The sequence below is a fragment of the Aliiroseovarius sp. S1123 genome (assembly GCF_023015885.1).
In the GTDB taxonomy this organism is placed as follows: Bacteria; Pseudomonadota; Alphaproteobacteria; order Rhodobacterales; family Rhodobacteraceae; genus Aliiroseovarius.
The window spans coordinates 625655-676990 of sequence record NZ_JALKBE010000002.1; the positions used below are offsets into that span (position 1 = coordinate 625655).

Genomic DNA, 51336 nt, shown 5'->3' on the forward strand with positions numbered 1-51336 from the left:
CTGTCGACCGTAGAGCGCCTGTTTAAAAACTGTGAGATCGCCAAAAACGAGTTCGTCGTGGATGGTCACAAGATTGATATTGGAGCCATCACAGATGTTGCTGTGAAAACCGTCGAAGGCACCAAGGACGACATCACAGCCCCCGGCCAATGCATCGCAGCATTGGACCTGCTGACGGGTCTGTCGGATGACAAGAAGGCCAGCCACGTGGAAGAAGGTGCCGGGCACTATGGTATTTTCGCAGGCAAGAGCTGGCGCAACAACATCCGCCCGCTGGTTCTGGACTTCATTGACCAGAACGCCGGTCGTCACGCTGCACAAGCTGCCAAGAAAAAGGCCGCAAAGAAGGGCAAGCCGGTTGCTGTGAAAGCCGTGAAAAAAGCAGCCAGCTAAGCCAGCTGCGACAGACACTAAAAAACGCGCCTGCCCACCGGCATGGCGCGTTTTTTCATGTCTTGTAAGATGCGTCTCACGCGATGGCGCGCACCCTCAGTTGAAGTGGCAACTCCATCCACGCGCGCAGGCCGATTGTTACATGCTCGGGCGTTTCCAGCGTCGGCAGATGGCCTGCGTCTGGCAGAATGACCAGCTCGGCATCCTGGATCAGTTCGGCCATGGTTTCATGGCGCTTGGGCGGCGTCATCTTGTCATGCGCGCCGCACATCACCATCGTCGGCACTTTCAATCGCTGCAACGTGCGCTGCGCATCTGATCGACGTTGTAGGGCGCGGGCCTGACGCACGAAGGTCTCGGGCCCGATGTCACGCGCCATTTGGAATACAAGCTCCATGATCTTGTCGCGCGCGGGCCCGGGGGCCAGTACGTCGGGCGAAAACGCCTCGGACATGGCTTGGTCCAGCCTGCCGATATTGGCATGCACGATCTGCGGCTCGCGCCATGCGGCTTGACTGGGAGAGTCCGCCAAGGGCGAGGTCGAGATTAGCGCCAGCCGATTCACCCGGTCCGGGGCACGCCGCGCCATCTCCATTGCGACGATTCCGCCAAGGCTTAGGCCTGCAAGCGCAAAGCGCTGCGGCAGCTGATCAAGGATCAAGGCTGCCATCTCGCGCACGGTTTCGCCTTGCGTGGGTGCGGCCACAATTACCGTGTAGTCACGTGATAAGTCGTTGATTTGCGGCCCGAAAACGCGTGCGTCACACATCATTCCGGGGATCAAAACCAATGGTTCCCTCATGCCTGCCTCGTATATTTTTTATATTTCTTTAGCAGAACTGTGGGCGCCCATCCGGATGGACGCAAGTTATAACCCGCGCGCCCAGTCCAGAATTTTTGCAACCGTGGGATCTGTGCCATTCGGGCTGACAATGTCGCCCGCCAGTACATGCGCCATCGGATCAATGCCCGCCGCAGGGGACACAACGTGCCGATGCACGATCCCGCCCCAGCCTGATGCGACAACTTCGGTCGCCTCGGCCGAGACCACCTGATCCTCTTTCGAATAGATGAACAGTGCCGGTACATCGACGATCCCATAACCCGAGTTCGCGGCGACCTTCACCATCGCCGCCATCGGCATTAGCGCGGTGGTCGGATAGCTTTCGGTCCAGTATTTGGCTTGTGCGTCGTTCATCGGAGTAAAGCCGCGGTTGGTGCCCACGATCAGGGGCACCCAGTGGCGCGCGGCCGGGAAAGTCAAAAGCGCTGCTTTGGAATCCTTGATCCCGAAATTCGGCGCGATGAAGGTGATCCCTTTGACGCCTTTCGACGCTGCCTCGTCAAACATGCCAAGCGCCGTGACGGTGCCGCCAGTCGAGGTCGAGATTATCAGAACCTCTTCCCCGATGGCGCGCCCGATCGCCATCGCCTCGCTGAAATCGACCATCCAGTCGTTGACGGTGGGACCCGCCATGGCCTCGGCGCTACGACCGTGCCCTGCGAGACGGGCGTTAAAAAGGTTTGCGCCTAGCCCTTCGGCCACACGTTGCTGGACCGGGCTGATTTCCTGACGGGTCGCGGAAAAACCGTGGATATAGACGACGGATAGGGGCGTCTTCTGCCCTGCCTCGCCAGCCCAAACGATCTGCTTTTCAGCACCGTCGACCAGATCGTCGAACACTGCTTCGCGTTGCGCCAGATAGGCGTCGGGATCCGGGCCAATCGCGCCTTCATCAAACTGAACACTCAGATCCACCGGCTCGTACGGGCCGATTACGAACAGGGCCGCAACAACAGCGGAAACGCCCATGGCGGTACGCAATACTCCGTTCATGCTGCACCTCGGGTCAGAACGACCTTGACCATTTTCTGGATCGTGCGCAGGCATTCGTCGTCCGAGAACCGGTGATCCGCGCCTTTCACAAGGATCAGGCGGATGTCGTCGCCTTGGGCATGCTCCAGCAATTTCACAGCTTGCGAGGTCGGCACCGCGTCATCTTCCGTCCCTTGCAGGAAACGCACCGGCATATCCAACTTCAGCGGCGAACGCAGGACGAAATTGTCGCGACCATCTTCGATCAGGCGTTTGGTGATGATGTAATCCTCGTCATAGTCCGAGGGGATCGACAGGAAGCCTTCGCGCTCCATCTCGGCTTTCTGCGTATCGGTGAACCCGGCCCAGTATCCGTCTTCTGTGAAATCAGGGGCCGCAGCAATCGTCACCAACCCCATAATCCGCTCGGGCCGTGCGCGCGACAAGAGAAGTGACTGCCAGCCCCCCATCGAGCTGCCCACCGCCAGAATGGGGCCGTCAATCAGATTGTCGACAACTTCCAGCGTGTCTTCGTGCCAATCGCCAATGGTGCCCTCGGCAAATTCGCCCGAGCTGACGCCGTGGCCCGAGTAGTCAAAGCGCAGGAAGGCCCGGCCTTGCTCTTTCGCCCATGCCTCAAGCGCAACAGCCTTGGTGCCTTCCATGTCCGATTTCAGACCGGACAGGAACAGGATCGTTGGCCCCTGCCCTTCCGTTTTCGCATAGGCGATGCGACGCCCTTGCTTGGTGTCTAGGTGCTGGATTTCGGACATATTGGCTCCCTCGTCTTTCGTTGGCGACGACAATATCCACCCCTTGCCCCAGTGCAATCCCGCTTGTGACGGGTCCGGCGTTGACAGAGCTGTCTCAAGCCGTCAAAAGACCCGCACACATTACCCGCAACCGGGCGTTCCGTGGGCGCCAAAACGACGAGGAGCTAGGCTGATGAGCCAGATTTCCCTTACATTTCCCGATGGCAATGCGCGTGAGTTCGACGCAGGTGTGACCCCTGCCGAAGTCGCCGCCGGCATTTCGAACTCGCTGGCTAAAAAGGCCATTTCCGCCACTGTGAACGGGGCCCATTGGGACCTGCAATGGCCGATCAATGAAAACTCTGACATCGCCATCCACACGATGAAGGACGCCGATCAGGCGCTCGAGCTGATCCGCCACGACTTTGCCCACGTGATGGCGCGCGCCGTGCAAGAGATCTGGCCGGACGTCAAAGTCACCATCGGTCCGGTAATCGCAAACGGCTGGTATTATGACTTCGACCGCGAAGAGCCGTTCACACCGGAAGATCTGGGCGCGATCGAAGCCAAGATGAAAGAGATCATCAATAAACGCGATCCCGTCACAACCGAGATCTGGGAACGCGACCGCGCGGTGAAGTTCTATCAGGCCAACAATGAACCTTATAAGGTCGAGCTGATCGAAGCCATTCCGGGCGACGAACCGCTGCGCATGTATTGGCACGGGCATTGGCAGGATCTCTGCCGCGGTCCGCACCTGCAGCACACCGGCCAACTACCCGCAGACTCGTTCAAGCTGATGAGCGTCGCTGGCGCCTATTGGCGTGGTGATAGCGACCGCGCCATGCTTCAGCGTATTTATGGCGTGGCCTTCCAGAACAAAGACGGGCTGAAAAAGCACCTTCATATGCTGGAAGAAGCTGCCAAGCGCGACCACCGCAAGCTGGGCCGCGAGATGAACCTGTTCCACATGCAGGAAGAAGCCCCGGGCCAGATCTTCTGGCACCCGAACGGCTGGACCATCTACACGGAACTGCAGGACTATATGCGTCGTCAGCAGAAAAAAGGCGGCTATGTCGAGGTGAACACGCCCCAGGTTGTCGACCGCAAACTGTGGGAGGCCTCGGGCCACTGGGACAAGTACCAAGAAAACATGTTCATCGTGGAAGTGGACGAGGAGCACGCCCGCGAAAAGGCTGTGAACGCCCTGAAGCCGATGAACTGCCCCTGCCACGTGCAGGTCTATAACCAAGGTCTGAAATCCTATCGCGACCTGCCCTTGCGCATGGCCGAGTTCGGATCGTGTAACCGCTATGAGCCGTCGGGTGCACTGCACGGGATCATGCGCGTGCGCGGCTTCACGCAGGATGACGCGCATATCTTCTGCACCGAAGCCCAGATCGAAGACGAAACGAAGCTGTTCATCGAATTCCTGTCCGAGATCTACAAAGATCTCGGATTCGAGAAGTTCTCGATCAAGTTCTCGGACCGTCCCGAGAAGCGTGCTGGATCGGACGAGGTTTGGGACAAGTCCGAAGCCGCGCTGATGGCCGCCACCAAGGCTGCCGGGTGCGCGTTCGATTTGAACCCCGGCGAAGGTGCCTTCTATGGCCCGAAGCTTGAGTTCGTTCTGACCGACGCCATTGGCCGTGATTGGCAGTGTGGAACGCTTCAGGTGGACTTCGTTCTGCCGGAACGTCTGGACGCGAATTATATCGGTGAAGACGGCGCCAAGCACCGCCCGGTCATGCTGCACCGCGCGACGCTGGGCTCGTTCGAGCGCTTCATCGGCATCCTGATCGAAGAACACGCAGGCAAGCTGCCCTTCTGGCTGGCGCCGCGTCAGGTGGTTGTGGCCTCGATCGTGTCGGATGCGGATGACTATGTGCACCAGGTCGTCGAGACCCTGAAAGCCCAAGGCATCCGTGCCGAGGCCGACATCCGCAACGAGAAGATCAACTATAAGGTCCGCGAGCACTCGGTCGGTAAAGTGCCGGTCATTCTGGCTGTCGGCATGAAAGAAGTCGAAGACGGCACTGTGTCGATGCGTCGTCTAGGCGAGAAGAACTCGAAAGTACTGCCGCTGGACGAGGTCGCCGCCGATCTGGCCCGCGAAGCCACTGCGCCTGATCTGGCCTGATCGCCTTAAACCCCAATTCAAGCGCCCTTTGACCCGGTCAGAGGGCGCTTTTTTGTGCTTTGCGCTGTTACATGGGTTCACAAAGGGCGTGAACCAGCCGCCGCCGCAGGGCAGAAAACTGTAACATTACAGAAATTGGCGTGGCCAATTCTGAAAGATGTGAACAGCAAACAGCTGAATTTCGTTACAATCCATTACGACACGCCGAAAGCTAACCAGACGGAAACTCAAGTTTTCTTGGGATTTCGGAATTTTCCCTTGGGCTGCCCCCCTCACGCCCGCGTTATATGCTGCTCGCGCTGACCTGACAGGCGCGTGATCCACGTTTTCGTGAGTGGAGACGTCCCACTCCCACGACTAGCTTTTCCTTACCGCTTCGAGGCGGAACGAATTACAAACCCGAAAGGAAATACGATGTCGAAGAAAACTGTAGCCATCCTGGGCGCCGTCACTGCTGCTGTAGCTGCCAACGCTGCTCCTGCTTTCGCTGATGGCGATCAAGAAAAATGCTTCGGTGTTTCGCTGGCAGGTCAGAATGACTGCGCCGCTGGACCCGGCACCACCTGCGCCGGATCGTCGACCGTGGATTATCAGGGCAACGCTTGGAAACTGGTTCCGGCCGGCACCTGCGAAACCATGGAAATCACCGATGCAGACGGCAAAAAGCACATGGGTTCTCTGGCCGCGACTGAGATGAACCTGCCCGGCTAATCCGCTCGGATATCTGACTAGTCCCTAAAAGACCGCTCTGGCCAAGGCCGAATTGGCCAGAGCGACCCAATCACACAAGAACACGAAGGGCTTTGATATGCTGGACCAACGCACAAACACGACGCTCCCCGATGGCGCGGGCGTTGGATATAAGCCGCAGCATTTCCAAGACCTTCTGAACGCGCCCGGAGCAGTGACATGGCTGGAAATCCACGCCGAGAACTATATGGGTGATGGCGGCCGCCAGATCGCGCAGCTACGTCATCTGGCCGAGAACTTTCCGATCTCCGTCCACGGAGTGGGTGCCTCGATCGGTGGTGAAAGCCGTCTGGATCCCGAACATCTGGCCCGTCTGAAAAAGCTGCTGGATTGGCTGAACCCTGCAAGCTTTTCCGAGCATTTGGCGTGGTCGACCCATGACAGCGCATTCCTGAACGACCTACTTCCTCTGCCCTATACGAAGGACACGCTGACGCGAGTCACCGCGCATATCAACGAGGTGCAAGAGCTTCTGGGTCGCAAGATGCTCTTGGAAAACCCGTCATCGTATTTGGCCTTTGCGGAAAGCACCTGGTCCGAGCCTGACTTCATCCGTGAAGTCGCCCGCCGCACTGGCTGTGGCCTGCTGTTGGACGTGAATAACGTTTTCATCTCGGCCACCAATCTGGAGTTTGAGGCGCTGGATTATCTGGACGCCTATCCCTTGGATCTGGTCGAAGAAATCCACCTTGCAGGTCACGACGAAGATGCGGACGAGCTGGGCCGCAAGCTGCTGATCGACAGTCACGGCAAGCCGGTGGACGAACCCGTCTGGGCGCTGTTTGACCACGTGATCGCCCGCACCGGCGCGCGCCCTGCGTTGATCGAATGGGACAATGACGTGCCCAATTGGGATGTGCTGGAAAACGAAGCCGCCCGGGCCACCGCGCAAATGGCAGCACAGACACAGAAGGTGCCCGCATGACCCAAGACACTCTGACCCAAACACCTGCCCGCGCCACCGTTTCACAGGCCGAGTTCCGCGCCGCGATCCTGAACGCGCAGGCTGATGTGCCCGAGGGGCTGGTCAATCCCGATGGCCAACAGGCCTCGAAACGTTTCTCGGTCTATCGCAACAACGTGGTGCACAGCCTGTCCGAGGCGATGCTGACCGGATTCCCGGTTCTGACCAAGCTGTTGGGCGACGAGTTCTTCCGCGAGATGGCCAAGGTCTATCTGCGCATTCACCCGCCTGCCTCGCAGTTGATGATGCATTACGGCGCGGCCCTGCCCGGCTTTCTGGAAAGCTTCCCCGGCACGCTGCACCTGAAATACCTGCCCGACGTGGCGCGTCTGGAACTAGCCCTGCGCCGCGCCTATCACGCGGGCGACGCAGACCCGATTGATCCGGCCGAGCTCACCTCCCTCGGCCAACACGACTTGATGGAGGCCCGCCTGACGCTGGCCCCGGCGTGTGAGGTGCTGCAAGCCAAGTGGCCCGCCAAGTCCATCTGGGACTTCAACATGGCAGATGGCCCGCAGCCCAGTGCTGGTGGCGAAGACATTCTGATCTCGCGTATCGGGTTCGAGCCAAAGACCTTTTTGCTGCCCGAAGGCGCGGCCGAGTTCATTTCGTCGCTGTTGAAGGGCCGTAGTTTTGGCACTGCTCTGGGATTGGCCACGTCCAACACCCCGGATTTCGATCTGACCGCCACGCTGACCGTTCTGATCGCGGCGCAAGCAATAACCGGCATAGACCGGGACTAAGAAGAAGGAAGGACACGCCATGCAAGCCTTGGTGAACATTCACAATCGGCTGGCCGGACTGGCCGACCGCGCCGCCCCCGAGGCCCTGCCGCTACTGGCGCGCTTCACCTTTGCCGCGACACTGCTTGGTTATTTCTGGGCGTCGGCCCTGACCAAGGTTGGACCGGGGCTGTTCGGGATCTTCAAGCCTTCACTTGGCGCCTACGCGCAGATATTCCCCAAAGCGATGGAGGCCGCCAGCTATAACGTGGGCGAGTTGTCCTTCTTCCACTGGGCCGTCGTCTTCGCTGGCACCGTGGCCGAGTTCATCCTGCCGCTTCTGATCGTGATCGGGCTGTTCACCCGGCTGGCCTCGCTGGGGATGATCGGCTTCGTCATCGTACAAAGCCTGACCGACCTTTACGGTCATGGTGGCATCCAACATGCGGAAACGCTGGGCGCGTGGTTCGACCGCATTCCCGACAGCCTTATTCTGGATCAACGCCTGTTCTGGGTCGTCGTCTTGCTGATCCCTGTCTTGAAAGGCGCCGGTTCCCTATCAGTGGATCGACTGCTTAAGCTTAAGTAACCAGTGTTGTGTTTGCTTTTGGGAAAGAGCGCCCCTTGGGGTGCTCTTTTTCATTAGAACCACTTGCGCATAAAAAAACACCCGCAATGCCATATCGCGGGTGTCCAAAATTCAAGCGTCCTAAAAGACTTAATGCGGGTCTGGCTTCACCGCCGCCAGCGCCAGAATGCCCCCAAGCGCGGCCAGCGCAATCGGGAACATGGTGAAGACGCCATAGCCAAACGCGAAATACATCCCCGCGGCCGAGGCCAACATCAACCCCCCTCCAATCTGCGCCACCGAGCGCGCCATCGCGCCACCCGCCAGCGCCAGAAGCGGTGCGATCAGGGCGAAGGCCCGCACGCGACCGGGATGCTCGACCTGTTCGGCCAAGTCCGGAAGCTCGCCAAAGCGGTCGATCACTTCCGTGTACCCATATCCAAAAAATCCGACGATCATGCCCAACACACCAGCAATCACACCCAAAACCAACGCGGCATTACGCATCACAATTCTCCTGCTCTTTCGTCCCAGATAAGGGATCAGACGCCGTTCTCCAACCATGTCGCCTGAGTTTTTGCGTCCCAACCTAGCGTCAACCGACCGCCTGCTTCGATCACCGGGCGCTTCATCAACGTTGGGTGCTGAGCCAACAGGGCTACCGGATCCCCGGCCCGTTCATCTTCCGACAGCCTACGCCACGTGGTCGAGCGTTTGTTGACCAGCGCCTCGCCGAAGGCTGCAAAGAACCGCTCAAGATCGGCCGCCGCAACCCCATCGGCGCGCACATCCACATAATCAGGCGCCCGCCCCGCAGCGTCCAACGCCTTCACCGCTTTGCGGCACGTGTCACAGTTTTTCAGTCCCCAGATGCGCATATTGCCCCCTGTCATATTCCTGTCACGCGGCCCGCCCATGGTGCCGCCAGCACTTGTTATGGCGATAAAAAGTGCAAAACGAAAGGATGCAAAGACCCGCTGCATTACAGGCAATCACAAGGTTTTCCTTGCAATTTGCCGCCCCTTACCCACATTGGGAAGAGTAAGACAGAACTATCTACCGCCTCCTTTCATGCAGTCGGACGATACCTGATTGCGAACGAAGACCCAGCAATCCGCAGGGTTACATATAGGAGAAGCGGATATGTCCGAGAAACAAACCGGCACCGTAAAATGGTTCAACACCACCAAAGGCTACGGCTTCATCGCACCTGATAACGGCGGCAAAGATGTGTTTGTACATATCTCGGCTGTTGAGCGTTCGGGCCTGACCGGTCTGGCCGACAACACCAAAGTTGCCTACGACCTGCAAGAGGGCCGCGACGGTCGCCAGTCGGCGATTGATCTTGAGGTTCAGGGCTAATCAGAAGCAAATCCTGATACGATCATAGGTGTATTCACCGACCATTCGAGGCAGCGATTGCCCGCAATCGCGTTCGAATGAGAGGGGAATGCCGCTGATCGGATTTGCTTTGCCCTACCGTTAGAATTTTGAAACCCCGCGGAGTGAAAACTCGGCGGGGTTTTTCTTTGGGGAGTGCACCATCCGTTGTGGGCCGCGCCTGACCCTCGGTGGATGCGTTGCCAGTCTATCACCAAGCTTGCTAAGGGCATCGCCCGGCCCTGGGTGGGCGCAAAGCGCCCTCCCGTGGGGAGGGTCGGGCGCTGCCCGTGCACGGCACGGGGCTACTAGAAGGGAACCTCATCACTGAAGCTGCCGCTTGTGGCCTCGAAGTCACCTGCCCTAACTCGGAAACCCATTCCAACTTCCTTCTGTTCAGCTAACAGAAAACGGTCGGAATACGCACGTCCTCGCTCGGTGAACACTTCGCCCGGAACATCAGACAGAATTCCGATCTGACGGCAATAGGCGAGCGCTTTTTTCTCGCTCTCATCCGACAACTTATAGCTTCCCTTACTAGTGGGGCTCAGTCGATTTTTTATTGCACAACCGACACTTAATGACCAATCTCCGCGATCAAACCACCTAAAGTCACCATCATCGTCATGAGAAACTCGCACCTCGATACCAGAAAACACCAGAGGTAAAAACTCCCTCCAAGTTGCTTCAACTGAAATAGCAGTACTATCGTAACCACCGCCTCTGCTTTCGAGGAAGATCAGAACACTACTGTCAAGCGGAGGTACGTTAGGCAAATCTAACTCAACAGTGTCAAATGTAAGTGATTTCTTTAGATGTGAATTCTCTTTTCTAAGCTCTTGCATTTCACGAAGCAATTCAGCAGACGCAATTCTACCTCCGCGCACCCACCCTTCCCTAGGCTTTGTCGCTTTTGCGTGATTGAGAGCCTCGAATACCACGAGCTTTAGCCCATCGGTGGTCTCCCAGTTCTTGCGAACTCGCTTTGCAGAAACCTTTCTACGAAATGCGTCGAGTTTCTCTCTAAGAACTGTATCTTGCTCACACTTCTTAGCAGGTAACTCCTCCGGCGAAGAGTGTACCATCACGAGCACCGGCAGACCTTGATCCACTGCATAATTATACTCTTTCTCAGTGTAGCTCACACCGTAGGGATCAACTGTGCCGTATCGCCCAGCGATGATCAGCACATAATAGTCAGAATCATCGATGACTGACTTAATGTATTCAAACTGCTCGTCATCAGTAGCTGGAAATAACTCCATACCAATTGGAATATCTCCACCTTGCAGGATTACTCGTTCGACTGCGGCGCGTTCTTCCTTCAAATCTTCGTACGTAGAGCTAATAAATATTTGATATCGCTTCTTTTGAGACAATCGCTATTCCTCGCTTTCAGGCCGCGCCTCGCGGCGCGCCCGTTCGCCACTTCAATCGCTCCCCCGGAGCGATTGATCAGGGCTTAGCCCTGACCGTTAAGCTCACCCTCAAACTCGCGCCACTCCCCCTTGGACATGCCCGAGTTCTCCTGCGTGACCTCCTCGCCCTTCAGCATCCGACGCACACAATCCATCGCGCGGCCGGACAGGTTGGCTCCACCAAGACGATAATCCTCGAACGCGCCGTAAGCCGCCGGAACCCAGTCGGCGACGACTTTGCAGATCGCGTCCGCATAGACGCGGATTTCGTATTGGGCGTGGTGGTCGGCGCGCAGGCGCAGGAAGTGAAACAGGTTGTGCAGGTCCACTTTCCAATACCATTGGGTATAGATGTTGGCGGGCAGGTTCATGCGGGCCAGTTCGCGGGCCAGACCGTCCTGCCCCTCGTCGGAAATCATCTGTTCATAGTGATCATAGGCGCGGTTGCTGTCGGCCTTCAGGATTTCCAGCACGCGGGCGGCTTCCTCGCCCTGTAGCGTCGCGCCGCGGCCTTGGTTGTTCACCACCGATTGCGCGGCGACATGTTCGGGCGCGGGGATATAGAACTCGCGGTCGAGGATCGAATAGCGCGCCGAGTATTCGTTCACATTCGCGGTCCGGTGGCGGATCCACTGGCGCGCCACGAAGACAGGCAGTTTCACATGCAGCTTGATCTCACACATCTCGAACGGGGTCGAGTGCCAGTGGCGCATCAGATAGCGGATCAGCCCTTCGTCGTTCTGCACCGATTTGGTGCCCTTACCGTACGACACGCGCGCGGCCTGACAGATCGCGGCGTCATCGCCCATATAGTCGATCACACGGACAAAGCCGTGGTCCAGCACTTCATGCGCGGTATAGAGGTGTTTTTCCATCCCCTCGCTGATCGCGCGGCGGGTGGTGCCGGTCTGGGCGCGTTGCTCTTCGATTTCCTGGATCTGCTCGGGGCTCAATGACATTGCGAATCTCTCGTGTGTTGGATGCCCCGCCACTATATCTAGTTGGGGCTTTCGGAAAAACAGCCATATGCCGTGGAATGCGTGTTTTGGCTGTTCTCGCCGCGTTCACCTGATAGGCTGGCCGGGAAACTTGTCATTCATCTGGGATACATCAATGAAACTTCGCTATTTGCACACGATGGTCCGTGTGAAGGATCTTGAGGCCAGCATTCGATTCTTTGAGCTGCTCGGGCTTGAGAAAACCCGCCATTCGGATTTTGAAGAAGGGCGGTTCTCGCTGATATTCATGGCGCCTCCCGGCCAGCCGGAATGCCCGGTCGAGCTGACGTATAACTGGGATGGCGATGACGGATTGCCGTCTGACAGCCGCCATTTCGGTCATGTGGCCTATGAGGTCGAGGATATTTACGCCATGTGCCAGCATCTGCAGGACAATGGTGTGGTGATCAATCGCCCGCCCCGCGATGGCCGGATGGCCTTTGTACGCTCGCCGGACAACGTGTCGGTCGAGCTTCTGCAGGCCGGAACGCCCCTGCCCCCGCAAGAACCTTGGGCCAGCATGGAAAACACCGGGCACTGGTGATGCAGGTTCGGGCCAAATTCGATGCAGGTGTCATGCGCCTTGTCAGGCGTGTGGCAGTGATCGGTCTGGCCTGTACGCTCCCACAATTGGCTTTTTCGCAAACCCAATGCCGGCAGGCGCTTGCGTTGGGTTTGGACGTGTCCGGGTCTGTGGATGGTCATGAATACCGTCTGCAACTGGATGGGTTGGCGGCCGCACTGGAAAGCCCTGAAGTGGTCGAAAAGCTTCTTGCGTCGCCCACAACCGTGATCAATCTGAGTGTATACGAATGGAGCGGCCCAGGGCATCAGCGGATGCTGCGCAGCTGGACCCCGCTAACGTCGAGATCTGTCATCGCAGATATCGCGGACGGCTTGCGTCAATCCACGCGTATTCCGGCGGACCCCTCGACCGGATTGGGACGCGCAATGCTGTTCGGGGCGGAGCTATTGGCACAGCGCCCCGACTGCTGGTCGCACAGTCTGGACTTGTCTGGCGATGGCCAATCGAATTCCGGTCCTCGTCCGCAAGATGTCAGGCAAAACCCGCTTCTGAAAAACGTCGTCGTCAACGCACTGGTCATCGGTGCATCAGTTCCCGACCGCGATCTGACCTCGTATTTCGAGGCCTATGTCCTGCACGGCATCGGAAGCTTCACCATTCAAGCCGTCAGCTTCAAAGAGTTCGAGGCCGCCATGATCAAGAAGCTTTTACGCGAAACGCAGGGGGTTATGGTCTCGGACGCGTCCCCTTCTGTGCCTGTGGCGACTTCACCTCAGTAGATATAGCGGATCTGATCGGTCCAATAGCGTTCCACACGTTTCAACGCAGTATTGATGTCGTTGATCCCATTCGAGGACAACACATCGCGCGACTGTAGCCCATCGGCGTGACGCTCGAACAGGCCTGCGACGGTGTCACGGATCGAGCGGCCCTTTTCCGTCAACCGCACCCGAACCGAGCGGCGGTCAATCTCGCAGCGTTGATGGTGCATATAGCCCATCTCGACCAGCTTCTTCAGGTTGTAGGAAACGTTCGAGCCCTGATAATATCCGCGGCTTTTCAGCGCGCACGCTGTCACCTCGTTATCGCCGATGTTAAACAGCAAAAGCGCCTGAACCGCGTTTACTTCCAACACGCCAACGCGCTCAAACTCATCCTTGATCACATCCAAGAGCAATCTGTGCAAACGCTCGACCAATGCCAGCGCCTCAAGATACTGCACAACAAAGCCATGATTGACCGATTGCCCGATTTGCAAATGCATGCTCATGCGTCTCTCCGAACCGTTACTGAGACGACTCTTGAGCCGGAAAAGAGAACATTCGGTTAAATATCTCGGAAAACTGCCCCGGAGTTCAGGACAATTTTCGGAAAATCACTCGCCACTCAGCGTGACTGCATGTGCTGCGCGATCCGCGAGATCAGCTCGGACAGCGCCTCGGGGGCGTCCTGTTGGCCCGACACCCACTGATAGAGATCCTGATCGTTTTCACCCAACAGCGCCTCGTACAAATCCAGCTCTTCCGGGGTCATATCCTCCAGATGATCATCCGCATAGCGCGTCAGGATGATGTCCATTTCCTTGATCCCGCGCCGCATCGACCGCATGGCCAATCGCTTGACGCGATGTTCAGGCGTTTCGTCCACACGCGCGCCAGGGGTTTCCTTCAGCTGATCATAGGGAATGCCGGTCATGTCTTATCCTTCCAGCCGCTTTCGCAGGCGTTTTTCAAGCCGCCCAAGCTGGTCGGCCGAGCGGTTCATCTGCATCTTGATATCGCGAATTTCAAGCAAAAGATCACGCACTTCCGGGGCTTCGCCATTCTCAAGCCCCGGCTCTTCAACCCCTTCCCCTTCACCGGTCAAAAGCCAGCGCATGGAAACGTTCAAGACGCCCGAAACCATCTGTAGTTTGTTGGCGCGCGGTTCGGAAAGATCCTCTTCCCATCCGCGCAAAGTTTTTAGCTTGATACCCAGTCGTCTAGCCAAGTCGGATTGCGACATATTTACAGCTTCGCGGGCAGCAGCAAGGCGATCCCCAAAGGTCGCAGCATCCTCGGAAAACCAGTCACCGTTTGTTTCAGTTTGTTCCATGGCTGTCTCTCCTCATACAATGTCGATACGCGGCACCTGATGATGCTTGATCAGCTTCGCGGCGCACCCTAGAAGAATTGCGACCAACATACAAACCGAGGCCGCCATGTCTTTCCTCTCCGCGACACTTGACCGCGTAAAACCTTCCCCGACCATCGCCGTTTCGACCCTTGCAGCCGAGCTGAAAGCAGCGGGGCGCGATGTGATCGGCCTTGGCGCGGGCGAGCCTGATTTCGATACACCCGAGAACATCAAAGCCGCGGGGAAAGCTGCGATTGATGCGGGCAAAACGAAATACACCGCCCCTGACGGCATGCCCGAGCTGAAGCAGGCGATCTGCGACAAGTTCAAGCGCGAGAACGGGCTGGAGTATACCCCCGCGCAGGTCTCGGTCGGGACAGGCGGCAAGCAAATCCTGTACAACGCGCTGATGGCGACGCTGAACCCGGGGGACGAGGTGATCATCCCGGCCCCCTATTGGGTGAGCTACCCGGACATGGTGCTGCTAGCTGGCGGCGAGCCCGTGGTGGTTGAATGCCCGATCGAGACCGGCTTTCGCATGACGGCTGAGCAACTTGAGGCCGCGATCACGCCAAAAACCAAGTGGCTGATCTTCAACTCGCCCTCAAACCCGACCGGTGCAGGCTATTCGCGCGACGAGCTGAAGGCGCTGACGGACGTTCTGATGCGTCACCCGCATGTCTGGGTGATGACGGATGATATGTATGAACACCTTGCCTATGATGATTTCGAGTTCTGCACCCCCGCCGAGGTCGAGCCGGGTCTTTATGACCGCACGCTGACCTGTAACGGTGTGTCGAAAGCCTATGCCATGACCGGATGGCGGATTGGCTATGCCGCGGGTCCGGTGGAATTGATCGCTGCCATGCGCAAGATCCAGTCGCAATCGACCTCGAACCCCTGTTCGGTCAGCCAATGGGCCGCCGTTGAGGCGCTGAACGGACCGCAAGACTTCATCGCCGAGAACAACAAGATGTTCGTGCGTCGTCGCGATCTGGTGGTCGAGATGCTGAACGCCGCCCAAGGCATCGAATGCCCGGTGCCGGATGGGGCGTTCTACGTCTACCCATCGATCAAAGGCTGCATCGGCAAAACCTCGGCCGGTGGCGTGAAGATCGACGACGACGAAACCTTCGCCAAGGCGCTTTTGGAAGAGAAAGGCGTGGCCGTGGTCTTTGGCTCGGCCTTTGGCCTGTCGCCGAACTTCCGTGTCAGCTATGCCACGTCGGACGAAGCACTGAAGGAAGCGTGCACCCGCATTCAGGATTTCTGTGCGTCTTTGGTATAGAACCAAAGGCGCTCCGAATCGAAAGGTCCCAGATGTCCGCTGTCCTGCCTGACTATTATTTCCGTGTCCGTGAAAACGGCGCTTTCGTGTTCAAGGTGGATACGGAAAACCGGCAGCGCCGGATCGAACTGGACCAGATTGCGGTTTTGAACATCAAAAACGGCGACGTGAAACCCCAAGGGGGTCGCGAATTGTCCGACGAGGACAATGCCGCGATTGCCGAGTGGATGGAGCAGCGCCGTGCGCATCTGAAGCAGCGCGATATCGATGATATTCTGCGCACTGTCGATCACCTGAACCTAACAACGCATTGGGCGCAGGCCCGTGCATCGGACGAAGATCTGGAACAGGTGACCGACGCGCTTTTGCTGGCCATGCATGACCTGCGCACGATGTTGGTGCGTAAAAAGGCGGATCGGCTGATCAAGGGCTAGGGCGGGTCTATGTCGCACGCAGCGTGGGCGTGAGGGGCTCTGCCCCTCGCCTCGTTGAGGCTCACCCCGGGATATTTTAAGCAAGAAAATGCAAGATGTTGGCCGCCGACTGCATTAGCCTCGGACGCCGATGCGCGAAGACTGGAGCCAGAAACGCCACGACATGAAGGCGCCTGCGCAGAGTAGGCCCAGAAGCAGCCCCCACCAGACGCCCACCGCGCCAAAGCCCAGCGTGATCCCCAGCACATAGGACGATCCCATCCCGACCAGCCAATAGCTGAGGCTGGCGATGATCATTGGCACCCGCGTGTCCTGCACCCCGCGCAGAAGCCCCATGGCGATGGCCTGTGCGCCGTCGGCGAATTGGAACAGAGCGGCAACCACAAGGAGCGAGGTGCCAAGGACGACGATCTCGGTGCGCAAGACCTCGGCCGGGTCCAGGAACAATTGGATCAGCGGCGCGGGGAAGACCAGGAACAGAATGACGGTCAGCCCACCAAACAGGACGGATGCCAAGGTCACGGCCAGCGCACCGCGGCGCAGACCCAGTTCATCCTTGCGGCCTAAGGCACGCCCGGCCCGTACTGTGGCCGTCATCGACAGGCCCAGATGCACCATGAAGAACAGTGCAGTGATCTGAAGCGCAATCCCATGGGCCGCCAGTTCCAACGTGCCAATCAGCCCCACAACGATGGTCGAGGCCGAGAACATCCCAACCTCGGCCAGGGTTGTCATTCCGATGGGAATGCCCAGTTTCAGCAGGTCGATCAGGGCCTCCCAATCTGGTTTCCACAGACGTTGGAACAAGGCTTGTTCCGGGTTCAGGCGCGCGGCATAGACCCACAATACAATCCCTGCTGCGATCTGAATTGTGACCGAGGCAATCGCCGCGCCGCGCACACCCAACTCGGGCGCGCCCCAATTGCCGAAGATCAGTGCGTAGTTGATGACCCCGTTCATCACCGCAGCAATCACCGTCGCCCAAAGGACGATGCGTGCGTGTTCCAGCGCGGACAGGTAGCTGCGCAAAGACATCACGATCAAAGACGGGATCATGCCAAAGCCAGCAATCCGCAGATAGTCCTGCGCAATCAGGCTAAGCGCTTCATCCTGCCCCATCGCCTGGAGGATCGGGCCAGACATCCACATCAGGGGCAGTACCACCAGCGCAAATCCCACCGAGATCCACAGTGCCATCCGCGTCAGGCGTCGAACGCGCACCTCGTCCCCGGCCTCTTCCGCCTCGGCCACCATCGGCATCAAGGCAAACCCTGGTCCCGCCCCCATGATCAGGAAAATGAAAAAGAACGTGCCCGCCAGTGTGACGGCGGCCAGTTCCTCGACCCCGTACCAGCCCAGCATGATCGTGTCGGTGATCTGCACCGAAAACTGCGCCAGTTGCGAGGCCACCAAAGGTGTGCCCAGAACCAGAACTGCGCGCATGTGTTGAGGGAGAGTCATTACCTGTGTCATTCTCCACCTCTATTGTGGGGGATGCGGCGGAGCAAGCACAGAGTGTTGGCGCTATCGCAGCATCGCGAGCAGCGCTTTCGATGGTGTGCCTGTCACCCGAAGCCCACGCGCGCGCTGAAACGCCTCGATCGCGGCGAAGGTCTTTTTGCCCAAGACGCCATCGGCCTCGCCCGTGTCAAAGCCTGCGCGGGTCAGCCCGCGTTGCAGGGCCTTTCGATCCTCTAGCGTCAGCCCGTGTTCATCTGGTCCGAACGATGCGCGCAGCGCGGGGCGCCCGACCAGTCGGTCGGACAGATGCCCGACGCCAATGATGTATTTCTGCGCGTTGTTGTAGCGGGCCAGAACCGCGTAGTTGTGATACACCTCAAACACCGGGCCACTGTCACCTGCAGACTTGACCACGCGGCCCCTGCCCGACGGCGCACGCCCGGTGATCTCTTCGCCCCATCTTTGCCCGCGTTGCCAGCCGGATCGGCTGAGATAAGCAGCGGTCGAGGCCAGCGCGTCCGTGGGGTCATCCGACCAGATATCTGCCTTGCCGTCGCCGCGGAAATCCACCGCATAGGCAAGATAGGACGAGGGGATGAACTGCGTGTGTCCCATTGCCCCTGCCCAGCTTCCCACCATACGCGCGGGTGTGATGTCGCCGCGCGCAAGGATCTTGATCGCGGCGGCCATCTGTCCTTCGAAGAAACGGCCACGTCGCCCGTCAAAGGCCAGCGTCGCCAACGCGGACATTACCGGCACATCGCCGCGTCGTTCTCCATAACGGCTTTCCACGCCCCAGACGGCGACGATCACCTCTTTCTCGACGCCATATCTGGCTTCAAGCCGGTTCAGCAGGCTTGCGTGTTTAGACAGCATGGCGCGCCCCTTCGCAATCCGCGCGTCCGAGGCGGCGATGGCCAAGTAATCCTCGAACGAGCGCACGAATTCGGTCTGAGTGCGGTCGCGTTCCACCACGCCGGGCAGATAGCCCACATCGCGGAAGGCTCGGTTGACGGCGTTGGCGGGCAGCCCTCGCGCGATCATCCGTTTCCTGGCCCCAAGCACCCAAGCGTCAAACCGTGCATTGCGCACAGCGCGCATTCCACCAGACGCACTGCGCGGAACGCTGCTTACTGCGCCTCCAGATTGGCAAGCCCCAAGAGTAACAGCCGACAAACCGGCCAGAATGAAACGTCTGGAATGGGGCATAAAATCACCTGCACTGCTAGTATACGAAGCGCTCCGGGGTTCGTGCGCTATTCTATTTTCTCCAGACTACTGCGTTTAAACATAGGATTGAATGAAAAAGGGGCGCAGATCGCGCCCCTATCATTCAATGCTGTTCGACGGATCAACCGCGACGTTGATCCGGATGCAGGCTTGCGCCCAAGATATGGTCCGAGTTGTGGATCACTTGGCTGGCATGTCCAACGATCAGCGGATCAGGAGAGCGCACCAGATTATAATCCTTGTCCGGATAGTCGACGGTCGAGAGGAAGTGGCGCATGCACTCCAGACGCGCGCGCTTCTTGTCGTTCGACTTGATGATCGTCCACGGCGCATCGGCGGTGTGCGTATAGAAGAACATCGCCTCTTTTGCTTCCGTGTAGTCATCCCATTTCGACAGGGACGCCACGTCGACCGGACTAAGCTTCCAGCGCTTAAGCGGGTCATCCTTGCGGCTGTCAAAGCGGCGTTTCTGCTCTTCGCGGGTGACCGAGAACCAGTACTTGTACAGACGAATGCCCGAGCGGGTCAGCATGCGTTCATATTCAGGCGTCTGGCGCATGAATTCCAAGTATTCGCTTGGATTGCAGAAGCCCATCACGCGCTCAACACCCGCACGGTTGTACCAAGAGCGGTCATAAAAGACCATTTCGCCTTCGGTCGGCAGCTGGCTGATGTACCGCTGATAGAACCACTGGCCACGCTCTTCGTCAGTCGGCTTGTTCAGCGCAACAACGCGCGCTTCGCGAGGGTTCAGGTGCTCCATGAAGCGTTTGATCGTGCCACCCTTACCGGCCGCGTCACGGCCTTCGAACAGAAGCACGAACTTCTGACCCGTTTCGCCAACCCAGCGCTGCACTTTCAGAAGCTCGGCCTGCAGCAGCGCCTTCTCGGTTTCGTATTCCTTGCGACCCAGCTTGGTGTCATAAGGATACTTGCCGTTCTCAAATGTCTCGCGGATCTGATCTGCGCTTACTTTCGGAAACGGTTTTGCCACGGGCTTGGCTTCGGCTGCAGGCTGGGCTGCCGCTTTTGCTGCGGTTTTCGGCGCACTATTACGGGTCTGGCTCACACTCATTCGCGTCTCTCCTTCATTGTCCGGTTTGCCTCTAACAAACCGGGCCGCAGCGCGCCTTGATCCGCATCAAGAAATTCAAAGATGTTCAGGCCTATCCCGCAAAACCGACGAAAAAAGGCCCTCCGACGGGAGGGCCTTTTCTTTTGCGTGTCAGACGGGTTTGTCCGTGCGCAGCGTCACATGCACCGTCCCGCGCACTGGCTTTGACCATTGAAGTTGTGCCAGTTTCGCGCCGGCCCCCTGATTCACCAGAACATGCGGATTGTCCCATACCAGATTGTTGGAACTGTCCCGCAGATCGCCTTCGATCACCACAGAGCTGACCGTCCGGGCATTTCCACCAAACGGGAAAAAGGCCGAGCCATCCAAGCTCCAAGTACTGGCTTCCGTGTTTTGATTGAACTCGAGCGTCACCGGCGAGATCGTCCTCTGATCGACCCCCACGAAGGCATTGTCCTTGAAGGTCACGTCACGCATGCTCCAACCGTCCAAGGTGCCATGAGTGGTCGACACGCTTTCGACCCGATCAATACGTCCATTCAGCGACCGGAAAGTGTTGTTGCTGACATGCAGGCCCGACAGGTAATGCCCGGTTCCGAACGGTTTGATCATGATCCAAGTGAACCAGGGCGCAACATCATTTGCGGTAAAGATGTTGTCTGTGATCGTCATCCCACCAAAGGCATACTCGTTGCTGAAATCTGGCTCGGCGTCATGTTCGTTGTTCCACTCGACCATGCAATTATCGATGTAATTTCCGGTCAGTACGGTTTTGTTGTTTTCAAGGGTAAACACGATGCCCGCCACGCGCGGACCATCCGTGACCTCGTCCCCCTGATACAGGTGATTGCCCTGAATAATATGGCCCGAGCCATACATCACCATCGACGTCCCCATGCGTTGGAACTGCGTGTCTCGGATCTTGGAATCGTTGGCATTCACATTCACCGCCACAGACACGCGGTCCGTTGCGGCGGTACTTTGCTCGGCCGAGATGAACTGGCAGCGATCCACCTGAAGCCCCTGACAGGCCCGCCCGGTCGAGCTGATCCCGTGGTTCTTGGGTTTGATGAAGTGACAGTCCTGGAACACCATGTTCTCGCCGTTGCGCGCCAGCATCACTGCCGAAGCATGCGAGTTACATTGGAACTCGATCTCGATCATGTTCAGGCGGCGCAGCTCGGCGAACCCGCCGAAATCCAGCACATATTTGTGTCGGGTGAACGTATAGGTCTGGTTAGGATCTGCGCCCCAAAGCGGGCGGCTCAGCTCAAGCTCGGACGCGCTGACATCAACCGATTTCACATAGACCTCACGCCCGACCCCGTTGCCGGTGACGATCGAGCCCGGCTGAATGGCTGAAATCCCCGGCACATTGGTCAGCTTCAGCGGGTTGGCCGGGCTGTACTGCGCCGTTGACGTCGTCACCTCGTCATCCCAGGCAGCGCCCCCGATGACGTAGAACTGACCGTTACGGATCGCGCGCCGGATCAGGAACGTGTCCGACGTCGCATACGCCGCCTGCATATCAATGGGTTCAGTCACGTCAATGCGGCGTCCGCCCATGTCCAGAACCTTGTGGTCGGCATAGTGCAACAATGCCTGAAACGCCTTGCGGAAGCCCAGAAGCTCACTGCCGAACGCATCGATATAGTTGGGCAAATCGAAGCTTCGTGTCATGGACAGATACACATCGTCTGCCATCGTCACGGTGCCTTCAAAGCGGATATCCGTGTGCAAGGTCAGGTTCGCACCGATGTAGAAAACACCTTCGGGCACAAGCAGGGTCCGCCCGCCGGCAGCCGCATCGGCGGCCTCGAACGCGGCGCGGTCATCGGTGACGCCGTCCCCGACCGCTCCGAAATCGCGCACATCGACCCAGTCCATCATATCACGGAGATAGGCACCGGTGACGTCCTCGATAATGATGTCGTCAATACGCACCGCCGCACCATTCGACCCGGTCAGATCCAGCCCAACATGGGCATAGGCGACATCTGCGCCCCACACCATATCAACGCTCGACCGGCTGCCCGACCCGATGATGGCCGAGATCTCGACCACCTCACCATAAGAGGTCAGCGCGACCTCAGGCCCAGTTTCGACATAACCAGTGGCGTGACCACCGCCCGACAGGCTGGGACGCGTCGCAATACGGACCGACGGCAACGGGCCCGAGATCGCCTTGACCCGCGCGCGCACACGCAAATAACAGCCCTGCTCGAATGGCGTTTGCCCCATATAGCGTAGCGTCTGAGTATTCTGGTCCTTGAACAGCTCAAGACAACTGTCGAAATCCTGATCCGCCGGTACGATGGCCGCATTTCCTGCCCCGTCATAGGTCAGGCTGCCGGGGGTGCCATCCTCGCTTGACCAAACATCCAGCCCGTCCGTAAATTCAGGCGGCATGAACACCACCCCTTCGGTAATCGCCTTGTTCATCAGGTTCCCTTTCAGGTCGAAATCCACGCAATGCCCCGCGCAGACGCGTTGGGCGCGCAGGACGGGGCGAGAAACGTCAAAAGGGGTACGCGGTGGGGGTTAACGGGCGTTAAGACGGGCGTGCGTTGCACAGGGACCAGAATAGAAAACGGCGCCCGATCTCTCGGACGCCGCCAACCATTTCAATGCCTTGCAGGTCTTACTTCACCAGCTCCCCAGCCAGCGCTTTGTCGATCAGGGCGGCCGTTTCCTCGGCCCCATAAAGAGCCGCGAAGCCCCCGAAACGCGGGCCTTGGCTGGCGCCCAGCAGCACTTCATAGAGTGCCTTGAACCAGTCGCGCAGGTTTTCGAACCCGTGCAGCTTGCCCAGCGCGAAGACGACGGACTGCAGGAACTCGTCCGATCCGAAATCGACTTCAGGCAGCGGATCTTCGTTGCCCATCATCTCGTTTTTGCGCGCAACCGCGTCCAGCGCAATGTCACCATCTCGCAGCGCTTTCGCCAGCTCTTCCAGCGCGCCACGTTCTTGATCGGTGGGCAGGCGGAAGACCTTCGCGGGCTCTACAAAGTCCTCGTAATACTTCACAGCATAGCCGGCCGCCGCATCCAGATCCGGATGGGTTTCCGGCGTCGCGTCCGGCGCATAGCGCTGGATGAAGCCCCACAGCTGTGCCTTGTCGTGGGCCGAGGCTACCGACGCCAGATTCAGCAGCATCGAGAACGGCACAACCATGTTCGACACCGGCACATCGCCGCCGTGGATGTGCCATACCGGGTTGTTCAACTGCTGCTTCAGATCCTGCTTGTGATAGGCATTCAGCTGCTGGTGATATTCGTCCATCGCCTTGGGGATCACATCAAAATGCATCCGTTTCGCGGTTTTGGGCTTTAGGAACATAAAGTATGCCAAGCTCTCGGTCGAGGCATAGGTCAGCCATTCGTCGATCGAAATCCCGTTACCCGAGGTTTTCGAGATTTTCTGCCCGTTTGCATCCAGAAACAGCTCATAGGTAAAATGCTCTGGCGCCCGCCAGCCAAGAATACGACAAATGCTGTCATAGATCGGCGTGTTGGTGCTGTGGTCCTTGCCGTACATTTCGAAGTCTACTTCCAGCGCAGCCCAGCGCGCGCCAAAGTCCGGCTTCCACTGAAGCTTTACGTTTCCGCCGGTGACAGGCAGCGTCCATTCCTTGCCGTCTTCATCGTCAAAGGTGATCGTGTGGTTCTTGGCGTTCACCTCTTTCATCGGCACGTACAGAACGCGACCGGTTTCCGGGTGGATCGGCAGGAAGATCGAATAAGTCTGGCGACGCTCTTCGCGCAGAGACTTCAGCATCACTTCCATGACCTCGTCGTATTTCTCGACGGCACGCTTCAGCACTTCGTCAAACTGGCCCGACTGATAAAACTCCTGTGCAGAATAGAAGTCGTATTCAAACCCGAACGTATCCAGGAACCGGCGCAGCATGGCGTTGTTGTGATGGCCAAAGCTTTCGTGGGTGCCGAACGGATCGGGCACGCTGGTCAGCGGCTTTTGCAGGTGTTCATGCAGGCTTTCTGCATTTGGTACGTTGCCCGGCACCTTGCGCATCCCGTCAAGATCGTCCGAGAAACAAATCAACTTGGTTGGAATATCCGAGATCACTTCGAACGCGCGCTGGATCATCGTGGTGCGCGCGACCTCGCCAAAAGTGCCGATATGGGGCAGACCCGACGGGCCATAGCCCGTTTCAAACAGCACATACCCCTTCTCTGGTGCGCCCTTCTGGTAACGTTTGAGCACCCGGCGTGCCTCTTCAAAGGGCCAGGCTTTCGAACTCATCGCGGCGTCACGCATTTCGGACATGTGCTTTCCTTTCATCTCGCGCTTATTGCGCGTGAACATCTCCCTATTGCGAAGGGAGTTCGGGGTCAATATTCTGCACCGCAACAGAGGAGCAATTCCAAGTGCAAGATATTCCCCATTCCCTGACCCCGCAGGACTGCTTGATCGCCGTGATGATGGCGGTCTCCGCCTCGGATGAAGAGATCACATCAGCGGAGCTTTTAACGATCGAGCGCATCGTCAATCACCTGCCGGTCTTCGCGACCTATGATCCCGACCGGTTCAAAACTGTATCGCAAACCGTGTTCGATCTGTTCGCAGTCGAAGATGGTCTGGACGCGCTCTTTGGCCTCGTGCGTGACAACCTGCCGGAAACCCTATGGGAAACTGCCTATGCGCTAGCTTGCGATGTGGCCGCCGCTGATGGCGTTCTGCAGGGCCCGGAACTGCGCATCTTGGAAGAGATCCGGTACGAGCTGAACATCGACCGGCTGCACGCTGCTGCCATTGAACGGGGCGCACGGGCACGCCATATGACGCTGTGACCATCGCGGCGCCAGCGCCGCATACCATGACCACAGTAACATATGGGAAGGGCCGTCATGCTCGACAGCTTGAAGATTGACCAGTTTGAAATCACCCAGCGTTGGCCGGCTAAAGACCCCAACGTTATCCAGCTTTATTCGCTGCCCACTCCAAACGGTATCAAGGCCTCGGCCATGCTGGAAGAGACCGGCCTGCCCTACGAGGCGCATCGCGTCTCGATCATGGATGGCGACCAGTTCACCCCCGAGTATCTGTCGTTGAATCCCAACAACAAGATCCCCGCAATCATTGATCCCAACGGCCCGGACGGGAAACCCCTGCCCCTGTGGGAAACCGGCGCCATCCTGATCTATCTCGCTGAAAAGTCGGGGAAGTTCCTGCCCACCGACCCGGCGAAACGTGCCGAGGTGCTCCAGTGGCTGATGTGGCAGATGGGCGGCTTCGGCCCCATGTTGGGGCAGTTTGGATTCTTCTATGCATCCGGTGGGAAGGACATCGAAGACAAGCGTCCGCTGGAACGTTACCGCGCAGAAGCCAAGCGCCTGCTGGGCGTTCTGGACAAGCGTCTGGACGGGCGCGAGGTCGTGGCAGGAGACGATTACTCGATCGCAGACATCGCCATCTGGCCTTGGGTTCGTGTGCTATTCACAGGCTATAACGCGGGCGATGCGCTGGAGCTTGAAAGCTTCTCGAACGTCCTGCGCTGGCACACCATGTGCGCCGATCGCCCGGCTTCGAAAATCGCGGTGAATATGCCGCCGAAACCCTGAGAAGGGTAAGCTGTTAGAAGCGATAAAGGGGCCGTGCGGCCCCTTTGTCATGTTCCGAACAACACCGTCCAGCGGGCAATCAGATCATGCTGCAATCGCCGCGACCGGCGGCTCCACCCTTTTGCGCCCTCAGGCCGTTCCCGGAACGCTTTCTGAATGGCACCCCGCCGCTCCATGTCCGCGGTGAAAATGGCAAATGCCAGTTCGCGCCCGTTCGGCACCGTGACATAGCCCGCGAGCGCCGACACGAAGTTCAGCGTCCCAGTCTTGGCGCGGATCACGTGGGTTCCGCCATCAGGCAATAGCTCGGACCTGGGCGGGATGTTCTTCAGAAGCGGTGCAAGCTCGCCTTCCGGGGACAGCGTGACCAACGCACGCACCATGTCGCGCGCCGTCACAATGGACTGATCACTCAGCCCACTATGGTCCGCAAATCTCAGCCGCCGCGTGCCCAGCGCGTCCTTTGCCCAGTCGGACATCTGATCCGCCGAGCCTGCCAAATCCGCGGGCGCGCCGCCCGCCTCGACACTGGCGGCCATCCCGACCACTTCTGCCGTCAGGTTGGTCGAGTATTTCAGCATGCCTTGCACGATCTCAGCGACCGGGGCGGACGCGTGCGACACCAAAACGTCGCCCTCCGCCACGCCATCTTGCGACAGCGGGCGCGGCAGTTTCACCCCCTGCCCGCGCGCCAAAACCTGAAAGACCTCGCCCGTGTAGATGTCAGGCCGCCGTACCGGCAACCAGCGCGATCCCCCTTTGCCCAAGGCCGCCTGCGCAACTGTCCAACTGTCAACGCCCGCCGCATCCCTATAAGTGAAGATCGGAGACTTCCTATCCACGACCTCCATCCGGGCCACCTTCACCGCAGGGCGCAACGTTTCGGACCGCGCATCCATCGCCACGGCCCAGCTCTGCCCCTCGCGTTTCCATTCGAAATGTACGCGGTTGAAATTCAAGTTCAGCCCCGAAATCGACGGGTTATACCCCAGATGATCCGGCTGTCCCGGGTCGATCACCCGCTGATAGGGCAGATACGCGCCGTTCACATGAAACTTGCCTGAGATCCCGGTCACGCCTTGCGCACGCAGTTCTTTCGCCATCTGTGACAACGCGTCCGTGTCCAGCGTCGGATCGGCACCGCCCACAAGGATCAGGTCGCCCTGAATAACACCGTTCAGGACGGGGCCGGTCGTAACCAATCGCGTTTGGAAGCGGTGCGTGCCACCAAGCGTCGACAGCGCATACGCCCCGGTGATCGCTTTCGCGACACTGGCGGGCGGCAAGGGCAGCACGGGATTGTGAACTTCCAGAACCTCTCCGGTGCGCGCATCCGCCACCATGAAACCAATCTTCCCGCCCAGACCAGCATCGGCCACCAAGGCCGCGACAGAGGGCAGACCTCGCTTGGCGTAGTCGCCCGGTTTGGGCGCGGGAAAAAGCGACGTAGCGGGTGCGTTGGCGAAGGCAGGCATCCCTACCCCGGCCCCCAATCCCGCCAGAAATGCGCGTCTTGAAAAAGGGTTCGTCATGGGGCGAGTTAACCCGCTGGCTTTCGCGCAATCAAGACGGAAACCTGTTGATCAGCACAATCTTTCTGACAGGTTCACCAGTCACCGCGCGCGCGGATCTGGGACGACGAGACTTCCAGCATTGGCACATTCACCAAAGACCAGGCCGGGGCTTCAGACACACGCAATTTTGCGGCCTGCCGCCCCGAGATCTGAGCCGACCGGAAACGGCGGGCTGCCTTGGACATGCGGGCCGCGCCCCGATCGCCCGGCCGGGCCAAGATGCCAACGGGTACATTTGACATGATCCAGTTCCACCGCTCCCACCGATGAAAATCGGCCAGATTGTCGGCCCCCATCAGCCAGACAAAATGGACACCGGGATAAAGTGCAATCAGTGCCTCGAGCGTTTCCGCCGTATAGCGCGTTCCTGTGTGTGCCTCGATCTGTGTGACCTTCACACGCGGGTGCTGCATGATGGATCTCGCTTGCGCCATCCGCTGCTCCAGCGGCGCCGGCCCGTGTGATTTCAAGGGGTTGCCCGGCGTCACCAGCCACCACACCTGATCCAACCCGAACCGCTTCAACGCCTCGCGCGTGATGTGTACGTGCCCCTCGTGGGCCGGATCAAAGGATCCGCCCAATAGGCCAATCACCTGACCGGGGCGTGCATATGGAAATTCATGGCGCATGGGATTAGGACTTACCCGATAGATATCTGAAATTGGAACAAAAAATGTCGAATCGCATGAGATTGACCATCAAAGAACCACACATCGAGCTGTACAAAGATGGCTTTGAAGGCAACTGCAAGCTTCAGCGCGAGGGAACAGGCAAGCAACTCTCTCAGCTTGTAGAGGATTTTGATGAAAGCCTTGTCATTGCGTTGGATGGAGCGTGGGGGTCGGGCAAGAGCTTCTTCCTGAAATGCTGGGTGGGGCAACACCTGCAGGACCACGGAGCGGCAACACAAACGGTGTATTTCGACGCGTTTCAGCACGACTATTTGGATGACCCGCTCTTCGCTTTGACTCTTCGCGTGAAAGAGATGCTCGAAAAGGACGGCGTTGCGAGTGATGCCGATGGCAGCGCAGATAAGGCACGGCGCCAAAAACGGAAAGAGGCCGCAATCAGGCTCGGGAAGGCAGCGCTTCGTGTTGGCGCAGCCATCGCCACATTCGGCGCAACTGAACATCTGGGCGACTTGGGGGATGCAGCGGCGCTCGCCATCAAGGACGAAGCGCTGAACGCAACCAACTTGGAAAGTCCAGAAGAAGAAAAATTCTGGAAAGCACAACACGCGCGCGTGAAGGCGATGGTTGAATTCAAAGCCGCATTGACGCTGCTGACGTCACCTGACGAAGCGGGCGCACCCACCCAAAAGCTTGTCATTGTCATAGACGAACTGGACCGCTGCCGCCCGGATTACGCACTATCTCTGCTTGAGATCATCAAGCATTTCTTTGCCGTGGACGGGGTGCATTTTGTTCTGGGTGTGAATTTGAAGGAGCTACAGAACTCGGTGAAGGCGCGGTATGGGGCGGGCGTGGATGCAGCGCTGTATTTGCAGAAGTTTGTGACGCTTGGACTTCGGCTGGGTGAGCCGACAAACCACGACCTACCATCTGACTATCTACGTTATTTTTCGGCAATCGCGAATGAGATGGGTATATCTCATCATAACGGAACTAGCATCGCTCGGGACTACCTACACCTCATGCAAGGAAGCGACGTTCTCTCTCTAAGAGGCCTGCAAAAACTAGCGCGCCACATCGCCCTAACTTCGACTAGACTAGGCAACCCACATGACGGATGGGGCACGGATACAACACGATATCACCCATTCCTGACAATTGGTCTGTTTATCCTAGATTCCTTTAAACCAGAGCAGCTTGGGAAAGTTCGTTCACGATCGGAGCAATGGAGTGAGATATCTTCCTTCTTCCACCTAGTGGTTCCTGAGAGTTCTTCCGCACGCGGCCTCCATATCTCTACCGCTTGGCACCTCTGCTACCAGCAAGAATCGGATTATCATCATTGGGGGGAGTTGCTAGGACAAACCGATTACCAAAACTGGACGGAAAGCTATGATCGGTCTGTTCTGCGACACCTAATCGAAACACAAGTAGACCAAATTCAATTCTATTCGAGCTAGCCACAGCGGCGAAGGAATTGCCCTTTCCTTGCACATTCGCTAGACCACCGCAAACCGCGACTTTCAACGGAGCATTCACATGGCCGCTTATCAATATGTCTATCACATGGATGGAGTTTCCAAGACCTATCCCGGTGGCAAGAAATGCTTTGAAAATATCCGCCTCAGCTTCCTGCCCGGCGTAAAGATCGGCGTCGTTGGCGTGAACGGCACTGGTAAGTCGACGCTGATGCGCATCATGGCGGGCATCGACAAAGAATTTCAGGGCGAGGCTTGGGCCGCCGAAGGCGCCAAAGTCGGCTATCTCCCGCAGGAGCCCGAGCTGGACGCATCCTTGGATGTGCGTGGCAATGTCATGCAGGGCGTGGCCGAGAAGAAAGCGATCCTCGAACGCTATAACGAACTGGCCATGAACTACTCGGACGAAACCGCGGACGAGATGGCCAAGCTGCAAGACGAGATTGACGCCCAGAACCTGTGGGATCTGGACGCGCAGATCGACGTCTCGATGGAGGCGTTGCGCTGCCCCCCCGATGACGCCGACGTCACAACCCTGTCGGGCGGTGAGAAACGCCGCGTCGCGCTCTGCAAGCTGCTGCTGGAAGCCCCCGACATGCTGCTGCTCGACGAACCGACCAACCACTTGGACGCCGAGACCATCGCGTGGCTGCAACAGCACCTGATCGACTATAAAGGCACCATCCTGATCGTCACCCACGACCGTTATTTCCTGGATGACATCACCGGCTGGATCCTTGAACTCGACCGCGGGTCGGGCATTCCCTACGAAGGCAACTACTCGGCATGGTTGGAACAGAAAGCCAAGCGACTGGCCCAAGAAGCCCGCGAGGATAAGTCCAAACAGAAAACGCTCGAACGCGAATTGGAATGGATGCAGCAGGGCCAGAAAGCCCGCCAAGCCAAATCCAAGGCCCGTATCGCTGCCTATAACGAGATGGCGAACCAGTCCGAGCGTGACAAAGTGGGCCGCGCCCAGATCGTCATTCCCAACGGCCCCCGTCTGGGCGGCAAGGTGATCGAGGTCGAAGGCCTGAAGAAACACATGGGCGACAAGCTGTTGATCGAGAATCTCGACTTCTCGCTGCCCCCCGGCGGCATTGTCGGCGTGATCGGCCCGAACGGCGCGGGTAAGTCGACGCTGTTCAAAATGCTGACCGGTCAGGAACAGCCCGACGAAGGCACCGTGGAACTGGGCGACACCGTGAAACTGTCCTATGTGGATCAGTCGCGTGATGACCTGAACGATGGCGACACCGTCTGGGAAGCGATTTCCGGCGGCGCCGAGATCATCGAACTGGGCGACGCGCAGGTGAACTCCCGCGCTTATTGTTCGTCATTCAACTTCAAAGGCGGCGATCAGCAGAAGAAGCTGAACCTGCTGTCGGGCGGTGAACGCAACCGCGTCCACATGGCGCGTCTGTTGAAAGAGGGCGGCAACGTGCTCCTCCTCGACGAACCGACCAACGACTTGGACGTGGAAACCCTCCGCGCTCTCGAAGACGCACTGGTGGATTTCGCCGGCTGCGCCGTCGTCATCTCGCACGACCGCTTCTTCCTTGACCGTATCTGCACCCACATCCTCGCTTTTGAGGGCGACGCCCATGTGGAGTGGTTCGAAGGCAACTTCGAGGATTACGAAGAGGACAAGAAGCGCAGGCTGGGACCGGATGCCCTAGAGCCCAAGCGCTTGAAGCATAAGAAGTTTACGCGGTAGGAGAGCGGCCCCTTCGGGGCCGTTTTTTTTGGGGGGGCAGCGTGAAAGCAAGTTTGATTTCAATCTCTCGTTCGCGCATAAGTTTATTCAAACGTATTTCAAACAGGTGTCTCGAATGAGCAAAGGCAGATCAGTTCGTCTCTATTTGGCTGAAGGAACTCCGACAGGTGTTTTGACTGCAGAGATTGTGAAATGGACAGGCCATGTTCTCTCAGCCCCAAGATCCAAGCTGGATGTGGCGCTCAAGCGAGACGAACTTCGGAGGACAGGTGTTTATATCCTCTTTGGAGCTCCCTTTGAGGCAGATTTACCAAGCGTCTATGTCGGAGAGGGAGATGACATTTCAAAACGTCTCTACTCCCACTCGAAGGATGAGAACAAAGATTTCTGGGATCGCTTTGTCGCTGTTACCAACAAAGACCTAAACTTGACGAAGGCTCACGTAAAATACCTCGAAGGTCGGCTCATTTCGTTGCTGATCGCAGCGAAGAAAAGCGAAGTAGTAAACAGAACCGAGCCCGATTTCGACAGGCTACCGGAAGCGGACATTTCAGATATGGAGACTTTTCTGGAAGAAATTCAGCTGATACTCCCGGTTATAGGCGTTGAATTCTTCAGAAAAGCTGGGAGCTCTGCGTCTAAATCAGCAATTCAATCAGAAGCTCAGGCTCCTGAATTCTTTTTGCGCCACAGTAAGAAGGGAATCAACGCGACTGCCACAGAGATTGATGGTGAGTTTATTCTCAAAGCTGGATCGGTAGGTGATCTCAAAGAAGCCTCGTCTTTCCACGAGCGGATTGCGGAAGTCAGGAAGCAAGTTCTTTTATCCGGCAGAGCTGAAGAGATTGGAAATGGTAGCTTCAGACTTGTTGATGATGTTGCATTCTCCAGCCCATCAGCTGCCGCTGTGTTCTTGTTTGGAACCTCGAGAAACGGTCGTACTGATTGGCTATTCAAAGGCTCCAAGCAATCATATGGAGATTGGAAATCTGGTCAGCTCTGACTAGGTATCGCTTCACTTGTCCACCATCCACGCCTGACCCTGGGTGGGCGGAACGCCCTCCCGTGGGGAGGGTCGGGCGTTGTCCGGCCTGTCGACCGGACGTAAGGGCAAAATGCAAACGCTACTCCTTCTTCACCGGAACCGGATTGCCATCATCATCCAGTGAGACGAAGACGAAGACGCCCTCGGTCACCTTGTGTTTCGACCGGCCACGGTCACGTTCGGACCACGCCTCCAGCGTGATCGCCATCGACGTGCGGCCGACCCGTGTGACCTCGCCATACAGACACAACACATCGCCCACCTTGACCGGCGAGATGAATTTCATCGCGTCCACCGCCACGGTCGCCACGCGCCCGCCTGCGTATTCCGCGGCCAGCACACCGCCCGCGATGTCCATTTGGGACAGGACCCAACCGCCGAAGATGTCTCCGGCCACGTTGGTGTCCTTGGGCATGGCAAGCGTGCGCAGGATGATGTCGCCTTCGGGGGCGGATTGGGTGTCAGACATGGTGGCCTCGTTCATTGCTTACCATTATTGTTAACTCGTGGGTAAGCCGCGCCAAGGCCCCATGCAAGAACGCCGTTACGTGACACGCGGTTCACGCGGCGCGGGCGACGTCGTAAAGCTCATTCAGCAGATCCAGAAGCGTTTCCATCTTCTCGGTCCCGAACTTCTCTTCCAGATCCTCATAGATCCCTGCAGCCTTCTGCGACATGGCGAGGTACTTTGCCCGGCCTTCCTCGGTGATCTGAACGCGGCGACGGCGGGCGTCCGTGTCTGCCACACGCTCGATCAATCCACGCTCGGTCAGGGTTTTCAGGATGCGCGACAGGCTGGGCGGCATCAAGACGCAGCGCTCGGCCAGTTCGGTGGCGCAGCAGGGTTTGCCTTCGGCCAGCACGCGGATCACGCGCCATTGTTGGACCGTCAGACCGATATCATCAAGTTCCTGACGGAAGGGTTTGAGGGTTGCCTCACGGGCGTGAAGCAGGGCCAGAGGCAGCGCGCGATCGAGTTTCTTCATCATGGTCAGTCCTTTCGCGGATGGCCGCGTGGATCGTGCTCCAACCTTTGCGGCTGAAGCGGGTTTCGATTTCCTGAACCTCAAGACTAAGAATGAAGGGCGTGTCGCCCATCTGCGGGCGCAGCGCGTCCTCAACCGCGCTGTAAAGGGTGTCGGCGATGGCCTCGCGCGTGGCCTCGTCCCGTCCCTGCCCTAGTCTGAGGATCATATCCAGGAAGTGATACCCACCTGCCCCGTTGCCAATGGCGTCGATGTCAGCCTCGAACCCACGTACGCGGATGCCGCCAATGGGGCATTTCCCCGTGGCGACCAAAGCCGTGCGCATGGTTTCGGCCAGAGCGGAAAGATCCGCGTGCTGGCCCAGCCCGTTGCTGAATTCGAATGACAGGTGTGGCATGTTCACTCCTTAACACCGACAATAAATACCCGTCGCGCCTAGATTGCAAATCATTGCGGGTGCAACAAGTTGTCTCAGGGGGCGATTATGCCTGCCGCCACCCACGCATCGAAATCCGCCAGCACACGGTCCGAGAACGCGGCGTCGTTGATATGGCAGTCCAGCTCGATTAGGGACACGTTGTCCGGGCAATGGGTGCGGATCTCGTCGACGAACGCCGCAAGCCCCTCGGCGTCATGCAGTGGCCCACCGGGACGGTCCCATTCGTTGCCACCTTGAAGCGGCAAGATCAGGTTCACCGGGCTTTTCGCGCCCGATAGCTGACGGCACATTGCCTGCGCCATCTCGCGCCTCTGGTCGGGGGTCATCATAACCGAGGACAGAAGCCGGTTATGTGCATGCACCTCCTGCCCCGCCAGTTTCGGCGGTACGTCCTGCCAACCGATGAAATCCACCAGATCATAGCACCCGATCGAGACCATTTGCGGTGTGCCAGACGCGCCCGCATTGGTCATACGGTCCGGACCGGCAGAGATGCTCGAGCCCATGATATGATTGCCCAGCTCTTGCGGGGCGAAATCCAGAACGGCAGCAAAGGCGCCCTCGCTTGCAAGGCTTTCAAAGGCGCGCCCTCCCATGCCGGTGGCGTGGAACACAGCGACTTCGAACCCACGAGCTTCAAGTGCGGGTTTCAAGCTGACCATGTAACGCAACACGGTTTTACCAAAGCTGGTCATGCCGATGAGCGGCTTTTGGAAGTCCGGCTTCTCGACCGCACGCGCCGCACCCAGCACGGCACCTGCCGCCTGTGACAGCGACGCCTTACAGATCGAGTTCAGCCCGTACAGCCCGCCTGCCCAGAGGATCATCTGCACATCGGCCGGTAGACGCTCAGGCGGGATCAAGGGCGAGAAACTGACCGTCGAGACCACGTATTTCGGCACCCCAATCGGCAGCGCCTGACACAGGTCCAGCGCCGCATCCGTGCCCATTGTGCCGCCCAGAACGATCAGCCCGTCAAACACGCCCTCGCGGTAGAGTTTCAGCGCTAAAGCGGCCGAGCCCTGCGCCATGATCTGCATGGCGGTGTTTTCGTCCCCGCTGTCGATGGCGGCTTGGATCGACGACCCACCCGCCTCGGCCACGTCATGTTTGGAATAGTCACACGGCGCAGACGGATCACCCAGTACCGAGATGTCCATCGTGGCCACGCCACCGCCCTGCGCCCGGATCACATCGGCGATATAGTTCAGCTCGTCATCTTTGGTGTCATAGGTCCCGACGACCAGAATTGTTTTGTCGCTCATAGCTGCATCCATGCTGTCTTGAGGTCGAAATACTTGTCGAAGGCGTGCATCGATTTGTCGTGCCCGTTGCCCGATTGCTTGACGCCGCCCAAGGGGACCGTGCCGTCCGGACCGCCATAGGTGTTCACGTGGACCACGCCTGCCTGAATGTCGCGCACCATGTTATGTGCGCGTGATAAGTTCGAGGTCCAAACCCCTGCGGCCAAACCAAACTTGGTCGAGTTGGCAATGGCGATCGCTTCCGCATCTGACTTGAACGGGGTCACGGCCAGAACCGGACCGAAGACCTCGTTCTGGGCCACGTTATGCTCGGGCTTCACACCTTTCAGCACCGTCGGCTCCATGAAATAGCCACCCGTGTCTTCCATGATCCGCGAGCCACCCAATGCAACCTCTGCGCCTTCTTCAATGGCTTTTGTCACGAAGTTCAGGTTGCCTTCCAATTGGGTCAGGTTGTTCACCGCACCAATATTAGTGTTCAGATCCAGAGGGTTGCCCACCTTCATCGCAGCGGCGTGACGTGACAGCGCCTCGACGAACTCGTCATGAATGCTCTCTTCGACCAGCAGGCGCGAACCCGCCACACAGACCTGCCCGGCGTTGCGGAAGATACCGGCCGCCGAGACCTTGGCCGCTTGCTCCAGATCAGGGGCATCGGCGAAGACCACGTTGGGGGATTTGCCTCCCAGCTCTAGATAGCAGCGTTTCAGGTTTGAGCGTGCGGAATACTCCAACAGCCGCCGCCCGACCCCGCCCGAGCCGGTAAAGACCAGAACATCTACGTCCATCGACATTGCCAGCGCTTCGCCCGTGACGGACCCGGCACCCGTGACAACGTTCAACACGCCGTCAGGCAACCCTGCCTCAGCGGCCAGTTCTGCGAGCTTGAGAAGCGACAGCGACGCGGTTTCGGCCGGCTTCAACACGACCGAGTTCCCCGCCGCCAGCGCAGGTGCCAGTTTCCACGCGCCAATCATCAGCGGGAAGTTCCACGGTACAATCGCGCCCACAACGCCCACCGGTTCCTTATGCACAAGGCCCAGAATGCCGGGCGCGGTCGGGGCAATCTCGCCATAGACCTTGTCCAGTGCCTCGGCATAGTACCGGAAGGTCCCTGCCGCCGATCCCGGCTCGGCCTTCAGTGCCATGCCAATCTCGGTCCCATTGTCGCGCACGCCAAGAACGGCCAGTTCCAACGCGTTGGCCTCGATCAAGTCGGCCAGCTTGTGCAGGACCTTCTTGCGATAAGCTGGCGCTGCCCGCGACCAACGCCCGTCGTCAAACGCCCGCCGTGCCGCCGCAACCGCCCGGTCCACATCGCGAGCGGACGCCCGTGCAATCGTGGTCAGTCTTTGTCCGTCAATCGGCGAGAGAACGTCTTGCGCTTCGCCCTCAGCTTCTTGCCACGCTCCGTCAATATATAGTTTCTGCGGCGCGATAGGATGGCGGGAAAGCTCGTTGATGCGTGACTGATCTGCCATTCGTCGGTCTTTCTTTCTTTGTGGTCCAGCCAGACCCGGCGGAAATGCAGGATCAGGACCAGAACGATCATTGCAAACAGGATCGCCGCGATGGGGCGATCAATAAAGTCCAAGGGGGTCTTCACGCGCGCCATGGCGCTGCGCAGTTTGACCTCCATGATGCCACCCAGAACCATGCCCAGAACGATGGGCACGACGGGCAGTTGCATGCGCTTCATAATGAATCCGAAGATGCCAAAGGCAGCGGCGATGATGCAGTCGGTCAGCGAGTTGCGAAGGCTGTAGACCCCCACAAAGCTGAGGATCAGAATGCAGACGCCCAAGAAGCGGTTCGGGATCTTCACCACTTTGATCAGCTGGTTCGTCGCAATCAAAAGGAAGATCACCACCAGCACGTTCAGGATCAAAAGCGCGAGATAGAGCGCGACCACAAAATCCATGTCGTTCTGGAAAAGCTGCGGTCCCGGGATCACGTTATGCACATAGAAGACGGACAGCATCATGGCCGTCAGCGCCTCGCCGGGGATACCCAGCGCCAGCAGCGGCACCATGGCAGCACCTGGGACCGCGTTGTTGGCGGTTTCGGCGGCGATCAGGCCTTCGCTTGATCCATGCCCGAAATCCTCGGGCCGCTTGGAGGATTTCTGCGCATAAGTGTAGGACATGAACTGCGCGGTAAACTCGCCCACGCCGGGGATCATGCCCATGACCACGCCGAACGTGGCCGAGATACCCGCGATGCGCGGATGGCGCGCCAGCTCTCGGAAGCCTTGGAAGAAGCTGCCTTTCAGCTTGGTCAGGCGGACTTTCTCATCATCGCCATGCAACAGAGTGAAGGCTTGGCTTAGCGCGAAAAGTCCCAGCACCACCACGATCAGATTCACACCGCCCGACAACCAGCTTTGGTCAAACGTGTAACGCTTTGAATAGCTGGCTGGGTGCAGGCCAATGGTGTTCAGCCAGATACCGAAGCACGCCATCGCCGCCGCGATCAACGTGTGTTTGCGGTGCGCGGTGACAACAAGGATGATGCCCAAAAGGGCCGCCAAAAAGATCTCGCGCGAGCCGAACATGGGGGCGATTTTCGCCAAAATGGGCGCGAAGAGGATCAAGCAAACGACCGAGAAGATGCCACCAAAAAAGGACGAGCTATAGGCCAGCGACAGCGCCCGTCGCGCCTCGCCCCGGGTGGTCATCGGGTAGCCGTCATACGTTGTCAGCGCGTTTACAGCAGTGCCCGGCGTGTTAATCAGGATGGCCGGGATCGACCCGCCATACATAGAACTGCCGTAGATACCCAACAGCACCGTCAACCCGACAATCGGGTCCATCGAGAACGTCGCGGGCAACAGGATCGCGATGGCCACCGCGGGGCCAACACCGGGGATCGCGCCGATCAAAACACCGCCGACCGAGCCCACCAGAAGCGCCAGAACCACGTCCCAGCGGGCCAGATAGGACGAACTGGCCTGCACTTGGCTCAGGAAATCGAAAATCAGGTCCATGCCGCCCTCAGAAATTCAGGATGAAGAACGAACGCAGCGCGCCCGGAAGATATTCGTAGATCGCCGCGCCGGGGATCTTCACTTGCAGGAAGCTTTTGAAGACCAATACGACCAAGACAGCGAAGACACCCGCGCTCCACATCATCAGACGCGAACGGTAGCCCACCCGCCATGTCAGGATCAGCGAAAACGCAATGGTGACCGGCAGATACCCGATCAATGGCACCAGAAGGACATAGGCCAAGAACCATCCAGCCCATTCGAAGACCGAGACCCAGATCTTGGCCTCGCGCCGGTCGGTCCAGTGTTGGTACAGCCACGTCACGCGGACGATGGCGACCAGAAACACCATGGGCGCTGCCGAAATCGGGCCAAGCCAAAGCGCCAACCCGATGGCCAGAACGGCCCAAAACAGGCTCTCGGCCCATTGGAACCAGTCGGCCTCGCGCATCCAGCGCGGCAGGCGACGGGGTTTGCGCGGCAGATGCCAGAAATGCAGCGCGGTAAACAGCACCATGCCCCCAACGCCAACAGCGGGCCAGAACCGCGGCTGTGCGAAGAAGTCTTTCCCTTTCAGCCACTTGGTCTGATCTTCAATGGCAGCCAACAGAAGCGTGGCGCAGATCAGAAACAGGGCCGCGAACAACACCTGACCGCGCTGTGGTCGGTCGGGATGTTCTGTGATTTCGTCGCTCATAGCAGGCGCTTTCCGGGGGGCTTGGTCGTCACGCGGGGCCAGCCAAAGCCAGCCCCGCAAAAGGTCATATCAGAGCGGATTACTCAAGGATTCCGCTGATCACCGCACCGGTTTCCTGATCAGCCGCAATCCGTGCAGCCGACGCTTCGGCGTCCATCCAGTAGACCAGCGCACCGGTTTCTTTTGCGACCGCCTGAGCGCGCTCGCTCATCACAGTTTTTGCAGCCACGGCAGCGATCTTCTCGCGTACGTCTGCCGGGGTGTCTTTGGTCACGAACAGGCCATTCCACAGGGCGATGTTCAGCTGTGCGTCGAGCTCGCCAATGGTGGGAGTGTCCGGCACAAGGCTGATACGCTCGTCAGTCACGGCCATCAGGACTTTCACGTCATCAAGGCAAGGCAGGATCAGCTGCAGCGTGGTGTTGATCACATCCGCATCGCCCGAAGCCAGCGTGTTGCAGTCCAGAGCGTCAAACGCCGCGTCCGAGCCCCACTCGAAGCCAGCATTCTTCGCGTAGGCCTTGGTGACCTGCGTCGGCGTCAGGACGTCGCCAAAGTGACCCAGCGCGACGTCGTTTTCCTTGGCATAGTCGGCCAGCTCAGCCATCGAGCTGTAGGGCGCGTTGCCCGAAGTCGCCACCACAAAGGGATAGGTCAGGAAGATGCCGATCGGGTCAAACTTGGCTGGGGCAAGCTCGTCGATGCCGATCTCGTGGCCGATCACGGGTACGGCAGGCACGAAGCTGCCGATGGTATATCCGTCAGCAGGCGCCGTTGCCACGTCGATTGCACCGGGGAACGGGCCACCGCCGCCACCGGGTTTGTTCACGACGGCAGCCGAGACGCCGTATTCCGCCTGAAAGTCTTCCGCGATCATGCGGGTCAGCACGTCTTCCAGATCACCCGGAGGCCACGGCACAATGAAGCTAACCGGCTTTTCTGGATATTCGGCCATGGCCGGTGCAGCGACCATGGTTGCGGTTACGGCCAGCGCGCCAGCCAGAATGGATTTGGTGTTCATGACGGTCTCCCTATTTCGTCAGATCAAAATTCATGTCGCCGGTTCATTATTTGAACCATCGGTTTTAAAATAGATTGACAGACCGGAGTGATTCCTGTCAACAAATCATTGAACATGTGAACGAAAAACTGCGCAGTCCGTTAGCGGACAGGGGCAGAAACCAACCGGAAGACCCTATGGGAACCGCATCCAAAGCTCTGACATTGCTGAATTATTTCAGCCGCGCCCACTCTCAGATTGGACTAAGCGATCTGGCGCGCCTATCGGGAATGAACAAGGCGACCGTCTATCGCCTGATGGGTGAATTGGCGGATCATGGATTCGTTGAACAGATCGGTGCGGGGCGTGAATATCGTCTTGGCCCAGCCTTTCTGCGGCTCGCAGCCTTGCGTGAGAAGGCCGTTCCCATGCGCGAATTGGCGCTGGCTGAACTGACAAAACTCAGCGAGCTGACCGGCGAAACATCACATATGTCGCTCTTGAATGGCGAGGTCCTGTCCAACCTTACCTATAGCTACGCACACAAGCATGGCACGATGGTGATGATGGAAGACGCCGAGGTGCTCGAACTGCACTCGACTGGATCGGGCCTAGCCGTCTTGGCCTTCTCCCCCGCCCCCTTCGTCGACGCCATTCTCAGCAAACCACTTATCGCGCGCACCCCTGAAACCGTCACTGATCCCGCAGCCATTCAAGCTTTGCTGCCAAAAATTCGCCAACGCGGAATGGCATGGTCGATCGGCGGCTATGAACGGGATGTCTATTCCCATGCCGTGCCGATTTTCGACGCCGGATCGCATTGTATCGGAGCGATGGCGGTCGCGGCCCCGGTATCCCGCATGACCGACGAGCTGCGCGCCACGATCCAAACCGAACTTGCCCTTGCAGCCCGGCGCACGACGCGCGTGCTTGGGGGCTTCCCGCCTGACAGTTTTCCAAAATTCAAACCCACAGACTCTCCTGTAGAAAGCGAGCTGACATGAAAGATTCCAACTTTCTGAAAGAAAAGAACGCCCGTTCGCTCTGGCATCCGATGGCGCATCCCGCCGACAGCCTTCAGAATCCGCCCACCATCATCACCGGCGCATCCGGCGTGAAGATCAAGGACGTAGACGGGCACGAGGTCGTCGACGCCGTGGGCGGGTTGTGGAACGTGAACCTTGGCTTTTCGAACCAGCCGATCAAGGATGCAATTTCGGCCCAGCTGGACACCCTGCCCTATTATTCGACCTTCCGCGGAACCACCAATGACAAGGTGATTGAGCTGTCGGAAATCCTGCGTGATTTCTTTGCGCCGGACGGACTGACCCGCGCGTTTTATACCTCGGGCGGGTCGGACAGCGTTGAGACCGCTCTTCGTCTTGCACGCCAGTATCACAAGGTGAAGGGCGACGCTGGCCGCACCAAGTTCCTGAGCCTGAAGAAGGGTTATCACGGCACCCATATGGGCGGCGCATCGGTGAACGGGAATGCCAACTTCCGCACCCAATACGAACCGCTTCTGCCCGGCTGCTATCACATCCCGGCGCCGTATACCTATCGCAACCCGTTCAACGAAACGGATCCCGAGCGTCTGGCCCAACTGTGCCTGCAAGCGATGGAAGACGAGATCGCGTTCCAAGGTGCGAACACCATCGCTGCCATGATCATGGAGCCCATTCTGGGCGCTGGCGGCGTCATCCCTCCCCATGAAAGCTTCATGCCCGGCGTGCGCGAGATCTGTTCGAAACACGGCATTCTGCTGATCGCGGACGAGGTCATCACCGCCTTTGGCCGCACCGGTGGCTGGTCGGGCAGCCGGTACTGGGGCGTGCAGCCAGATTTCATGTGTACCGCCAAAGCAATCACCAACGGCTATTTCCCCTTTGGCGCGGTGATGATCGCGGACCACGTGGTTGAAACCTTCGAGAAGGACACCACAGGAGCCGCTGCTATCGGCCACGGCTACACCTATTCGGGCCATCCGGTCGGGGCGGCCGCTGCGGTTGCCTGTATGGAAGAAACCGTACGCCTGAAGGTGAACGAGAACGCCGCTGCTCGTGGAGCCGAGCTGTTCGCAGGTCTGCAGGAATTGGCCGCCGAACACGATATCATCGGAGATGTGCGTGGCGGCCACGGGTTGATGTGCGCGCTGGAGCTCGTCTCGGACCGCGCCACCAAAGCGTCCATTGACAAAAAGACCATCGGCACATTGCAAGAGGTCGCCTATCAGAACGGCGCGATGGTGCGTGTCTCTGGCCCGAACGTCATCATGTCGCCGCCACTGGTGCTGACGTCGGACGATGTGCAGACCATCCTGACCGCGCTGAAGGCGGGTTTCGCCGCCGTTTAACCCGCAGACATTGAACGCACAAAGGCCGCCCCAAACGGGCGGCCTTTATCTATGCTGGTCGATTAAAATAGGAAAGCCGTCAGGATCGGTGACGACAAAGCTGCCCGGCCCCTCTGCCCCGCCCTGTTCCTGCGCGACCGCGATCCCTGCTGCTGCAAGCTGCGCCTTGATCGCACGCACATCGTCAAACGGGTCGACATTGGTGGCGTTCTGATCCCAGCCGGGATTGAAGGTCAGCATCGCGCCTTCGAACATCCCCTGAAACAGCCCGACCAAAGTGTCGCCGTTCTTCATGATCAGATAGTTGTGTTCTTCCGTGCCGGCGTAGGCCGTGAAGCCCAGCGCCTCGTAAAACACGCGCGAGGCGGCCAGATCTTTGACGCCAAGGCTGACCGAAAACGCTCCGAGTTGCATGATGTGATCCTCCCTTTGCTTTGAGTGTAGCACAGGAAGGGATCACACCAGATTCAGACCGGGACGATCAGCCGAATACCGTCCAAGTCATCCGAGGCTTCGATCTGGCACGACAGGCGTGAAGCGTCAGTGACTTCCCCGTCCGCCATGTCCAGCATGGCCTCTTCGAAATCGCCCTTTTCGCCGGTTTTGGACAACCAGTCGCCGTCCACTTGCACATGACAGGTCGCGCAGGACAGAGAGCCTCCGCATTCGCCTTGAATGCCAGCGATATTGTTCGCTTGGGCGGCTTCCATCAGGTTCACGCCCGTCTGGACGTCAGCCACAACTTCCTCGCCCCCAGGCAAGACCCAGGTTACTTTCATCTCGTATCTCCTTGTTTTTGCTACGCCTTGATCAAAGTCGATTAAGCGGGATCAGAATTCGCCGCCTCTCAATCAGCTAGGCGCTGATTTCGAACACGATTTCTGATGCGCATTTGGTTTGGTGAAATCGACATTGATCTAGACGAAGTTCACATAAAAATCGCGCAGCCCGTCACCTTCGAGATCACGGGTTTTGATGACCTCTTTGCGCTTCATGAAAATGTGGTTATCGACCAGCAGACGCCCCACGCGGTCGCCCAGCACGGTGTCAGCCTCCAGATCATTCATTGCAACCTTCAGGTTCACCGCCGTGCCCTCCTTGGCCTCGGTCCGGTCAAACCCATCGCCGCCCTCGATGGGACCGAGCGGGTAGTTGTTTTCCAATCCCAGAAGCGACGCCTGCAACACCGCAGCCACCGCCGTATAGGGGTTCGCCGTGGCGTCTGCCATCCGGTGCTCCAACCGTGATTTCGCGCCACCCTCGCCGGAAATCCGGGTGGTGACGTTTCGGTGATCCCCGCCCCAGTTGCGCCAATAGCCAGATAGCGATCCCGGCTGCAGACGCTGGTACGAGTTTGTCGTCGGTGCCACCAATCCGGCCAGCCCCTTGTGGTGATGCATCAGGCCCGAGATACAGCCGCGCGCCAGATCGTTCATGTGATCTGGTCCGCCGACGGGGCCATTGTCCAACGCATTGCCGCCCGAGCGATCACGGAAGCTGTAATTGATATGCATACCCGACCCGCCTGCCTCGGCAATCGGTTTGGGCATGAAGGTCAGGACAAGCCCGTGCTCCAGCGCCACTTCGCGGGCCATCTGGCGGAACAGCACAATGTCGTCCACATGCTTCAGCGCCTCGTCAAAGGTCAGCGTGAACTCGAACTGCGGGCTATCGTATTCGCCCGTCATCATCTCAAGGTTAAAGCCCAGCTTCTCGGCGCGTTCCCAAATGTCATCGGTAAAGCGCAGCGGGTCGGTAAACGGTCCTGTGCCATAGACCACGCCCCCCGGCGCGTCATAGGGCACAAGGCGGCCGATTTCGTTGGCCATCAGGGCAAAGCACTCCAGCTCGATCCCCACCATCGGAGTCAATCCGCGTTCTTCCCACGCCGCAATCGCACGCTTCAGGGCCTGACGGCCGCACAGCTCCAAAGGCACGCCGTCTTGGTCATACAGGTCACCGATGACAATCTGCGTCGAGGCCTCCCACCCCTCGCGAATGTCTTCGGCCCGCCAGCGCAGTTCCATATCCGGCAGACCTTCCTTCATCATCGCGCCCGGCGCATCCAGAAGGTCCTTGTCGTAATGCACGCCATACGTAGACCGGCAGAACCGCGTCTCGCCCGTACCGATTTTCGAGCCGGGCAGGTATTTGCCGCGCAGAATGCTTAGGTGATCAAGCCATAAGGCCCGCAAACGATCTTTCATGTATCCTCCCTGCCCGGTTTTCCGGGTCACCCCGCGGGGTTATTTGGCCTGCATGGTGACAGGCAATTCCTTGATCCCACCCACGAAATTCGAGCGCAGGAATTTGTGGTCGCCGGCAGGTTCCACCATTTTCACACGTTTCGCCAGTTCTTCGAACAGAACCCGCACCTCGAGCCGCGCCAGATGCATGCCAAGACATACATGTGGGCCGCCCTGCCCGAAGGACATGTGACGGTTGGGGCTGCGGAACAGATCAACGCGGTTGGGATCGTCAAACACCTGTTCATCGCGGTTGGCGGATGACCACCAGTAAAGAACCTTGTCGCCTTCCTTGATAAGCTTCCCGTGCATTTCATGATCGCGCGTGGCGGTGCGGCGGAAGTAAAGCGCGGGCGTGGCCCAGCGGATAATCTCATCCGGCGCGGTGGCCCAGATATCCCCGCCCTCTTGCATCTGACCGAGCAGTTCCTGCTGATGCGCCATCGCCTGAATGCCCGCGGCAATCGAATAGCGTGTGGTATCATTCCCCGCCGCTACCAGCAGACAGAAAAAGTTGCGAAACTCCTGCTCTGGCATCACGTTGCCGTCCTTGTCTGGCTGCAGGATCATATGCAGCACGCCGTCTGTGTCGCCCTTGCGGTTCTTTTCCTCGATCAGACGCTTGGCATAGTCAAAGAGCTCAGCTCCGGCGGGCGAGTTGAACGGCATCATGCGGTATTCGTCCGTCTCCATCTTGTCCAGGACGTGATCGGTAAAATCCGGGTCGGTGTTGGCGATCAGCGCGTCGCCTTTTTCAACCAACCACGGCAGATCCTCGACCGGCGTCCCGATGATCCGGCCCAGCATCATCATGGGCAGTTGGCGGGCGATCATCTTCGTGGCATCGAACGTGCCAGCCTCAAGAGCAGCGTCCAGAATTGGGTGGCACAGCTCGCGGATCTGATCCTCGAACCCGGCAACGACAGGGCGCGAGAAGGCTTTCCCCACCTTCACGCGGGTCTTCATATGCTCAGGAGGATCGGTTTCCTGAAAGGTCCGGCGGGCCAGATATTCCTCGTATGTCTGGTCCTCCATCCGGATCCCGCGGGCCGAGGACATCAGCTCGTAATTCCGGTTCAGCTCGGTGATATCGGCGTGACGCACCACGTTCCAGAAGCCTTCGCCCCCGTCCCAATCGGTCCAGCTCAGCGGGTCTTCCCGACGCAGGCGTGCAAAGGTGTTATGCGGGGCGCCATTCACAAAGGTGTCGTGGCTGGACAGATCCGCAAATCCATCATCCTGTGGGGTCCAAACGGTCATGCGCACCTCCGTGGCGTTTTTATATTGTACTTAGCGCGTCTATAAATATATTAAGGAACATGTTAAGTATGTAAAGGGCGAATTCATGCGCATCGCAATTCTGATGGCAAACACGGATGAAAGCAGCTTTGCCGACCAACACCCAAAGGACGGCGAAAAGTGGACCGCGCTGCTGGCTCATCAGCGTCCGGACTGGGATTATGTGACCTTCTCTGTGAAGGACGGTGATTTCCCGCAAGACCTTGAGAGCTTTGATGGTTTCGTGATTACCGGCAGCCCAGCTTCAGTCCATGATACTGCCGCGTGGGTCGGGCAGCTCTCAGAGCTGATCCGCACACTGCACGCCCAACAAAGACCGCTATTTGGTGCTTGCTTCGGACATCAGGCCATTGCGAAAGCCCTTGGCGGCAAAGTCGAGACCAACCCGGGCGGATGGGTTTTTGGATCAACTGAGATGGAGATCAGCACGCCTGCCCCGTGGGTCGATGCGCAGCAATTCCGGCTCTATGGCGCCCATATCGAGCAGGTGACCCAGATGCCAGAGGGCGCCACAAACATTATGACGTCTGAAGGATGTCCGATTGGTGGGTTTCGCATGGAAGATCATGTCTTCACCACGCAGAACCATCCTGAAATGACACCAGACTTCATCGCGGCCTTGATCGACGAATTGGAAGAAGAAAAGCCCGCCGAGGTGATCGCGTCCGCCCGTGACACGCTTTCAAATCCAGCCAACGGCCCGCAATTTGCCGATTGGATCGTCAGGTTCTTCGAACACGCAGCAACGGCCAAATCCTAACCAAGTGCCGCCAGCAGATCCGTCACGGTCACCCGATCAAACAGAACATGTTCAGTCATCAAGGCGCGTGCCTTTTCGGCGTCATGGGCAAGGATCAACTCGGCAATCTGGCGATGCTCGCGCGCGCTTTCGGCAATCGCGCCGGGGTTGCGATAGCGGGCACGATAATAGGCCAACAGCTTGCGCCCGTTCATCTTGATCATGTCCAAAAGGAACGGATTGCCCGCCGCCTCGGCCACCGTTTTATGGAACGAGAGGTTTAGCGCATAGTACCCATTCGGGTCGCCATCCCCCTTGTCGCGGGCATGGGCTTCGCAGGCTTCGACGATCCGCATCAAGGACGCGCCATCTTTGGCCGCAATCCGACGCGCGGCCAGGCCTGCCGCCTGCCCTTCCAGCTGAGCGTTCACTTCGAGTATAGCCAGAAACTCTTCGAAGCTGGGCTTGAACAGCACCGCCCCTTTACGCGGAGGGCGCACGACCAGCCCCATTGCTTCAAGCCGCAACAACGCCTCGCGAAGCGGGGTACGCGATACCTCGTATTGCGCGATCAGCGCATTCTCATCGATCGTTTCTCCGGGCGACAACTCGCCCCTGTCGATAGACGTCAGGATTGCATTCAGAACGATTTCAGTTTGACCAGCCATGCGGGCAGTTAAGCAAATCCTGCGCTGATTTCCAGCTTTCGCTGACATTCCGTGCTATATTTCAATAGGTACAATCCGACGTCCCCCGCGCAATCCACGTTTCTGCGCCAATTCTGGACATATTTTAATAGCGGGCTGGCCCTATTTTCGTTCTCGAATTCCGAGAAGATATTTGATCAAAGAATCTCTGTTCCCACGGCCCGCTTCGCACGGGGAACCTTCAGCACCGGAGGACGTCATGGACGGTCAAATCAAAGAAAACGATATCAGCCACGTTGTCGAGGCCGACAAGGCCCATGTTTGGCACCACCTGACACAGCACAAACCCTTCGAAACCGGTGAACCACGCATCATCGTGGAAGGCAAAGGCATGCGCGTTTGGGACCAGAACGGCAAAGAATACATCGACGCCGTTTCGGGTGGCGTGTGGACCGTGAATGTTGGTTATGGCCGCGAAACCATCGCGGACGTCGTACGTGACCAGCTGGTGAAGATGAACTATTTCGCCGCCGCCGCGGGTTCGATCCCCGGTGCGCTGTTTTCCGAGAAGCTGATCGAAAAGATGCCGGGCATGAGCCGCGTCTACATCACGAACTCGGGCTCGGAAGCGAACGAAAAAGCGTTCAAGATGATCCGCCAGATCGCCCACAAGAAATACGACGGCAAGAAAACCAAGATCCTCTATCGCGACCGCGACTATCACGGTTCGACCCTTGCCACCATGTCGGCCGGCGGTCAGGACGAGCGCAACGCCCAATACGGTCCCTTCGCACCGGACTTCATCCGCGTGCCGCACTGCATGGAATACCGCAAGCACGAACTGGGGCTGGAGCATCTGTCGGGGGCCGAGTTCGGCCGCGCCGCAGCTGACGCCATCGAAGATGTCATTCTGCGTGAAGGCCCGGAAACCGTTGGCGCCCTGTGCCTTGAACCCATCACCGCAGGTGGTGGCGTGATCGAAGCGCCCGAGGGCTATTGGCCGCGCGTGCAAGAGATCTGCGAGAAATACGACATCCTGCTGCATATCGACGAAGTCGTCTGCGGCCTGGGCCGCACCGGTACCTGGTTCGGCTATCAGCACTATGGCATCAAGCCGGACTTCGTCACCATGGCGAAGGGCGTCGCCTCGGGCTATGCGGCGATTGCCTGCTGCGTGACCACCGAGCGCGTGTTTGACATGTTCAAAGAAGACGCCTCGGACCCGATGGGCTATTTCCGTGACATCTCGACCTTTGGTGGCTGCACCGCCGGCCCCGTCGCCGCGCTGGAGAACCTGCGCATCATCGAGGACGAGGGCCTCTTGGAGAACACCACCAAGATGGGCGAACGCATGCTGGCAAACCTGAACGCTCTGGCCGAGAAGCACGCGGTCATCGGCGACGTGCGCGGCAAGGGCCTGTTCCTTGGGGCTGAGCTGGTCAAAGACCGCGAAACCAAGGAACCGGTTACCGAAGCCGAAGTCGGCGCTGTGGTTGCAGATTGTGGCGCGCAAGGCGTGATCATCGGCGCGACCAACCGTTCGCTGCCGGGCCGCAACAACACGCTGTGCTTCAGCCCGGCCCTGATCGCGACCGAACAAGATATCGACCGGATCTGCGAGGCCGTCGACAACGCTCTGACCAAGGTTTTCGGCTGACATAGCTGCCCTTTGGCATCATAGTTCATAGAAAGGCGGCCCTGTCACCGGGGCCGCCTTTTTCGTGAGACATAGAAGGATACTGCCATGTGGCCCGCGCCCATTACCCTGACCGGAGATCACGTGATCCTCGCCCCTCTTAGCATGGACCACGCGCCTGCCTTAAAAGAGGCCAGCGCTGATGGAACGCTGCACCGCCTATGGTACACCTCGATCCCCAAGCCAGAAGACATGGAGACCGAAATCACCAGGCGCCTATCCTTGCAACAGGCCGGTTCGATGCTGCCCTTTTGCGTGATGACACCCAATGGCACGCCCGTTGGCATGACGACCTTCATGAACATCGACGCCACCAACAAACGGGTCGAGATCGGCTCGACCTGGTATCGGAAATCCGTGCAACGCAGCCTTCTGAACGCCGAGGCGAAAAGGCTGCTTCTGTCTTATGCCTTCGACGATCTTGGATGTATCGCTGTCGAGCTTCGCACCCATTTCATGAACCACCAAAGCCGGGCCGCCATCGAAAGGCTGGGCGCCAAACTGGACGGTGTGCTGCGCAGCCACATGGATCAAGGCAACGGAGTTTTGCGCGATACGGCCGTGTATTCGATCATCGCATCAGAATGGCCCGCCGTTCGGGCAAACCTAACCTGGCGGCTTGAGAAACCCAGAAAATAAGGGGCGTCACCAACACGTGACCCTTTGGGGCTGGACAATTAACCAGTTTGTTCTATATTTGTTCCCATGCAGTAAGAACAAAGGAACGCGCTATGGCCCAGTCCCAAAGCCTGCCCCCGACGCCAAAACAGACGGATTATGCCCGCACGATTGCCTCAAAGCTGGGCGCGGCAATTCCGGCAGATGTGGCGCAGGATCGTGCTGCCTTGTCAGGCTGGATTGGAGAACACCAAGCCCGCCTGAAAGCCCGTGCAGCGCAGCCGCTTGACACACGAGCGACCTCGAAACAGGTGGCCTATGCAGAACGGATCGCACGCGCCAAACGCCGATCTGTCCCAGACGAGTGCTTTCGAGATGCAGGTTTGATGTCGGCCTGGATTTCGTCAAATCGCTAAAGCGTTTCTCATCAACCCGACACATCGGGATGGTGAGAAACGTCGCAACATCACTAAATTTGAGGGACGGTTTTCGCAAAACCCGTACCAGGTTTTACAAAAACCGCTTTAAGAAGTTGAGTATATCCAGATTGCGTCCCAACTAGGTCCAATATAAGGTGCCCTCTATGGCAGCACCTGTAGAGACATTCTTTCTGGACCCCGACGCCCAAGGCACGCTTCAGGCGCAGATACAGCAAATGATCGCCGAAGCCATCCTGTCCGGGCGCCTGCCCCGCGGGGAAAAACTGCCCTCGACCCGGAAATTGTCAACGCATCTGGGCGTCAGCCGGATCACTGTCACGCTGGCCTATACCGAACTTCAGGCGAACGACTACCTGTCGTCCAAGGGGCGGTCCGGCTTCTATGTCTCGGAAAACGCGCCAGAACCGCCCAGCTTCCAGCCCCGTGCACGGGGCGAAGACAAGGTCGACTGGCATCGTGCCATCGGCAACCACTTCACCGGTGGCAGCACGCCCAATAAACCGCAGAACTGGCGGCAGCAGAAATATCCCTTCATCTATGGGCAAACCGATCCCAAACTGTTTGACCACAACGCTTGGCGCCTCTGTGCCCTGCGTGCGCTTGGCCACAAAGACCATGAAGTGATGATGGGCGATTACTATGATCAGGATGATCCGCAGCTGATCGAATTCATCGCTCGCCACATCTTGCCTCGTCGCGGCATTCTGGCCCGACCGGAAGAAATTCTAATCACATTGGGCGCGCAAAACGCGCTGTGGATGGCCGCACAGATCCTTTTGACCCAGCGCCGGACCGCTGCAATTGAGGACCCATGTTATTACTCGCTGCGTGACGTCCTGACCCAAAGCCGCTGCCATCTGGTCGACATCCCGGTTGACCGCGACGGCCTGCCACCCGAGGCCTTACCGGATGGCACCGATGTCATCTTCACGACCCCTAGCCATCACAGTCCGACAACGGCCACTATGTCAATTGAGCGGCGCAAGACCCTTCTTACGCGCGCCAAGGAATTGGACGCGGTAATCGTTGAGGACGACTATGATTTCGAGATGTCGTTCTTGAAGCCCCCCTCGCCCGCGCTGAAATCCTTGGACCGCGAAGGGCGCGTGATCTACGTGGGAAGTTTCTCGAAATCGCTGTTTCCGGGGCTTCGCCTTGGCTACATGGTCGGGTCCGAACCCTTCATCCGCGAAGCGCGCGCGCTGCGCTCGGCCGTGCTGCGCCACCCGCCCGGATTGATCCAACGCACCGTCGCCTATTTCCTGTCCTTGGGCCACTACGATGCCCTGATCCGCCGCATGGGGGGCGCGTATCAGGAAAGGCGCGAAGTGATGAACCAAGCCATCGACGATGTGGGCCTGAGTATTGCAGGGCGCGGTGTTTTTGGCGGATCGGCCTTCTGGATGCGCGCGCCAGAAGGGGTGGATATGGGACGATTGGCAGGCCAGCTCAACGCCAAGGGTGTCTTGATCGAACCCGGCACACCCTTCTTCCGCGGCCCCAACCAGCCCACCAATTTCTATCGGATCGCCTATAGCTCGATTCCAGCCTCACGCATTCCCGAGGGGATATCCCTGATTGCAGACGAGATCACAGCAGCCGTAAAATCTGGCGCCAGATAGCTAAGACAACTGGCCCTATAGGCATAGGGGCCCGCTGCCTAAAAAAGAGTCAGGAAAACCGACAGGGCGGACGAAGTGCTTTCGCCACCCCACCACCATTTCAAGGGAGAGCGTCACAATGAAAATGACGACAGAAGAAGCCTTCGTAAAAGTGCTTCAGATGCATGGGATTGAGCATGCGTTTGGTATTATCGGGTCGGCGATGATGCCGATTTCGGACATCTTCCCGGACGCTGGCATCACC

The 51336-nt window shown here is 58.4% G+C and carries 54 protein-coding genes (1 of these 54 running past the window's edge); 24 read left to right on the forward strand and 30 right to left on the reverse strand.

The window, feature by feature from the left end; genetic code table 11:
* Nucleotides 1–393, forward strand: the 3' end of a protein-coding gene (gene phaZ / locus MWU53_RS06545; RefSeq protein WP_247091598.1) for a polyhydroxyalkanoate depolymerase. The gene continues 924 nt to the left of window position 1, outside the view; the window shows 393 of its 1317 coding nt (coding positions 925–1317); its start codon lies off the left edge, out of view; it ends in the stop codon at nt 391–393.
* Nucleotides 394–469: 76 nt separating this feature from the next.
* On the opposite strand, the gene MWU53_RS06550 is transcribed toward phaZ, so the two are convergent.
* From MWU53_RS06550 to MWU53_RS06560, 3 genes are all read right to left on the reverse strand, one after another.
* On the reverse strand, nt 470–1195 hold the full coding sequence (locus MWU53_RS06550; RefSeq protein ID WP_247091599.1) for an alpha/beta fold hydrolase: 726 nt from the start codon (nt 1193–1195) through the stop codon (nt 470–472).
* 66 nt (nt 1196–1261) lie between these two features.
* On the reverse strand, nt 1262–2230 hold the full coding sequence (locus MWU53_RS06555) for an alpha/beta hydrolase (RefSeq protein ID WP_247091600.1): 969 nt from the start codon (nt 2228–2230) through the stop codon (nt 1262–1264).
* Nucleotides 2227–2982: an alpha/beta hydrolase gene (locus tag MWU53_RS06560; RefSeq protein ID WP_247091602.1), complete on the reverse strand. Its 756-nt coding sequence runs from the start codon at nt 2980–2982 to the stop codon at nt 2227–2229. The genes MWU53_RS06555 and MWU53_RS06560 overlap by 4 nt, the downstream gene beginning before the upstream one ends.
* A 172-nt stretch (nt 2983–3154) precedes the next feature.
* On the opposite strand from MWU53_RS06560, the gene thrS reads away from it, so the two are divergent.
* From thrS to MWU53_RS06585, 5 genes are all read left to right on the forward strand, one after another.
* A complete protein-coding gene (thrS, locus tag MWU53_RS06565; protein WP_247091605.1) occupies nt 3155–5101 on the forward strand; it encodes a threonine--tRNA ligase in 1947 nt (648 codons plus the stop codon).
* A 414-nt stretch (nt 5102–5515) separates the two neighbouring features.
* Nucleotides 5516–5812 (forward strand): DUF2282 domain-containing protein, encoded by a 297-nt coding sequence (locus MWU53_RS06570; protein ID WP_247091608.1) that lies wholly within the window; start codon nt 5516–5518, stop codon nt 5810–5812.
* A 97-nt stretch (nt 5813–5909) separates the two neighbouring features.
* The gene (locus MWU53_RS06575) at nt 5910–6776 is read left to right on the forward strand and encodes a DUF692 domain-containing protein (protein ID WP_247091611.1); all 867 of its coding nucleotides are present in this window, start codon (nt 5910–5912) and stop codon (nt 6774–6776) included.
* Nucleotides 6773–7558: a DNA-binding domain-containing protein gene (locus tag MWU53_RS06580; protein ID WP_247091613.1), complete on the forward strand. Its 786-nt coding sequence runs from the start codon at nt 6773–6775 to the stop codon at nt 7556–7558. Before MWU53_RS06575 ends, MWU53_RS06580 begins: the two co-directional genes overlap by 4 nt.
* Before the next feature lie 19 nt (nt 7559–7577).
* On the forward strand, nt 7578–8126 hold the full coding sequence (locus MWU53_RS06585; protein ID WP_247091616.1) for a DoxX family protein: 549 nt from the start codon (nt 7578–7580) through the stop codon (nt 8124–8126).
* A 129-nt stretch (nt 8127–8255) separates the two neighbouring features.
* Here MWU53_RS06585 and MWU53_RS06590 read toward each other — a convergent pair whose 3' ends face one another.
* Nucleotides 8256–8612 (reverse strand): hypothetical protein, encoded by a 357-nt coding sequence (locus tag MWU53_RS06590; RefSeq protein WP_247091618.1) that lies wholly within the window; start codon nt 8610–8612, stop codon nt 8256–8258.
* Nucleotides 8613–8647: 35 nt separating this feature from the next.
* Entirely contained in the window at nt 8648–8983 is a 336-nt protein-coding gene (locus MWU53_RS06595) for an ArsC/Spx/MgsR family protein (protein ID WP_247091621.1), read from the reverse strand.
* Between the two features lie 265 nt (nt 8984–9248).
* Here MWU53_RS06595 and MWU53_RS06600 point away from each other — a divergent pair, with 265 nt between their 5' ends.
* Entirely contained in the window at nt 9249–9467 is a 219-nt protein-coding gene (locus MWU53_RS06600; RefSeq protein ID WP_247091624.1) for a cold-shock protein, read from the forward strand.
* 326 nt (nt 9468–9793) lie between these two features.
* Here the strand turns inward: MWU53_RS06600 and MWU53_RS06605 are convergent, their stop codons facing one another.
* Entirely contained in the window at nt 9794–10864 is a 1071-nt protein-coding gene (locus MWU53_RS06605) for a DUF4062 domain-containing protein (protein ID WP_247091627.1), read from the reverse strand.
* Nucleotides 10865–10947: 83 nt separating this feature from the next.
* Entirely contained in the window at nt 10948–11862 is a 915-nt protein-coding gene (gene thyX, locus MWU53_RS06610; protein ID WP_247091629.1) for an FAD-dependent thymidylate synthase, read from the reverse strand.
* Between the two features lie 154 nt (nt 11863–12016).
* On the opposite strand from thyX, the gene MWU53_RS06615 reads away from it, so the two are divergent.
* Both MWU53_RS06615 and MWU53_RS06620 read left to right on the forward strand, forming a co-directional pair.
* Nucleotides 12017–12445, forward strand: coding sequence for a VOC family protein (locus MWU53_RS06615; protein ID WP_247091632.1), 429 nt, complete (start codon nt 12017–12019; stop codon nt 12443–12445).
* Nucleotides 12446–12477: 32 nt separating this feature from the next.
* Nucleotides 12478–13206, forward strand: a complete 729-nt coding sequence (locus tag MWU53_RS06620; RefSeq protein WP_247091634.1) for a DUF1194 domain-containing protein — start codon at nt 12478–12480, stop codon at nt 13204–13206.
* Here the strand turns inward: MWU53_RS06620 and MWU53_RS06625 are convergent.
* The 3 genes from MWU53_RS06625 to MWU53_RS06635 all read right to left on the reverse strand — a co-directional run bounded on the left by MWU53_RS06625 (nt 13200) and on the right by MWU53_RS06635 (nt 14521).
* Entirely contained in the window at nt 13200–13697 is a 498-nt protein-coding gene (locus MWU53_RS06625; RefSeq protein ID WP_247091636.1) for a MarR family transcriptional regulator, read from the reverse strand. The genes MWU53_RS06620 and MWU53_RS06625 overlap by 7 nt on opposite strands.
* A 116-nt stretch (nt 13698–13813) precedes the next feature.
* Nucleotides 13814–14074: a succinate dehydrogenase assembly factor 2 gene (locus tag MWU53_RS06630; protein ID WP_247091789.1), complete on the reverse strand. Its 261-nt coding sequence runs from the start codon at nt 14072–14074 to the stop codon at nt 13814–13816.
* Nucleotides 14075–14125: 51 nt separating this feature from the next.
* The gene (locus tag MWU53_RS06635) at nt 14126–14521 is read right to left on the reverse strand and encodes a helix-turn-helix transcriptional regulator (RefSeq protein ID WP_247091638.1); all 396 of its coding nucleotides are present in this window, start codon (nt 14519–14521) and stop codon (nt 14126–14128) included.
* A 106-nt stretch (nt 14522–14627) separates the two neighbouring features.
* On the opposite strand from MWU53_RS06635, the gene MWU53_RS06640 reads away from it, so the two are divergent.
* Together MWU53_RS06640 and MWU53_RS06645 are read left to right on the forward strand one after the other, a co-directional pair.
* The gene (locus MWU53_RS06640; RefSeq protein WP_247091642.1) at nt 14628–15830 is read left to right on the forward strand and encodes a pyridoxal phosphate-dependent aminotransferase; all 1203 of its coding nucleotides are present in this window, start codon (nt 14628–14630) and stop codon (nt 15828–15830) included.
* Between the two features lie 32 nt (nt 15831–15862).
* Nucleotides 15863–16264, forward strand: coding sequence for a hypothetical protein (locus tag MWU53_RS06645; protein ID WP_247091645.1), 402 nt, complete (start codon nt 15863–15865; stop codon nt 16262–16264).
* A 114-nt stretch (nt 16265–16378) separates the two neighbouring features.
* On the opposite strand, the gene MWU53_RS06650 is transcribed toward MWU53_RS06645, so the two are convergent.
* The 5 genes from MWU53_RS06650 to MWU53_RS06670 form a co-directional block, all read right to left on the reverse strand.
* Nucleotides 16379–17725: an MATE family efflux transporter gene (locus tag MWU53_RS06650; protein ID WP_247091647.1), complete on the reverse strand. Its 1347-nt coding sequence runs from the start codon at nt 17723–17725 to the stop codon at nt 16379–16381.
* A 63-nt stretch (nt 17726–17788) separates the two neighbouring features.
* Nucleotides 17789–18934 carry a lytic murein transglycosylase gene (locus MWU53_RS06655; protein WP_247091650.1) on the reverse strand — a complete coding sequence of 382 codons (1146 nt, stop codon included), beginning with the start codon at nt 18932–18934 and terminating at the stop codon, nt 17789–17791.
* Nucleotides 18935–19076: 142 nt separating this feature from the next.
* Nucleotides 19077–20030 (reverse strand): polyphosphate kinase 2, encoded by a 954-nt coding sequence (gene ppk2, locus MWU53_RS06660; RefSeq protein WP_247091652.1) that lies wholly within the window; start codon nt 20028–20030, stop codon nt 19077–19079.
* Nucleotides 20031–20180: 150 nt separating this feature from the next.
* Nucleotides 20181–22472: a glycosyl hydrolase family 28-related protein gene (locus MWU53_RS06665; protein WP_247091655.1), complete on the reverse strand. Its 2292-nt coding sequence runs from the start codon at nt 22470–22472 to the stop codon at nt 20181–20183.
* Nucleotides 22473–22671: 199 nt separating this feature from the next.
* Entirely contained in the window at nt 22672–24318 is a 1647-nt protein-coding gene (locus MWU53_RS06670; protein ID WP_247091657.1) for a lysine--tRNA ligase, read from the reverse strand.
* Between the two features lie 152 nt (nt 24319–24470).
* Here MWU53_RS06670 and MWU53_RS06675 point away from each other — a divergent pair, with 152 nt between their 5' ends.
* On the forward strand, nt 24471–24842 hold the full coding sequence (locus MWU53_RS06675) for a tellurite resistance TerB family protein (RefSeq protein ID WP_247091792.1): 372 nt from the start codon (nt 24471–24473) through the stop codon (nt 24840–24842).
* Between the two features lie 57 nt (nt 24843–24899).
* Nucleotides 24900–25613, forward strand: a complete 714-nt coding sequence (locus MWU53_RS06680; protein ID WP_247091659.1) for a glutathione S-transferase N-terminal domain-containing protein — start codon at nt 24900–24902, stop codon at nt 25611–25613.
* A 47-nt stretch (nt 25614–25660) separates the two neighbouring features.
* Here MWU53_RS06680 and dacB read toward each other — a convergent pair whose 3' ends face one another.
* On the reverse strand, nt 25661–27088 hold the full coding sequence (gene dacB, locus MWU53_RS06685; RefSeq protein ID WP_247091662.1) for a D-alanyl-D-alanine carboxypeptidase/D-alanyl-D-alanine-endopeptidase: 1428 nt from the start codon (nt 27086–27088) through the stop codon (nt 25661–25663).
* A gap of 131 nt (nt 27089–27219) precedes the next feature.
* Complete coding sequence (locus MWU53_RS06690) at nt 27220–27816, reverse strand: nicotinate-nucleotide adenylyltransferase (RefSeq protein ID WP_247091665.1); 597 nt, start codon at nt 27814–27816, stop codon at nt 27220–27222.
* A 56-nt stretch (nt 27817–27872) separates the two neighbouring features.
* Here MWU53_RS06690 and MWU53_RS06695 point away from each other — a divergent pair, with 56 nt between their 5' ends.
* The 3 genes from MWU53_RS06695 (at nt 27873) to MWU53_RS06705 (ending at nt 32017) form a co-directional block, all read left to right on the forward strand.
* Nucleotides 27873–29279, forward strand: coding sequence for a P-loop NTPase fold protein (locus MWU53_RS06695; RefSeq protein WP_247091667.1), 1407 nt, complete (start codon nt 27873–27875; stop codon nt 29277–29279).
* A 79-nt stretch (nt 29280–29358) separates the two neighbouring features.
* The gene (gene ettA, locus MWU53_RS06700; protein WP_247091670.1) at nt 29359–31014 is read left to right on the forward strand and encodes an energy-dependent translational throttle protein EttA; all 1656 of its coding nucleotides are present in this window, start codon (nt 29359–29361) and stop codon (nt 31012–31014) included.
* 115 nt (nt 31015–31129) lie between these two features.
* Nucleotides 31130–32017 (forward strand): GIY-YIG nuclease family protein, encoded by an 888-nt coding sequence (locus tag MWU53_RS06705; RefSeq protein ID WP_247091672.1) that lies wholly within the window; start codon nt 31130–31132, stop codon nt 32015–32017.
* A gap of 121 nt (nt 32018–32138) precedes the next feature.
* On the opposite strand, the gene MWU53_RS06710 is transcribed toward MWU53_RS06705, so the two are convergent.
* The 8 genes from MWU53_RS06710 to MWU53_RS06745 form a co-directional block, all read right to left on the reverse strand.
* On the reverse strand, nt 32139–32528 hold the full coding sequence (locus tag MWU53_RS06710) for an acyl-CoA thioesterase (protein WP_247091675.1): 390 nt from the start codon (nt 32526–32528) through the stop codon (nt 32139–32141).
* A 91-nt stretch (nt 32529–32619) separates the two neighbouring features.
* On the reverse strand, nt 32620–33048 hold the full coding sequence (gene hpaR, locus MWU53_RS06715) for a homoprotocatechuate degradation operon regulator HpaR (protein ID WP_247091677.1): 429 nt from the start codon (nt 33046–33048) through the stop codon (nt 32620–32622).
* On the reverse strand, nt 32996–33442 hold the full coding sequence (locus MWU53_RS06720) for a 5-carboxymethyl-2-hydroxymuconate Delta-isomerase (protein WP_247091679.1): 447 nt from the start codon (nt 33440–33442) through the stop codon (nt 32996–32998). Before MWU53_RS06720 ends, hpaR begins: the two co-directional genes overlap by 53 nt.
* Nucleotides 33443–33516: 74 nt before the next feature.
* A complete protein-coding gene (locus MWU53_RS06725) occupies nt 33517–34749 on the reverse strand; it encodes a Tm-1-like ATP-binding domain-containing protein (protein ID WP_247091682.1) in 1233 nt (410 codons plus the stop codon).
* On the reverse strand, nt 34746–36188 hold the full coding sequence (locus MWU53_RS06730; protein WP_247091794.1) for an aldehyde dehydrogenase: 1443 nt from the start codon (nt 36186–36188) through the stop codon (nt 34746–34748). Before MWU53_RS06730 ends, MWU53_RS06725 begins: the two co-directional genes overlap by 4 nt.
* Nucleotides 36095–37735, reverse strand: a complete 1641-nt coding sequence (locus MWU53_RS06735) for a tripartite tricarboxylate transporter permease (RefSeq protein WP_247091684.1) — start codon at nt 37733–37735, stop codon at nt 36095–36097. Before MWU53_RS06735 ends, MWU53_RS06730 begins: the two co-directional genes overlap by 94 nt.
* Before the next feature lie 7 nt (nt 37736–37742).
* Complete coding sequence (locus MWU53_RS06740; protein ID WP_247091686.1) at nt 37743–38432, reverse strand: tripartite tricarboxylate transporter TctB family protein; 690 nt, start codon at nt 38430–38432, stop codon at nt 37743–37745.
* 79 nt (nt 38433–38511) lie between these two features.
* Nucleotides 38512–39453, reverse strand: a complete 942-nt coding sequence (locus MWU53_RS06745) for a tripartite tricarboxylate transporter substrate-binding protein (protein WP_247091689.1) — start codon at nt 39451–39453, stop codon at nt 38512–38514.
* Nucleotides 39454–39629: 176 nt separating this feature from the next.
* On the opposite strand from MWU53_RS06745, the gene MWU53_RS06750 reads away from it, so the two are divergent.
* Together MWU53_RS06750 and MWU53_RS06755 are read left to right on the forward strand one after the other, a co-directional pair.
* The gene (locus tag MWU53_RS06750) at nt 39630–40436 is read left to right on the forward strand and encodes an IclR family transcriptional regulator (RefSeq protein WP_247091692.1); all 807 of its coding nucleotides are present in this window, start codon (nt 39630–39632) and stop codon (nt 40434–40436) included.
* Nucleotides 40433–41785: an aspartate aminotransferase family protein gene (locus MWU53_RS06755; protein WP_247091695.1), complete on the forward strand. Its 1353-nt coding sequence runs from the start codon at nt 40433–40435 to the stop codon at nt 41783–41785. The genes MWU53_RS06750 and MWU53_RS06755 overlap by 4 nt, the downstream gene beginning before the upstream one ends.
* Nucleotides 41786–41830: 45 nt before the next feature.
* On the opposite strand, the gene MWU53_RS06760 is transcribed toward MWU53_RS06755, so the two are convergent.
* From MWU53_RS06760 to MWU53_RS06775, 4 genes are all read right to left on the reverse strand, one after another.
* Nucleotides 41831–42199, reverse strand: a complete 369-nt coding sequence (locus MWU53_RS06760; protein ID WP_247091698.1) for a VOC family protein — start codon at nt 42197–42199, stop codon at nt 41831–41833.
* A 53-nt stretch (nt 42200–42252) separates the two neighbouring features.
* Complete coding sequence (locus MWU53_RS06765; RefSeq protein ID WP_247091701.1) at nt 42253–42564, reverse strand: 2Fe-2S iron-sulfur cluster-binding protein; 312 nt, start codon at nt 42562–42564, stop codon at nt 42253–42255.
* Between the two features lie 138 nt (nt 42565–42702).
* The gene (locus tag MWU53_RS06770) at nt 42703–43992 is read right to left on the reverse strand and encodes a glutamine synthetase family protein (protein WP_247091704.1); all 1290 of its coding nucleotides are present in this window, start codon (nt 43990–43992) and stop codon (nt 42703–42705) included.
* Between the two features lie 39 nt (nt 43993–44031).
* Entirely contained in the window at nt 44032–45291 is a 1260-nt protein-coding gene (locus MWU53_RS06775; protein ID WP_247091707.1) for a cytochrome P450, read from the reverse strand.
* Between the two features lie 85 nt (nt 45292–45376).
* Here MWU53_RS06775 and MWU53_RS06780 point away from each other — a divergent pair, with 85 nt between their 5' ends.
* Nucleotides 45377–46090 carry a type 1 glutamine amidotransferase gene (locus MWU53_RS06780; RefSeq protein WP_247091710.1) on the forward strand — a complete coding sequence of 238 codons (714 nt, stop codon included), beginning with the start codon at nt 45377–45379 and terminating at the stop codon, nt 46088–46090.
* On the opposite strand, the gene MWU53_RS06785 is transcribed toward MWU53_RS06780, so the two are convergent.
* On the reverse strand, nt 46087–46737 hold the full coding sequence (locus MWU53_RS06785; protein WP_247091713.1) for a GntR family transcriptional regulator: 651 nt from the start codon (nt 46735–46737) through the stop codon (nt 46087–46089). The genes MWU53_RS06780 and MWU53_RS06785 overlap by 4 nt on opposite strands.
* Before the next feature lie 238 nt (nt 46738–46975).
* On the opposite strand from MWU53_RS06785, the gene MWU53_RS06790 reads away from it, so the two are divergent.
* The 5 genes from MWU53_RS06790 to MWU53_RS15985 form a co-directional block, all read left to right on the forward strand.
* Nucleotides 46976–48373 carry an aminotransferase class III-fold pyridoxal phosphate-dependent enzyme gene (locus tag MWU53_RS06790; RefSeq protein ID WP_247091716.1) on the forward strand — a complete coding sequence of 466 codons (1398 nt, stop codon included), beginning with the start codon at nt 46976–46978 and terminating at the stop codon, nt 48371–48373.
* An 87-nt stretch (nt 48374–48460) separates the two neighbouring features.
* Nucleotides 48461–49051 carry a GNAT family protein gene (locus tag MWU53_RS06795; RefSeq protein WP_247091719.1) on the forward strand — a complete coding sequence of 197 codons (591 nt, stop codon included), beginning with the start codon at nt 48461–48463 and terminating at the stop codon, nt 49049–49051.
* A 92-nt stretch (nt 49052–49143) separates the two neighbouring features.
* A complete protein-coding gene (locus MWU53_RS06800) occupies nt 49144–49446 on the forward strand; it encodes a hypothetical protein (protein ID WP_247091722.1) in 303 nt (100 codons plus the stop codon).
* Between the two features lie 167 nt (nt 49447–49613).
* On the forward strand, nt 49614–51092 hold the full coding sequence (locus MWU53_RS06805) for a PLP-dependent aminotransferase family protein (protein ID WP_247091725.1): 1479 nt from the start codon (nt 49614–49616) through the stop codon (nt 51090–51092).
* Nucleotides 51093–51210: 118 nt separating this feature from the next.
* Nucleotides 51211–51336: thiamine pyrophosphate-binding protein (locus MWU53_RS15985; RefSeq protein WP_348647029.1), on the forward strand; the 126-nt coding region annotated here is incomplete at its 3' end.

Bases quoted from the DNA above. Each gene is read 5' to 3' on its own strand.
- MWU53_RS06770 (WP_247091704.1), bottom strand. From the start codon at position 43,992: ATGAAAGATCGTTTGCGGGCCTTATGGCTTGATCACCTAAGCATTCTG.
- MWU53_RS06560 (WP_247091602.1), bottom strand. From the start codon at position 2,982: ATGTCCGAAATCCAGCACCTAGACACCAAGCAAGGGCGTCGCATCGCC.
- thyX (WP_247091629.1), bottom strand. From the start codon at position 11,862: ATGTCATTGAGCCCCGAGCAGATCCAGGAAATCGAAGAGCAACGCGCC.
- MWU53_RS06620 (WP_247091634.1), top strand. From the start codon at position 12,478: ATGCGCCTTGTCAGGCGTGTGGCAGTGATCGGTCTGGCCTGTACGCTC.
- MWU53_RS06625 (WP_247091636.1), bottom strand. From the start codon at position 13,697: ATGAGCATGCATTTGCAAATCGGGCAATCGGTCAATCATGGCTTTGTT.
- MWU53_RS06720 (WP_247091679.1), bottom strand. From the start codon at position 33,442: ATGCCACACCTGTCATTCGAATTCAGCAACGGGCTGGGCCAGCACGCG.
- MWU53_RS06615 (WP_247091632.1), top strand. From the start codon at position 12,017: ATGAAACTTCGCTATTTGCACACGATGGTCCGTGTGAAGGATCTTGAG.
- dacB (WP_247091662.1), bottom strand. From the start codon at position 27,088: ATGCCTGCCTTCGCCAACGCACCCGCTACGTCGCTTTTTCCCGCGCCC.
- MWU53_RS06675 (WP_247091792.1), top strand. From the start codon at position 24,471: ATGATGGCGGTCTCCGCCTCGGATGAAGAGATCACATCAGCGGAGCTT.
- MWU53_RS06550 (WP_247091599.1), bottom strand. From the start codon at position 1,195: ATGAGGGAACCATTGGTTTTGATCCCCGGAATGATGTGTGACGCACGC.
- MWU53_RS06705 (WP_247091672.1), top strand. From the start codon at position 31,130: ATGAGCAAAGGCAGATCAGTTCGTCTCTATTTGGCTGAAGGAACTCCG.
- MWU53_RS06570 (WP_247091608.1), top strand. From the start codon at position 5,516: ATGTCGAAGAAAACTGTAGCCATCCTGGGCGCCGTCACTGCTGCTGTA.
- thrS (WP_247091605.1), top strand. From the start codon at position 3,155: ATGAGCCAGATTTCCCTTACATTTCCCGATGGCAATGCGCGTGAGTTC.
- MWU53_RS06640 (WP_247091642.1), top strand. From the start codon at position 14,628: ATGTCTTTCCTCTCCGCGACACTTGACCGCGTAAAACCTTCCCCGACC.
- MWU53_RS06775 (WP_247091707.1), bottom strand. From the start codon at position 45,291: ATGACCGTTTGGACCCCACAGGATGATGGATTTGCGGATCTGTCCAGC.
- MWU53_RS06740 (WP_247091686.1), bottom strand. From the start codon at position 38,432: ATGAGCGACGAAATCACAGAACATCCCGACCGACCACAGCGCGGTCAG.
- hpaR (WP_247091677.1), bottom strand. From the start codon at position 33,048: ATGATGAAGAAACTCGATCGCGCGCTGCCTCTGGCCCTGCTTCACGCC.
- ettA (WP_247091670.1), top strand. From the start codon at position 29,359: ATGGCCGCTTATCAATATGTCTATCACATGGATGGAGTTTCCAAGACC.
- MWU53_RS06650 (WP_247091647.1), bottom strand. From the start codon at position 17,725: ATGACTCTCCCTCAACACATGCGCGCAGTTCTGGTTCTGGGCACACCT.
- MWU53_RS06780 (WP_247091710.1), top strand. From the start codon at position 45,377: ATGCGCATCGCAATTCTGATGGCAAACACGGATGAAAGCAGCTTTGCC.
- MWU53_RS06785 (WP_247091713.1), bottom strand. From the start codon at position 46,737: ATGGCTGGTCAAACTGAAATCGTTCTGAATGCAATCCTGACGTCTATC.
- MWU53_RS06765 (WP_247091701.1), bottom strand. From the start codon at position 42,564: ATGAAAGTAACCTGGGTCTTGCCTGGGGGCGAGGAAGTTGTGGCTGAC.
- MWU53_RS06580 (WP_247091613.1), top strand. From the start codon at position 6,773: ATGACCCAAGACACTCTGACCCAAACACCTGCCCGCGCCACCGTTTCA.
- MWU53_RS06735 (WP_247091684.1), bottom strand. From the start codon at position 37,735: ATGGACCTGATTTTCGATTTCCTGAGCCAAGTGCAGGCCAGTTCGTCC.
- MWU53_RS06725 (WP_247091682.1), bottom strand. From the start codon at position 34,749: ATGAGCGACAAAACAATTCTGGTCGTCGGGACCTATGACACCAAAGAT.
- MWU53_RS06690 (WP_247091665.1), bottom strand. From the start codon at position 27,816: ATGCGCCATGAATTTCCATATGCACGCCCCGGTCAGGTGATTGGCCTA.
- MWU53_RS06670 (WP_247091657.1), bottom strand. From the start codon at position 24,318: ATGTCCGAAATGCGTGACGCCGCGATGAGTTCGAAAGCCTGGCCCTTT.
- MWU53_RS06800 (WP_247091722.1), top strand. From the start codon at position 49,144: ATGGCCCAGTCCCAAAGCCTGCCCCCGACGCCAAAACAGACGGATTAT.
- MWU53_RS06590 (WP_247091618.1), bottom strand. From the start codon at position 8,612: ATGCGTAATGCCGCGTTGGTTTTGGGTGTGATTGCTGGTGTGTTGGGC.
- MWU53_RS06665 (WP_247091655.1), bottom strand. From the start codon at position 22,472: ATGAACAAGGCGATTACCGAAGGGGTGGTGTTCATGCCGCCTGAATTT.
- MWU53_RS06755 (WP_247091695.1), top strand. From the start codon at position 40,433: ATGAAAGATTCCAACTTTCTGAAAGAAAAGAACGCCCGTTCGCTCTGG.
- MWU53_RS06710 (WP_247091675.1), bottom strand. From the start codon at position 32,528: ATGTCTGACACCCAATCCGCCCCCGAAGGCGACATCATCCTGCGCACG.
- ppk2 (WP_247091652.1), bottom strand. From the start codon at position 20,030: ATGAGTGTGAGCCAGACCCGTAATAGTGCGCCGAAAACCGCAGCAAAA.
- MWU53_RS06585 (WP_247091616.1), top strand. From the start codon at position 7,578: ATGCAAGCCTTGGTGAACATTCACAATCGGCTGGCCGGACTGGCCGAC.
- MWU53_RS06805 (WP_247091725.1), top strand. From the start codon at position 49,614: ATGGCAGCACCTGTAGAGACATTCTTTCTGGACCCCGACGCCCAAGGC.
- MWU53_RS06760 (WP_247091698.1), bottom strand. From the start codon at position 42,199: ATGCAACTCGGAGCGTTTTCGGTCAGCCTTGGCGTCAAAGATCTGGCC.
- MWU53_RS06655 (WP_247091650.1), bottom strand. From the start codon at position 18,934: ATGCCCCATTCCAGACGTTTCATTCTGGCCGGTTTGTCGGCTGTTACT.
- MWU53_RS06635 (WP_247091638.1), bottom strand. From the start codon at position 14,521: ATGGAACAAACTGAAACAAACGGTGACTGGTTTTCCGAGGATGCTGCG.
- MWU53_RS06795 (WP_247091719.1), top strand. From the start codon at position 48,461: ATGTGGCCCGCGCCCATTACCCTGACCGGAGATCACGTGATCCTCGCC.
- MWU53_RS06600 (WP_247091624.1), top strand. From the start codon at position 9,249: ATGTCCGAGAAACAAACCGGCACCGTAAAATGGTTCAACACCACCAAA.
- MWU53_RS06555 (WP_247091600.1), bottom strand. From the start codon at position 2,230: ATGAACGGAGTATTGCGTACCGCCATGGGCGTTTCCGCTGTTGTTGCG.
- MWU53_RS06595 (WP_247091621.1), bottom strand. From the start codon at position 8,983: ATGCGCATCTGGGGACTGAAAAACTGTGACACGTGCCGCAAAGCGGTG.
- MWU53_RS06745 (WP_247091689.1), bottom strand. From the start codon at position 39,453: ATGAACACCAAATCCATTCTGGCTGGCGCGCTGGCCGTAACCGCAACC.
- MWU53_RS06680 (WP_247091659.1), top strand. From the start codon at position 24,900: ATGCTCGACAGCTTGAAGATTGACCAGTTTGAAATCACCCAGCGTTGG.
- MWU53_RS06575 (WP_247091611.1), top strand. From the start codon at position 5,910: ATGCTGGACCAACGCACAAACACGACGCTCCCCGATGGCGCGGGCGTT.
- MWU53_RS06645 (WP_247091645.1), top strand. From the start codon at position 15,863: ATGTCCGCTGTCCTGCCTGACTATTATTTCCGTGTCCGTGAAAACGGC.
- MWU53_RS06790 (WP_247091716.1), top strand. From the start codon at position 46,976: ATGGACGGTCAAATCAAAGAAAACGATATCAGCCACGTTGTCGAGGCC.
- MWU53_RS06750 (WP_247091692.1), top strand. From the start codon at position 39,630: ATGGGAACCGCATCCAAAGCTCTGACATTGCTGAATTATTTCAGCCGC.
- MWU53_RS06695 (WP_247091667.1), top strand. From the start codon at position 27,873: ATGAGATTGACCATCAAAGAACCACACATCGAGCTGTACAAAGATGGC.